Genomic DNA, 57,671 nt, shown 5'->3' with positions numbered 1-57,671 from the left:
CTTTCTCCTTACGCTTTTTTCGTAAGATCGCGGTGAGATTTCAAAGCGCACAAAAAAAGGCTGTCCAGTATGGGCACAGCCTTTCGTTGTTAGTGTCTGCTAGCGACTCAATGATAAAAGTCAAAGCGTCCTTTCGCTAACACTTCTTTCACACCACCTGTTTGATACAAGGAACGGTCCATAATGGCTTTTTTGACAAAAGAAGCTGGATAGCCCTTCACAGCCATTTTCCCTACTAAACCAAATGCATGGGTATTGCCAATCGATGCCACAGAGCCTAAGGATTCAAAATGGAAATCAGTAGGCTGTTCACCATTCATTTGACGTAGAATATTCTTCGCTGCATGATGACCCATTTTTAATGCAATTTGAGCGGTGGTAGGATACGGACGATTGGTTGCTGGATCTAATACAGCGGACACATCTCCAACAACATAGACTTCTCCATGATCAGGATCAGTCAAAGTTTGATCCACCATCACACGGCCACGACGGGCAGAAAAATCGGAAGCAGCCATGACATGACTCCCGCTGACACCAGTTGTCCAAATAATCGTTTTGGCACTAAGCGCTTCTGTGGCACCAGTTTCTGCATCCGTTTGATAGATCACAACACCTGGTTTGATTTCTTTGATTGGCTTGCCTGTCAAGAAATTGACGCCCCATTTCACCAAGTTGTTGATACCATAATCAGACAGCTTTTCTTCAAACATAGGCAACAACCGCGTAACCGCCTCTACGCAATACAATTTGATTTCTTCTGGTTTGACACCCGCTGCTTTCGCAAACGTTTTGCGGTTCTCTACGAGAGAGCCTAACAACTCAACGCCTGTGAATCCTGCACCGCAAACCACGATTTTCAATAAGTCTGGATCTTTTGTTTGTTGATAGTCTTGCATTTGTTTTAGTAAATGATGATAAATGGCTTCTGCCGAATCGACATCGACCATTTCTAAAGCATGTTCTTCCACACCTGGTATCCCAAATGATTCTGATTCAAAGCCTAAAGCCACGATCAGATAATCATAAGTGCGGGTCGTTTGGTCTTTGAAGGTGATCACTTGTTGGTCACGGTCAATCGTTGCGACTTCTTTTTGGACAAATGTCGTTTTATTTGTCTTCACAACATCCATAATAGGATAACTGATACGATCGCGGGGTTGCGTGCCCGCAGCAACTTCATGGAGATCCGTTGCTTCATAATGATAATCGTTTTTGTCGATCAGGGTGATATGAAAATCCCCTTTCGCTCCTTGTAATACGTGTAAGGCACGCAAACCAGCGTATCCTGCGCCTAAAATGACAACTTCCTTCATGTTTCTTTACTTCCTTTCTTTCTTGTAAAAATTATAAAATCAAACCAAGCGCGAACGTGATCACTTGTACAAAAGCACCGACAGCTAAGATCCGTACTGCACAAATGAAAGTTTCCCTTTTGACTTGTTTTTCCATTAATCGTTTTGTCTGTTGCCAGACAAAAGGTGCCGCTAAGAAGGTCAGAACCACTGACCAAGGGGCAATATCCAAGACTACAGCAGCAAGGATCGCCACGAAAGCAAGGATATTCATCACCGCAAAAAGCCGTAGTGCTTGAGGCTTCCCTAGATAATGCACCAGTGTATAGCGATTGTTCTTTTCATCTTCGTCCAAATCGCAGATATTGTTGGCCAACATTAAGTTGGCGATCCACAATGTATTGGGTAAAGAGACTAAGAAAATACTGCCAATGGTGGCAACATTCCATTCAAATACCTGATAGGCATTTAGATACACACAAATCAGTGAGATCATGAATCCCATCGTAAACCCTGAAAAAAACTCACCTAAAGGTAAACTTGATAAGGGACGAGGACCCGAGGAATAAAAAATCCCCACCAAGTAACAATACAACCCCATCCAAAATAATGGCCAGCCAACCACGATTGCTAACCCAATACCCATCAAGGCTGAGAGGGTGATCATCGATACCATCAACCAAAAAACCAACCTGACGGATAACTGTTCCCGACCGATAATATTGGTTTTTTCCTTGTAATCATGGACTTCTGTCGCGTGATGGTAGTCATTATAGTTGTCTAAAATATCAACAGCCATATTGAAAATCAGCATCGCCGCAAAATAAAGCAATACATAGCCCAAATGAATCGATTGATAATTGTACCAGCTATAGCAAATTCCGATAAAAAAAGGCAAAATACTGGCAGTTTTTGCTTTAAATTCCACAAGTTCTAAAAATACTGAGAGTGTCACAAATTCACCTCCTTTAAAGAGTGCATTAAACTAGTCAATCCCTCGTCTTTAAGCTAGAATAAGGGCTGAATGACTGTTAGAAAGGGTTATACTATGTTTGACTTTTGGAACGATTATCCGACGATCGATGAACGATTAAAAAAGGTTTGTGCGATCATCGAAGAACGCGTAACTGTACGGAATAAAGAGATACAAGATGTTTTGATCGACTTTACTTATTCAGGTGGAAAAATGCTGCGGCCAGCGCTCTTTTTATTGTTTGCTGACTTAGGCGATCCCCATTATAAAAAAACCGACCAATTAACAAAGATTGCTGCTTCCTTGGAAATTTTGCATATGGCGACCTTGATCCATGACGACATTATTGATGATTCACCGTTGCGGCGAGGCCGGACCACGGTTCAAGCAAAATATGGCAAAGACATTGCAGTGTACACGGGTGATCTTTTGTTCACCCAATTTTTTGAGTTAGTGATTGAAAGTATGAACGGATCCGAGTTTCTGATGACCAATGCCCAAGCGATGAAGCAACTGCTTTTAGGTGAATTAGACCAAATGCACACACGGTATAACGTCAATGAAACCATTGATGAATACTTGCAAAGTATCAACGGTAAGACGGCTGAGCTATTTTGGCTCGCTTGCTTGGAAGGCGCGCACTTCGGTGGTCTATCTGAAACAGACCAGCAACGCGCAGGCAAGATTGGCCGTAATATCGGCATTGCCTTTCAAGTCTTTGATGATATCTTGGACTACACTTCAGATACAAGCACCTTGAAAAAGCCAGTTCTTGAAGATCTCGCACAAGGGGTCTACACATTGCCTTTGTTGTTTGCCAAAGAACAAGCACCCGCAGCTTTTGCTCCTTATCTGAATAAAAAAGAAACTCTTTCAGTGGATGAAGCACAAGCAGTCGCTGACCTTGTCAACACCTATGATGGTGTGAAAAAAGCTACTGATTTTGCGGTAGCCTATACACAAGCAGCGCTTGATGCCATCGATCAACTTCCCGATAAACCAAGCAGAAAGAAAATTCGATCATTGGCTGAATTGCTCCTACAGCGCGCCTACTAATCAAGGAAGCGTCCATCATAAATGGACGCTTTTTTTATACGTCCTTACATACGTCCTTGATCGATTGCCAACAATTGTTGGAAGTGTGCATTTTCAGCAGCCAGTTGCGCTGGTGTGCCACTCATCGCCAACTGACCGTCTTCAATAAAAATGACACGATCCATCATTGAGATTCCTTGTAAATGGTGCGTGATCCAGATAATCGTTTTATCATTCAACACGTTAAAGAAGGTTTCTAATACACTTTGTTCAGTGATCGGATCTAGGCCAACCGTTGGTTCATCCAATAAGATGATTGGTGTATCTTTCAACAAAATACGCGCAAGTGCTAACCGATGTCGTTCTCCTCCAGAAAAACGCAGCCCCGCTTCATCGACCATCGTAGCCAATCCTTCCGGCAGCGCCGACACCATTTCCTTCAGACCCACTTGTGCCAACACTTGCCAAACCTCGGCTTCAGAAGCAGCTTCATTCCCAATTCGCAAATTATTCAAAATCGTCGTATGAAACAAGTAAGGGCTTTGGTTGATGACCCCAATGACATCACTGATACTGTCACCAAAATCAGCAACAGGTTGCCCATTGATCAAAATCGTACCTTTAGTCGGTACTAGATCCCCCCGAAAGAGTGAAGCAAATGTACTTTTCCCTGAACCACTACGACCAAGAATCGCTAATTTTTGATGTGCACCAATGGTCAAGTCAAAGCCATGCAAAACTTCTTTTCCGGACGGATAATGAAAATGTAAGTCACTGACCGTCAGTTCAATTGGTCCATCAGGCTTGTCAACGACCGTTCCTGATTCACCCATTTGCTCATTTGGCAATGCATTGAAACGATCGATCGAATCTTTATACACATTCGTTTCTTGAGCAGCAGCGGGTAAAGGTGCAAAGGCATCGATCAATGGGAACACACACAGCACAAAGGCGGCGATCCAATTGGCCAGCCCACCATAAACACCTGGGAACCGTCCACTGGCCCAAACCAGCAGCGCTACTGCGATCACGCCAAAAATCCCTTGCAATAAGAAATCCCGTCGGCGGTCGAATGCCTTGATTTTCTCATCTACTTGATGTAGTTCAGTTTCTAGTACTTTGTGTGCCTCCACGTATTCCGTTCCACGTTGGGAAAAGACCCAATCTGACACACCTAATACATTGTCCGTCAATGTCGTATACAAATGGTTTTTCATTTGTTTTTGTTTTTCTTGACGGGCACCATTGATGACCACAGACCATAGCGGCAAAACAAATACCACGATCCCCAGCAACAGCAACATGACCAAAGCAAACCACACCGAAAAATAACCTAAGCCAATAATCAAAAAGATATATAAGATCCACGCAATCACTGTTGGGAAAATCGTGCGTAGATACAGATTTTGGATATGGTTGATATCTTCAGCCAATAAACCGAGGATATCCCCTGTACGATGGGCTTGTTTAAAGAAGATCGCATCTTTTTCAACCACATTGTATAACTTCAACCGCAGATTTGACGTCATACGCAATACCCAACTATGGCTCGTCAATCGTTCTAAATAGCGAAATACCGGTCGTCCAATCCCGAATGCCCGTGTCAATACAATGGGAATATAAACCAGCAAGATATTTTCAGGGATCGAAGCAGATCGACTGATCAAGAAGCCAGAATTAAACATCAGAGCGCCGCCGCAAAAGAAGGTCAAAAAGCCCAAAAACAAAGCCAAAGCCAAGACATTCTTATATTTCGTCAAGAATGGTTTGACCCACGTATCGGTTTTCAACGACTGAAATAACCCAATTTTATTCAAGCTGTTCCCTCCTCATGCCACGAACCAAGTCCGTAAATGCGCCTTGTTTTTCTTGTAGTTCTGCGCGTGTGCCTCGCTCAACAATCTGCCCTTGATCCATTACAATGATCTCATCCATCTCTTCCATCCAGTGCAAGCGATGCGTGGCAAAGAAAACCAAGCGGTTCTCCATCAAAGGCAGCATACGTGCCTTTAGTGCAACTTCTGTTTCAATATCTAGATGCGCGGTTGGCTCATCAAAGAGCAGCACTTTTCGCTCCTGATCTAAGAAGGCACGGGCTAAGGCAATCCGTTGCGCTTGTCCCCCGCTAAGGTGACGTTCTCCTTCACCGAGCATCGTATCCAAACCTTGCGGCAACTCTTCCAGCAGCTCAGTCAGACCAGCAACCTCGATTGCCGCTAACACTTGTTCCTTCGTTGCAGTAGGTTGGTAGAAGGCCACGTTCTCTTGGAGCGTCATCCGATAGATATAAGGATTTTGCGGAATATAAATCAATTGTTCTTGCCAATCAGGTTGGCGTAGTGCTGTTACATCAACGCCATCAATGTCTATCTGACCTGAAGCAGGAACAAAAAAACCACTCAAAAGATTGATCAACGTGGACTTTCCAGATCCGCTTAAACCGATGATACCAATTTTTTTAAACCCTGTGACAGACAAGTCAATGTCAGACAACGCCGTTTTTTCTTCGTAATCAAAGGACACGCCTGACAGGGATAGGTTGGTTTGTTCTTGCCAGCGTGGGATTGAAACGGCATCGATTTCTGCTTCTGGTTGATTCAAAATTTCCGTAACTGCCGTCATTGCATTTTTGCCATCTAATGTTGCATGATAATCACTCGAAAAATCACGAATCGGTAAAAAATACTCCGGTGCCAAAATCAGAATCGTCAATGATGGAAACAAGAAAATCCCTTCATTGATCAGCCGCAACCCTAGTAAAACAGCAACGACTGCAATAGATAAGGTGGTAAAGAAATCCAATGCAAAGGTCGATAAAATCCCGACTTTGAGTGAGTCCATGGTAGCTTTTCTAAAACGTTCACTTGAAGCAAAAATGCTTTTGCCATATTTTTGACTCACACCAAACAACTTTAATGTATCGATTCCTCTCAACGTATCAATGAAATGGTTGGACAATAGTTGAAACGTGCGGTATTGTTTTTCGGCTTTGCTTTGCGCGGCATAGCCCAAGATGATCATGAAAATAATGATCAAAGGAAAGACCAACAGCAAAACCACACCTGATTCCCAATCAAGGTAAAAAACCAACGCCAAAATCACCCATGGAATGATGGACATATTCATGATCTTCGCCAGAATCAATTGCAAGTAGTTCTCTACTTGATTGATCCCTTCCAAAAGCATCGTAGTGATATTCCCTGTCCCTTGTTGCTGCGCAATTTGAGGTCCTACACGAAAAAGTTTTTCTAAAAGTTGATCTCTCAAAGCGGCAGATTGTTGGTAACTATAGGTATCTAGCTTTTGTGAACGTAGATAAATCACGCCTTGCCGAGCAATAAACGAACAAAAGAACAGCAGAATCCAGCCCCACTGTTCCTTTAAAGGATGTCCTTCCCATAAGCCAGTGATAGCACTTGCCAACCCATAGGCCTGCCCAATAATGAAGAGTGCTTGCAAGAAAGATAATCCTGCAAGCAAACCCAATAACTGCTTCATTCCAGGGAGTTTCATGATTTGTTTGTCAATCATTTATATCCCTCCAACGCCCCCGTATGCTTGATCCGTTTCCGGAAAATGTAATAGCTCCAAGCTGTATACGCCAATACAAAAGGCAAAATCGTTAATGATAAATAGCTCATGATTTTCAAGGTATACCGACTTGAAGAAGCATCTGCTATCAGCAAGTCATAACTTGAATCTAGGGAACTAATCAGCACACGGGGGAATAATCCCGTGAAAATCAAGACGACTAACGCAATCAACGTAAACCCACTGGCTAAAAATGCGGTCATTTCCATCCCTTTGAAGACACTGAAGTTCGCTAAGATAGTCAACAACACGATCACGATCAGCAATCCTAGTGTCGTCGCAAAGTGAAGGTCAAAGAAATCTGTTTCAAAATAGAGCATCACAGCAAATACGATCAATCCTGCATACAAAATACCATAAAAGACACTCGCATAATTGCGTGCCCGTGCCCGAATCGGTCCTTCCGTTTTCAAGGCAATATAGTTCAAGCCATGCAAGTAGCACAATAACGTCATCGCAATACCGCCTACCACAGAAAATGGATTGACATAATCTGTAAATGTCGCTGTCATATTGCCATCAGCATCCAAAGGCATCCCTTGTATCAACGCAACAAACATCAAACCGAAGAAGAAAGGCACCATCGTACTACCGATCGTCAACGTCCAGTTCCAGATGTTTTTGCGTTCTTTCGGGAAGTTTGCCCGAAACTCAAAGGATACGCCGCGAATGATCAAACCGACCAAAATCAACAATAAAATCAAGTAAAATCCACTGAACAATGAGGCATACCAGTATGGAAATGAAGCGAACATTGCCCCGCCTGCCGTCAGCAGCCATACTTCATTGCCGTCCCAGACAGGCCCAATCGTTTGCACGATTTGGTCTTTCTCATCTTCATTATGGGCCAATGTCTGAACAGACATCCCTACACCAAAGTCAAATCCTTCTAAAAAGAAGAAGCCTGAGAATAAAATCCCAATCAATGTAAACCACAATAATTGTAAACCTGTCATCCTTAAAACGCCCCCTTGTCAAATGGATCATCATAGTCATTTTGACTAATTTCGCCAAAGGCGTCTTTTTCTGGACCATGGTTCATTTCACGTCGGACAAGATAAATCATCGTTGCACCCAATCCAGTAAACAATAAGAAGTAAACGATATTGGAAATCATTAATGAAGTAGCCGATACATTTGGCGACACACTATCTTCAATAGTAAACAACCCATAAACAGTCCACGGATAGCGTCCCAATTCTGTGATCAACCAGCCAGCAGTGTTGGCCAAGAATGGTGTGAACAGCGTAAGGCCAGTCACCCAAAGTAGCCAGCGCTTCTCAAAGAGCCAAGGTTTCTTCTTACGCGTGAAGAACAGTCCTAAACCGGATACCAGCAGCATCAATGCCCCAAATCCAGCCATCACACGGAAACTCCAGAATAATGTATTCACAGGGGGATAATAATTCCGCTCCCCATAGCGGGCGATCAAATCTTGATTGACAGTATCCATCCCATCGATCGATCCGAACGGTTCATTAAAAGCCAAAATACTGAGCATATAAGGAATAGACACACCAAACACTTGATAATGCTCAGCCTCATTCGCCCAAGCCACCACAGTCCAGGCAGCCGGGCTGCCAGTATCTTCATACGCACCTTCCATCGCCGCAAATTTCATTGGTTGTTCTTCTACTAGATACTTCATTTGTTCATCTCCAGCAAGCAACACCGTAAATGAACCAAATAATGCCACGGCAAAACCAATACGCATTGATTTTTTGAAGAACTCGCGGTCGATATCTTGGTCTTTTTTCAACAAACGAAAAGCTGATAAACCTGCTACGATGATCCCGCCCATAGCGATTGCGGCCGTGATCACGTGAAAAAATTCATACCAAACTTGCGGGTTGGCTAACAAAGCGCCAAAATCGGTCATTTCTGCCCGACCGTTATTCAATGTATATCCTACTGGATGTTGCATAAAACTGTTGGCAGCCAAAATCCAGAAGGCTGACAGCATCGATCCTAAGGTAACCAACCAAAAGAACGTCACATGCACTTTCGGACTCACACGATCCCAAGTAAAGATCCATAATCCTAAGAAAGTCGACTCCAAAAAGAACGCCAACAAAGCCTCTAAAGCCAAAGGGGCACCGAAAATATCCCCAACAAATCGTGAATAATCAGACCAGTTCATCCCAAATTGAAATTCTTGAATGATTCCAGTCACCACACCAACAGCAAAACTCAATAGAAAAATATTGCCCCAGAACTTCGTCATGCGTTTATATTTTTCATCTTTTTTTATCACATATAGTGTTTCCATAATTGCTACAACAACACCCGTACCAATAGAAAAAGGCACAAAAAAGTAGTGAAAAATCGTTGTCATGGCAAACTGGATCCGTGCTAATGTCACATAATCCATTTTACATCCTCCTAAACTCTAACCAAATAAATGATAATAATTCCAATGAAAGAAAAATTCCAATTACGAATATACTCCTCTCATACTAAAAAAAGAAGCAACTTGCTTGCTATTATCGATTTTTAATCACTTCCTTTCTGATTCTTAAACATAAGGCGGCTTCATAGGCTTGTCAATCATTTTTTTGCAAAAAAACCTACTATTTATGTTTATATTTTACCACCAATAATTGGTTAATACCAATTATTGACACTTTGTCACCCTCTGCTTATTTAACACTCTTTTCACACAGAAAGCAACGGGTCATTTAATAAAAGACCTGGAAAATTATCTGTCAGCACCAATTGCTTGAGTTCTCGATACTCAGCCAATTGTTTTTTGAACCCTAAACGTTCCAGCCAGAATAGTGTTTCATCCATACGTTCTTCTGCCAGGGCTTCCCCTTTTAACCAAGCCACCCAACCTTCATAAAAAGGCAAAAAAACAGCTTCCTTGACATGTTCTTCTTGCGCGACCCGTGTGCGCCAAAGCAGGAAGGTTTTTTCAGCATAGTCGCTTTCCTTCAATAAACAAAATATCGAAAAAATCGCCGTCAAGGTTTCATAGAAGATATCCTGATTTCCTGGCAGTTTGGCAAACTGATCACTTTTCTTGATAGCAACCTGGAGACAACGCCACAACAAAGGCGCTTCCATAGAAACCCCCACACGTGCGAATAGCCGCAGTTCATAGACACCCCAAGTATCGGTGTTGAGTAAATATTGTTTTGCGCCAGATAGACAGGCACTATACTTTTCGCGCGCTGCCAACGATGGCAATCCACTAAAAATATCTTTCTTCATACAGTAGTCAAAATGAAATAATTGCAGCAAATGGTCGATCTCTAGTGAATAGTGTTGTTGCTGGTATAGGCATAATGATCGATATTTCTCTGCTAATCCTTGTAATTCTCCTACGTCACTAATCTCACCCATCGCCGCTACATAATCTAGGATCTCAGCCTGTATTGGAGAAAGGGTTTGCCCCGTTTGCAACAACTGAAACTCATCAAAACGGACTTCAAGTTTGTCCAGCAAACGATGAAAGCGTTCGCAAGATATCGTGGTTTTGTCATTCTCAAATTGCGACAACAACGACAAAGATAACTGTTCATCCACCAGTTCCTTCAATAATAGACCTTTACTCTTTCGGATTGCTTTGATTGTTGCACCATAACTTTGCATGTAATCCACCTTCTTTTTCAATATATTGAATTTTAGACATCCTCTATCCTATTAGGCGGTATGCTCTAATTATCTTATAGAAACGAGGAAGAAGCTATGGTAACCCCTATAAAAAAGCAAATGCTTCACGTGAAACATTTACAAAAAAGCTTCAAAGACAATACCGTTTTGGAAGATGTCACCTTTGACGTCACTTCTGGCGAAGTTTTTGTCTTACTAGGGTCAAACGGCGCTGGAAAAACTACTCTAGTCAAAATTTTGTCCACCATCCTACCTTTTGATCAAGGAACCGCGTGTATCAACGAGATCGACTTGACCAAAGATCCGGCAGCGATTCGCGAGAAAATCAGCCTGACAGGTCAATTTTCCGCCGTCGATCAAGAACTGACCGGCCGAGAAAACTTGCTGATGATCGCTGCTTTGCGCCATGTCAAAAACAAACAGGAGATCGTGGAAGATTTGTTAACGCGTTTTGATTTGGTGGATGCCAGCAATCGATTAGTCAAAGATTACTCGGGCGGAATGCGCCGGCGCTTAGACATCGCCATGAGTTTTATCGGCGAGCCTGACCTGCTCTTTTTGGATGAACCAACGACAGGTTTAGACCCGCAAAACCGCTTAGCCACATGGCACATGATCAAAGAGATCGCAGCGCAAGGACGAACGATTTTTCTGACGACCCAATACTTAGAAGAAGCTGAATTTTTAGCAGACCAAGTTGCCATTTTGCATGAAGGGAAAATCATCTTGCAAGGAACACCAACTGAACTAAAAAAACTGCACCCTTCGCAGACGATGGAAATCAGCGTACTGACGAAAGAGCACTTGCAGACATTGCGTCAGCATCTTTCTGACGTTCCATTACAAGTCAATGTGTCCAATCTCTCTCTGACATTGCCCGTCAGCCAAGACTTCCATCATGCCTTCACACTTTTACAAGATCTCAACCAATTACCGATCACCATCACCAGCTTTAGTCAAAAGAACGTTTCTTTAGAAGATATCTTTCTGACACTTGTCCAAGGAGGAACCCAATGAAAGCTATTCTAGAAACCAACACCTTATTCAAACGTAATCTCTTGCTATCGATGCGCAGTATGGAAACCTTGCTGAGCGGTATTTTGACCCCAGCGATTTTAATGATCCTCTTCGTCTATGTCTTTGGCGGAGCCATGCACGTCGGCGATACCGCTTATGTCGATTTTGTTGTTCCCGGTGTCCTCGTTCAGTGTATCGCCCAGAGTGCCTCCTCCGTTGGGGTAACTGTTACGGAAGACTTAAAATCTGGCATGGTGGAACGGCTGATGACCTTGAACATTTCTAAATCAGCTTTTTTAAATGGCCATGTCTTCGCCGCGACGCTACGGAGCTTGATCAGTACCTTGGTCGTGTTGAGCGTTTCTCTGCTCATCGGTTTTCGCCCACAAGCCACAGTTGCTGGGTGGGGGCTTGCAGTCCTATTGATCTTTTGCTTCACCTTCGCCTTTACTTGGATCTCAGTTTTGGTTGGACTCATCGCCAAAAGTCCCGAAATGGCTGCTTTGTTCACTGTCTTGATCACCCTTTTGCCCTACTTAAGTTCCGGTTTCGTCCCAACGGAAACCATGCCGCGCCCGTTAGCCATTTTTGCTGAATACCAACCAATGTCGCCAATCATCCATGCCCTTCGCGCCCTGATGATGCAACAACCACCTGCTCCATTGCTTCAAGCCTTCATTTGGTGCGGTGGAATCACTATCGTGAGCTGGTGCACGGCAACTGTTATATATCAGCGCCGCGTGTTACGGGAGTAGCCATTTTTTATGACACCTATAAAAAAAGAAGCAACAGTCCCTCGACCGTTGCTTCTTTTGACACTTATTTAATCTAAATTCTCACCATTTGTTGCAATCACTTGCTTGTACCAATCAAATGATTTTTTCTTCGAACGATCCATTGTGCCGTTGCCTTCATCATCAAAATCAACATAGATAAAGCCATAGCGCTTGCTCATTTCACCGGTTGATGCACTGACAAGGTCAATACAGCCCCATGGGGTATAACCAATCAAGTCTACACCATCTTCAATCGCTTCACCCATCGCTTCGATGTGGCGGCGCAAGTAATCGATGCGGTAATCATCTTCAATCGTCCCATCTTCAGTGAACGTATCGATAGCCCCTAATCCATTTTCAACAATGAACAATGGTTTTTGATAACGATCATACAACTCATTCAAAGCAATGCGTAATCCCTCAGGGTCGATCTGCCAACCCCATTCGCTCGCTTCTAAGAATGGATTGCGCACACCGCCTAGCAAATTGCCTTGCACTTCATCCACTTCCTCAGTGGTCACATCTACAGCAGAAGACATGTAATAACTGAAGCCTACATAGTCCACTGTGTATTGTGCAATCAAGGCCAAATCTTCTTCCGTAATGTCAAGATCCGCACGATCAACACCATATTCTTTGTACAAACGATCTGTGAATGCTGGATACTTCCCACGGACTTGAACATCTGCACAATAATAGTTGAAGGCTTGGTTATGAATCAATGTTGCCGTTTGGTTGATTGGATTTGCATCGATACTATACGTTGTTGCATAAATGATCATACACCCAATTTGTAAATCTGGATTCAATTCATGACCGATTTTCACCGCTTTACTGCTTGCTACAAATTGATTGTGCCAAGCTTGAATCACATTTGTGAAGTTGTCCGCCCCTGTACTGTTGACCATCCCTTGGCTCAACGCAGAGAAGTGAAAAGCTGAATTGATTTCGTTGAATGTCATCCAATATTTCACTTTACTGTGGAAACGTTCCAATACCACCTTGGCAAAATGTTCATAAAAATCGATCAAAGCCCGATTTTTCCATCCACCGTACGCTTTTGCCAAATGCAATGGCATTTCATAGTGAGAAATCGTGATCACAGGTTCAATCCCATACTTCAAGCATTCATCGATCAAGGCATCATAGAAAGCCAATCCGGCCTCATTCGGTGTGGTTTCATCTCCTTGCGGAAAAATACGTGTCCAAGCAATCGAAAAACGATAGCTCTTGAAACCCATTTCTGCAAACAAGGCAATATCTTCTTTAAACCGATCGTAATGGTCAATACCGCGATGATTTGGATACGTATATGTGTCTTCATCGATCGTCCAGTCAAACGTATCACTGCCTAAAATGGCTAAACGCTGTTTGCCCCCAGGCATTGCGTCTGCTACAGATAGTCCTTTGCCATCGCGATCAAATGCACCTTCTAATTGATTGGCAGCCGTAGCACCGCCCCATAAGAAATTCTCTGGAAATTTTGACATTTTCTCTACTCCTTCACTTATCTTATTTTTTAGTCAATACACAAGTGTCGCCTCATATTGACCGTTTCAACCATATAAAAAGCCCAGATAAACATAAAAAACCTAAATAAGAGCCGCTGCAAAGAGCGTTATCTTATTTAGGTTTTGCCTGATCGAGTCAGTAACAATCCAACGTGGGTTTTCTTGGATTAACTATACCATGAAGTATAAGGCTTGTCATCTTAAAATCGCTTACTTTTCTTTACAAATCAATGATGCTCTTATCAAATGACATTGCGCAACAATTTTGACTAAACAGTCTCTGTTGTCGTACTAACCGTTTCAACTTGTGCTGCTTGTGTTACAGCTTCGGCCGCAGCTTCTGATTTTAATTTTTCCTTATCTAAGATTTTAACAAAAGGAATATATAAGACGCAGCCAGCTAGAACACAAACCACTTGCAAGACAGCAATCTGCCAACCACCGGCTAAGAATCCGTTTAGAAAAATTGGTGTCCCAAACGGTACTTGCACGCCACTTAGGCGAGGTGCGATACCGCTCCAAATAGCTAAATAGGCAACTGACACCTGAACCAACGGTGTTAAAATAAACGGAATTGCCATGATTGGATTCAAAATCAACGGTAAGCCAAAAATCATTGGCTCATTGATTGTAAATAGACCTGGGACTGCACTTAGATTTGCGACTGTTCTTGATTGTTTGGACTTCGCAATCAGTAGAATCACAATAACTAACGATAAAGTTCCACCTGCGCCTCCAATACCTGCAAATAGATCATAGAAAGATTTGCTCAAGATATTTGGTAACTCTGATCTAGCTACACCTGAAGCCAAGGCGTCCATATTCTCCACATCCATCGGTAAATATAAAGCTGTAATAAAACTCCCAACTACTAATGAACCATGGATGCCAAAGAACCAAAGAGCCATTTGGATCAAGACGATCACTAACAAAGAGCCAACACTTGAAGATAAGCTTTGTAATGGCAAGGCTAAGATTTGATAAATAAAGTCAGAAAATGAGCCATAGGCTGTAAAACTAAAAGCCCAACTAATGATAATCGCAATGAATCCAGTAATGATCGCAGGAATCAGTCCAGCAAAAGTGTCCGTCACAAACTGCGGTACTCCTGCAGGCATTTTGATTGCAATATTTTTTTCTAAAATAAAACAATAGATTCTCGCAAACACCAATCCACAAATCATTGCGGTAAAAAGACCTTGCGCACCTAATTTACTCATATCCAAAGTGGTTGTGTCTTCTAGCGTGATTAAAGGTGTCATCATTAAAAAAGCAAACAATGACACGATCCCTGCTGGAACAGCAGATTGCTTAAATTCCGTTGCTAGTCGATGACCAACTAGAAATGATGCATATACCGAGATGACGCCTACAGTCATACTATACCCAACAGAAAAATACCCGCCAATATTGATAGATGTAATAAAATTAGTCCAACCCTGAATAGGTAAGACGGCGAGCAATAAGGCAATCGATCCTATAATATTAATAGGTAATGTTGCCATCAATCCATTTGAAATAGCTTTTAAATAGCGATTATTTGAAATCTTATCAGCAAAAACTAGGACATTATCCATATATTTTTCCATTTTTTTCACTCCTTATTTTGTATGATCAACAGGACATCTTCTTGACACATATGCGGTTTGAATATAGTGACACTATCTGAAACAGTATAACTAGGCTTGAAAAAACGTCTTTCTTTTAAATCAACGAGTGTCACATTTATAATCGATACATCTCGAAGACAAATTTTTGTATTGCTTGGCAGATAGATCAGAGAATACCGTTGATCTTCAGTAATTGCCATCCGAATCTGGGCATGTGTATCAATCAAATGTTGTTGACACGGAATCAATTGATGGATTGATAGCAATTCAAATAGTTGCTTGATATAGCCATAATCATTAGCACCCGGAAAATGCAGTGCCTCTTGCCAAATCATCGGACTGTCAAATGCTTCCCCAATATCTTCAGCAAATGCAGATTCTTGTGTTTGCCAACTCCAAATTCCATGCGCCCCATAGGTGATACCAGCCGATCCGCCGGACAAAATAGATTGCCATGCCGCTTTTCGAACATCTCGTTGCTCGAAACGACCGTAAACCTGTCTGGCAAATCCCATCTGTTCATAACAAGGTTCTGAATTGATGATTGGTAATTGTGGTTCTAAATGATAAAAGTGTTCCGCAAGGGTGAACGGCATATCTAAAAATGAATGATTGTGCCCTGATTGATATAAAAACAGATCCAAATGAGAAACAATGGATGCTGGAATGTCTTTGAACCTTCCTTTGATATGGATCGTTTTCAATGTTTCTGGCGAATGTGCTTCAAAATAATCAAACGCTTCCAAATAAGTGTCGATCGTGTCTTGTGTAGGGAAATCTGTATCCCCTCCAATAAAATATAATGGCTGAAACGCATCAAATGTATCGATGACTTGTTTGTAGTATATTTGTCGTTCTGCTTGGGAAATTATATTGATACCACCATCAAGATCACTGGCCCATGTATCTGCCACATAGTTTGACCATAGTACAACGAGCGCTAACGTGAAACCTTTTTCTTCAGCTATTTGACATAGTTTATGTGCTCTTTCAAAATATGCAGTGCGTACTTGTCCAAAATCAAATTTCTTTCCATCAATTGGGTAAGGCAGCATATCAAAAGTGCCTTTACTGCGATCCCATTGAGGAAGAATGTTGATTTGAACGGTATTAAAACCTTGTTCTTTACGCTTATCTAAATAGGTGATCCAGTCATCTTCTTGAATGCTGGTAAAAGCACTCCAACAAGTATCTGCAAGATAAAAGAAATGATGGCTATTTCTTTGTAAGGTACGATTATTTGGGCTAACTGTTAGTTTCACTTATCTATTCCCCTTTCTCATGAATGCGTCTTAATCAGGCGTATCAATATAGGCATGAAGCCACCCTTCACAAAGGGTAAACCATTGCGCCACATGCGGATTGAGATGACTTGCCTTTCGAGCAGTAGTGCGATCCCCCAGCGCCAATCCATGTTCTCCTTTTTCGAAGATATGCATTTCAAAAGGACGTTTTTTTTCTCTTAATTTAACACTCAATTTGAGAGAATGGTCAACATCTACTAACACATCTTCTGTGGTATGCCAAATGAACATCGGTGGTGTCCATTCATCCACATAATGCAGCACATTCATTTGTTGGATTATTGTATCAGTTGGCTCTTTCGTGCCAAAGAACCGTTCATTGGCCGTCAAAGGTTTATCGATCAAAGATGATGCAAACCCTAAATCATCCGGCTCAAATGCTTGATCTTGATAGACGAGCGGATAACCAGCAATCGCTAAATCAACTTTAAGATGGTCGCTGGTCACACCCAATATATCTGAAAGCATAGGGTCGTGCCATCTTGTTGCCAATTGCAAAGCCAGATGACCACCAGCAGAAAAACCGCAGACAATAATCTTTGTTTCGTCTACAAGCCATGCATCTGCCTGTGCACGAATATATTGAACTGCTTGTGCCGCTTCTATAAGTGCATTTTGCGGCACATGTTTTACTTGATCGCCTGTCGTGTACCAAAGAACGACACTATGCAAGCCTATACTATTGAATTTTAACGCAATGGCCTCTGCTTCTCGGTCACTTGTGAAGGCATAGCCTCCTCCTGGACAAACAATCACTAATGGCTTTTTTTTACCAACATTGAATTCTTGCGATTGGTGCAGCAAATATGTATCCACATATGCCGTATCATTGATTCGAAATCCTGTTGTATCCATCTTCTCTTTACTCCCCTTCCAAAGCTACAGACAAATCAATTAACCGTTTCCATTTTTCATATTTCAAACGAATCGTTGCTTGATCAGCTTCCGGCTGGATACGTTCTTGCCGCCAAGGATGCGCCATTTGTTGTGGTCTTGCCAAGGTCATTGTGCCAATCGCCGAGAATTCTTCTACTTCACTCACGATCACCTCTTTATGCAGCAATGTTGCCAACATGGTCATCAATGGGTGATTTTTTGACATCCCTCCATCGATCATGACGTGATTGATCATGCGGCCAGAGACTTCTTCCATGACATCGATGACTGCTTTGATCTGAAAAAGAATACTTTCTAAGACGGCCCGCAGTAAATCTTGCTGTGTCGTCGTACGTTTCATCCCTAAAAAGCTGGCTGTCAACTGGTTATGCCAAAATGGTGCCCCCATCCCTTGTAACGCTGGCACAAAATAGATTGCTTCATCTGTATCGCGAACCAATACTTGATCGCAAATCGAGGCAACGTTTGGCAATGGTGCAATCTGTTCACTGAACCAGTTGATGGCATCGCCGCATGAGCGAATAATACCTTCTAATGCGAACGCACAGTCTTTTTCTGTTTGCCAGGCAGTAGTGGTCAAAATGCGTTGATCCCTTAACTGGTTTTGCTGCTGTACTTGCATCATGATCGAGCAGCCTGTACCCATAGTGATTTTGACATCGCCGACTTCTTTGCACCCTTCACCAAACAATGCAGCCTGTGAATCAGCCAATACACCTACGATCGGAATCGTTTGATAATACCCAAAAATGGCATCTGCCGGGGTCAATTTGGGCAGATCTATCACGTCAATCCCAAATAATTCGATCAATGCCGGATCCCAATCCATCGTCGAAATATTATACAATAATGTCCGACACGCATTGCTTGCTTCAGTAGCAAAGGTTGCCCCTTCAGTCAAGTTCCATAGCAGCCAACTATCCATAGTGCCAATCGCCAAATCACCGCTTCCCGATTTTTCTTTGATTGCATTGATTTCTTTGACCAACCAGTTGATTTTGGTTCCGGAAAAATAGGGGTCGATCCTTAAACCGGTTTTTTGATTGATCATTGGTTCAAGACCTTTGGCAATCATCTCTGCGCAAATCCCAGCACTGCGGTTGCACTGCCAGACAATGGCATTATACAAAGGTTTGCCGGTACTACGGTCCCAAGCTACGATCGTTTCTCTTTGATTGGTGATCGATATTGAGGCAACCTCTGCTGCTGTAATTTCTTTTTCCGTGAATACATCACTTAAAAGTGTTTGTACATTGTGCCAAACTTCAAGCGGGTCATGTTCGACCCACCCGACCTTGGGATAAATCTGCTGATGTTTCTTGTCTTTGCGATAACCTATCCGGCCATTCTCAAACAAGAGCAACTTGGTACCAGACGTACTTTGGTCTAAAACAATTTGGTACGGTTTCTCCATATCACCCTCCAATGAACGCTCGCGCTGTTTTGGCAATCGATGCGCCATCTAAGCCATAGTGCGCAAACAATTCAGGTCCAGAACCGGTGATCAGTGCCTCGTCAGGAAAAGCCACGATTTTTTGGCGAATTCCGGTTTCTGCAGCCAGCACTTCCGCCACTGCTGCCCCTAAACCGTTATACAGGCTATGTTCTTCAACTGTGATTACGACACCTGTTTTTTTGGCTACTCGCAGTACGGCTTCTTGATCGAAAGGCTTCAAGGAATGGACGTTCAAGACTGTCGCTTCGATCCCTTGCTCAGTGAGTAGTGCGGCAGCATCTAATGCTTGTCGCACTGTTTCACCAGTGGCAATCAATGTGACATCTGCGCCAGTGCGCATTTCCACAGCTTTTCCAATTTCAAAAGAATAATCCGTAGATGGATAGCAATCTTCCACGGGATTTCTGCCCAAGCGAATATAGGCAGGGGCATCTGATTGTGCCAATGCTTTGAACATTTGAATGGTTTCAAAGCGATCTGCTGGCAGTAACACTTGCAAATTAGGAATGGCGCGGGCAACAGCAATGTCTTGCAAAGAATGATGACTCATCCCTAGCGCACCATAACTAACGCCGCCACTGATCCCTACAAGTTTGACATTTTTGTTTGAGTAGGCGACATCGACTTTGACTTGTTCGATACTCCGCATACTTAAGAAACAAGCGGGCGATGCGACAAATGGCCGTTTGCCCATGTGGGCCAATCCAGCAGCAATGCTGACAATATTTTGTTCCGCGATCCCTACTTCAACGATTTGTTCAGGTAATGTATGAGCAAAATCCGCCAATGAAGCGGAGCCGCGAGAATCACTGGTTAAGACCGTGATGGCTGGATTCTTTTTGCCCTCTTCAATGAGCACATCACACATTGCTTGACGGTTTGCTATGTTATTCTTTCCCATTGCGTAAGACCTCCATCTGCGCGTCAATTTCTGATACAGCTTGCGCGAGTTGTTCTTCAGTTGGCACTTTATGATGCCAGTGGGCTTGATTCTCCGCTTCTGAGTACCCCTTGCCTTTTACTGTTTTGGCAATGATCATTTTGGGTTTATCTTTTTGATTTGGCTGTGACAAAACTTCGACCAAAGCGACCATATCATTGCCATCAACGATATGGACATCCCAACCAAAGGCACGCCATTTCTCGTCCAATGGTTCAACAGACATGACATCTTCAGATGCACCTGTAATCTGCAACCCATTGCGGTCGATAATTGCCGTCAAATTATCCAGTTTGTAATTTGCTGCAGCCATCGCGCCTTCCCATACTGACCCTTCAGCGAGTTCTCCATCTCCCAATAGCGTGTACGTGTGGTAAGGACGCTGATCAAGCTTCCCAGCTAAAGCAATCCCAACAGAAACTGGTAACCCATGCCCTAAAGAGCCGGTATTCATTTCAACGCCATCAACTTTATTATTGGGGTGACCAATCAAACGTGAATGGAGTTGAGAAAAAGTGAGCAGTTCTTCTTTTGTCAGAAAACCTTTATCTGCCAAAACAGTCCACAATACTTCCGCCGCATGTCCTTTGCTTTGTATATATTGATCGCGATCGATCATATTTGGTTGTGTCGCATCAACATGCATGACTTGGTAATACAGTGCGACGAGGATATCCGTACAAGATAAATCTGATCCTGTATGTCCAGTTTTGGCATGATAAATCAACTTTAAGACTTCTTTACGGATTTCTAATGCTTTCAATTTCAGTGCTGTGATCTCCATGGTCAATCTCCTCTCAAATATGCTTTCACATCTTCTTCGATTGGATCATAAAAGTCGGGTTGAACCCCTAAATATTTACATGCTTCATATAAAATCGGGACTACGTTTTTTCTAACTGCCGCCACATGATGGATATATGGTCCTTCAACTAATTTGAACTCTAATCGATTGAGATTTTCAAATTCTAAATACAAATAGGTCCCTTGATTGTATGGTCCATCAATGCCCTTACCTGTGCCCATCAATAGTGAATAGGCCCCATTGTCCCCATCAAAACGACATAATGTATACTCGTCTTTGATCGCGCGAAATGCCACGGATCCCGGATAATCAAAAACAAAATGACGTTGTGGTAAAATCGGTTTTGTTTCCGCTGTTGAATATGCAAAGACCCCTAGATGCTGCAGCAATTCGCCGTTTTCATTTTCAGGATGACGACAATTTACATCGGCGAAAATCGCCCGATGTTCTCCCAAAGAAGCCGCCTCAACCAATAACTCAGAAATCGCGCCATGGACATCTGTTTCACAAACAAATGGTAAACCCTCTTCTTGTAACAAAGACAATGAAGCATAGGGTAAAATACCAATTTCATCTTGTAAAGCTGTCCAGCATTGAATAACACCTGCATTACAGCCATAGGTTTGACACAAACTTTGCAAAGCGACTTTTAGCGCAGCAACCATCTCTAAGTCTTTCCCAGAGATTTGAACTTCGGTATTGGTTTTGAAATAGGTAATGACTGCTTGCACGTCATCTGCTTGCGTCTTTTTGACTTTTTCGATTTCTTGGACCAATTCTTTGATTGGAACTGGTGACAACGAAATATTGAATCTTTCCAATAACTCGCCTTCATTACAAATCACTGTCCAAAAATCAAATGGACGTGGCCCTACTTGCAAAATACGGGTTTGCTTAAATGTTTTGACGACATTACAGACTTTGATAAAATCTTGTAAACCGCGGGCGAATTCTGGTGAATCGATATCCGAATTTTTGACATACGTAAAAGGGACTTTGAATCGACGCAATACTTTACCGATCGCGAATAGTCCACATTGTGTATCTCGCAGACGGGAGCCATCTGCCGCTGGTGTTTCATCTTTCGGGCCCCATAACAAAACAGGGACGTCTAGTTTTTTGGCCAATCGTGCGCAAGTATATTCTGTCCCAAAATTTTCATTGGCGATAAATAGACCATCTATTTTTGCAGCTTTAAATTTTTCAGCGATTTTTTCAACACCTTCATCATCATAAAGCAGACCATCTTCATTGATGTCCAAAATATCAACATAATCAATCGCTAGTTCATCCATTTTCTCACGGGTGAGATTGGCATATTCAATCGCTGCTTTTGCACTGAATAGATTTCTTCGTGTTGGTGCAAAACCGATTTTTACTTTGTCCATAAAAATCCTCCTAAAAATTTAGTTGTTTAGCTAAATGTTTATTTCATCAATAACTCTTTGTAACCGTCGTGAGCGAAATTCTTCTTCCGTTAGCAAAATAATGTGCTTATCTGGAAATGCTGATGCGACTTTATCTTGATTGAAACGTGTATGCGGTGCCAATAAAAGACAATCAAATTCTTTTCCCGTCATAAAAATTTCTGAGAAAGGCGCGGAATGAATGATGTACGCTTCATTATTTGCACCTAATTGTTCTTTTAATGCTTGCACAAGAAGCGCAGAGGATAATCCTGTCGTGCAATATAGACCAATAGTTGTCATTCTGACACTCCTTAAAATGAAATCCCTTACTTTTACACCTTCACTATATCATAAGCTAAATATTTTGCAATACTTTTAGATAAATATTTTTGTAATAAAACTAAAAAAAGACTAAACACTCCAAAAGTGTTTAGTCTTTCCTATTGTATGCTCTCGCGTTCAACGATTGTAGTCCCCACGAGCATTTTCATATGATTGGTGTCTTCTGTAGTAATTTTTTCAAACAAACGTCTTACTGCCTGGCGACCAAGATAGACTTTATCCACTTTCACTGTGGTCAAAGGCGGACTGCAAAACTCTGCCAAAGGGATATCATCGAAACCAACAATCGTTACGTTTTCCGAAGATTGCGTTTCTTTGATGGCCTTCATAGCACCGATTGCAATATTGTCATTGACCGCAAAAAAAGCCGTCGGTAATTGGCGATCGTGTGCAATCATTGATTCTAAATACACCTTCATATCCTGATAGGAACCTTCTAATGTTGGTTCAACCAAAGCTTCCGTTTCTTCATAATGAATCAAATCATGCTCTTGAATGGCTTGGAGAAATCCTTGTTTGCGTTCACGAAAATTATTGATTTGAAAAGTAGAATTGATAATGCCGATATCACAGTGCCCTTTGTCGATCATTTTCTCCACGATTTCATATGCACTGTCCCGATTATTGATTGCCACAAAATCAAAGTCTTGTGTGTTGAAAATCGTATCTAAAATCACTAATGGAACGCTGATTGATCGAAAAGCCTCCAAATCCTTTTTCTCTAACTCCGTACCTAAAAGCAATAAGCCATCTGCTGCTTCCGGCCGAATCGTTTCTAGCGGATCTTCGTTTGAAGCCAACGTGATATGAGAGATAACCAGTTCATACCCTAATGTACTGCACTCCATTTCGATCCCTCGTATGAGTTCAGAAAAGAACGGCGTATCTCCCACTACATTTCCTTGCTTATTCATCACGACAAATTTTATTTTTTGATTCTCTGTTTTTTTGATTTCCCGTTGATCAAAATAGCCCATATCTCTAGCGATTTTCAAAATCGCTTGTCTTTTTTGTTCACTGATCCCTTTGCGATTATTGATGGCATTGGATACTGTACCACTAGATACACCAGCTTGACGGGCGATATCGGAAATGACAACTTTCATCTATCCACCACTTTCTCATGTCTGTTCTAATAAAATTATATCAAAGCTGGCATCTTTTTACTACAAAAAAGCTAAATCAAACTAAATATTTTAGTTTGATTTAGCTTTTAAGCTATTACCCTTTATTCGCCACGCATTTTCACCCATATCATAAAGTGCAGTGGTGCAATGACTGTATCTTCCGCTGGGCGACCTTCAACCCCAGCACCAGTTTGATCAGCAACTAGAAGCCATTGTTCATTTTCTGCAGTTTTTGGTAAAGTCAATGTCCAATGATCTTCGCCGCTATTTGCCGCAACGATCAAGGATTGCCATGGATGCGTTGGTTCGGCATTCGGTATTTCATAAGCCACGATATTGTCAGATTGCGTGTCAAAGAAATGCATTCTGGCAGCAGTGCCCGTCGTCTTATCGCGCAACGGTGCAAAGTTTTGACGTATTTGCCAAAGACCGCGATAGAGCGCACGCAATTCTTTGAACGCCTTGGCACGTTGCCAATCCAATTGGTTGATCGCTATCGATGATCGGAAAGAGTTCTCATCGCCTGCTTTGGTACGTCCAAACTCCTCACCCGCTTGTGTCAAAACCGCTCCTTGACTTGTAAAAAGAAGTGCTGCAGCTAATTTATTCCGTGCAATCAGTGTAGCGTCTTGGGTATACACACGCTGATCAGGATCAGGTGTCATCGTAGCCACCATTTTATCCCAAAGAGTCAAATTATCGTGGACAGATGCATAAGCAATCACTTGTTGGGGAGATTTAGCCCAGCGATTCTCTGCATGATGGTCATCAAAACGTGTATTGCCTTGAATAGCAGTGGTCAAGTCATGGAGATAAAACGTTTCTTTCGTTTGTGTACGTCCGTTCATACCTTGAATAAAGGCACCGTCCGTTTCTTCAAATACATCCCCTTTGATACTGTCCCGCAAATCATCACTAAAGACGGCAATTCTCTCATCCAATGCCCAGACATTGCTTTTGTTGGCTGGAATATTCGGTGCCATGATCTGGTTGCTGCCGGCATCCCATGGTTCGCCATATAAAATAACATGCTCCAAACCTTCTTCATCTAATCGCTGGCGCAATTGATTCATCGTATCCACATCATGCAAGCCCATCAAATCAAAGCGAAATCCATCAATTTGATACTCTTTTGCCCAGAACAAGACAGAATCATGGATAAACTTGCGCATCATTTTGCGTTCTGAAGCCGTTTCATTGCCACACGCAGAACCGTCCGCAAAATCTCCCGCATTATTTTGTCGGTAGTAATAATCAGGTACCGTCAAATTAAACCATGATTTCTCCGTAATGGCCGTATGGTTAAACACAACGTCCATCACAACACCGATATTTTCTTGATGCATTGCTTGAATCATTTGTTTACACTCACGAATACGTACGGCTGGATCATACGGATCTGAAGCGTACTTCCCTTCAGGAGCATTATAATTCTTAGGATCATAGCCCCAATTATACGTTGTTGATGTTTCATCATTGTCATAGTCAAACATCGGCAATAAATGAACATAATTAATACCCAATTCCTTTAAATAGGCCATACCTGTCGCTTGCTCTGGATCGTTCAAAAGATGTGTATCTGGCTCCGTGAATGCCAAGTATTTGCCGCGATTTGCTGCTGAGATGCCACTATTCGCAGCACTGCTGAAATCTTCCACATGCAATTCCCAAATATACGCATCTGTGATAGCATCAGGTACTGTATAATTTGTTTCTAGCCAGCCTTTAGGATTGGTCGTGCGCAAATCAAGAATCGCACCACGATCTCCATTGATCCCTACAGCTTTCGCATATAAATCAACGGTTTCCACCTTTTCAGTGCCACGAGTGATACGATAGGTATAAAACAATCCGTGGATATCTTGTTTCGTTGTCGCTGACCAACAGTTATCTGCTTGTGTCATCGGAACTGTCATCAACTGATCTGCCTTACCAACTTCACCACTTTGGTAAATAATCACTTCTATTGCCTCTGCTTCAGGCGACCAACATTTAAAAGTCGTTTGGCGCTCTTGAAAGGTGACGCCTAAATCATTGCCTTGATACGTGTGTTCTTCCAAAAAACCGATCCGTTGATCGATTTGTATTTTTTTTAATCCGTAAATGCCTGTTTGTTCCAATGTTTTCTCTCCGTTTCTATCTTCAACAGTTTGTCTTCGATCTTGCTTCCTTAGTCTACCTTCTCATATTTCCTGAAAAAAGCCAATAGTAAAACACAGCGCAAGTATAGCCATCCGCTGATGCTGAAAAAACAAGCACTATATAGTCCGAATATAAATAAATAGGGTGATAACAACATCAGAAAAAAAGGAAGCAGTGTGAGGCTGTGCAACAAAATAGATCTGAATGGATGTTTTATGAGTAATTTGACATCAGTGGTGAGGATAGACCGTAAACTACTGTCATACCTCGCTAAAGAGAAGAATACACATTGAAATAGATGAAAACAAATGATCGTACTGATACTTAATCCGATGATCCATCCATTAAGCAATTGATTCATTTGTATATAATACAGCCAGTTCACGCCTAATAACCACACAAATAATAGCAGTGTGATCCATACTACACTGCTCTTGACAAATGACTGGCGAAATACGTGTAAAAACCTTGGCACGATTGCTACTTCTTTCCCTTGTATAAGTTGAAGGAGAACATGAAACCCAGCTGTCTGGGCAGCACCGATCGTGACGATCGGTATACTACTCAACAAAATCAACGCGTTTATGATCAGTAGCTGCCCAAACTTAGTAAATATTCGCGCGATCCATCCTTCTGAATGAAAAAAATAAATCATTTTAGATTACTCCTTCACCGAGCCAACCACAATACCTTGGACAAAGTATTTTTGCAATAGTGGATAGATAATCAACAAAGGCACTACAGCAACGACGATTTTTGCAGCATTTAAATTACGATCAGAAACAGCCAGTAAGCTTTGCAATTGTTCTGAACTTAAGTTACCTGCCCGCTGCATCGTTTCAGCGATATTGACTGACAAAGATTGAATATAGGTCATCAAAGGATAATTTTCAGTTTTTGTCATATAGATCAAACCGCTAAAGAAATCATTCCAGCTACCTACAATACTGAACAAAGAAACTGTCGCTAAACATGGTAACGACATGGGGATATAAATACGGGTCAAAATCTGCAATGGGTTTGCACCATCGATACGGGCAGACTCCTCAAGAGACTTAGGGATACCGCGAAAAAAGTTCATCACCAAAATTACACTACCAATTGGCACTGCACTTGGCAAAATCAACGACCACACTGTATTCAACAAACCCAAATTTCGCACAACCAAGTATGAAGGAATCATCCCCCCACTGAACAGCATCGCAAAAACCATGATTCCCATCAAGACACGACGCAAGCGAAACACTTTTTTTGTTTTTGATAATGGATAAGCCATCGTAACGATCATCACCAAGTTTAATAGCAGTGAAACGACCACACGAAAAACAGAAATGTTGAATGAACGCCAGAACTGCTGATCACCCATGATCCGTTCGTAAGCCGCAAAGGTCAGATCGACTGGCCATAAACCAACGCTATTGGCTGCTACAGCGTGACTGCTGCTCAAGGACATTGCCACTACGTTCATCATCGGAATCAAACAAGAGAGTGCCAATAAAATGACAATCACATAAATGATTCCATGACGTAAGCTAAATTTTTCTTTCATTTGTTTTTTTCCTTTCCTAGAACATCACTCGATCGGTTTTCTTTTCAGCAATCTTATTCGATGTATAAATCAATATAAGACCAATCACAGATTTAACCAACCCAACTGCCGTACCAAGGCTGTAATCTCGGCCAATCAAGCCAATTCGATAAACATACGTGTCAATGATATCCCCACTTTGATAAACCACTGGAGAATATAAATTGTAGATTTGATCGAAGCCAGCATTCAAAATATTCGGTAAAGATAAAATAGTCATTAAAAGGATAAATGGCAGCATACCTGGCAAAGTAACATGCCAGACTTTTTTCGACCAACTTGCACCATCCATTGTTGCCGCTTCGTACAAGCCAGGATCGATTGCTGTAATTGCTGCTAAATAAACAATCGAACTATACCCAAAGCTTTTCCACACATCGGTTCCGATCAGTAAACGAGGAAACAATTGATTATTTCCTAAGAAGTTCAATGGTTCCAGCCCAAAATTTTGTAGAATCTGATTGATTGTTCCATCTAAGCTGAATAAATTAACAACGACCGATGCTAAAATAACCCAAGATAAAAAATGAGGTAAATAAACAATCGTTTGAATCGAACTTTTCAACCATTTCATTCGCACCTCATTCAATAGAATCGCAAATAAAATCGGAACGATTGTATTAAAGACAATTTTCCAAAATGCGATAAAAATCGTATTCTGCGTAACTAAAAAGATATCTGGCAAACTAAATAAATAGCGAAAATGTTCCAACCCGACAAATTCCGAGCCCAACACCCCTTTTGCGGGGACATAATCCTGAAAGGCCATCAACAAACCAAACATAGGCCCATAAGAAAAAATTAAAATAAATATAATACCGGGAATAATCATGCCTAGAAAAAACAATTGATCTTTAGCAAAAATGCGTTTCTTTTTCTGGTTGACTACTTTCTCAGATGAAAGCTCCATTTCTTCACTCCTTTGACTTTAACGAACTGAGTAAAACCAAAAAACCGATCAACTATTGGAAATCAGCCGCACGTAACGTCCTGTCGACTTCATTCATCTATGATCGGAAGTTTGGCAACATGATTTGATTTAAGGTACAAGATACCTACTCTCTTGCGTCAACGACCTCTTGCATTTCAGCTAGGATCGCAGCACCACCTTGGTTGTTCCAAGTTTCGACATACGTATCAAAATTGTTTAATGATTCTTCGCCAGTAATAAACTTGATAAATGTTTCTTCTTCCAGTTTACCTACCTGTGCGCCATTACGTTCATTGGCTTCAATAGTATCAAATCGTGGTGGGATCACTTCATCCAAGATACCTTGCTCTCTCACGCCACCCATCACATTATTGACCGCCAAATACCTAGAAGCAAAGCGCGTCCAATCAACTGGATCCGTATCTTCCGGCGATTCTAATGTCTGTTTGATCTTTTCGGCATTATCCTTGATAAAGAAATTAGAAATATCATCCATATCTATTTTGCCTAAGGCCGCATTTGAGGCTTCTACCGCATTATCGATTTCACTGTAAGCTTTTAAAAATACGACATTCCACGGGCGAACCGTGCCATCGACATCAATTTTGGCATAATCGTATATTTCTGGAAATTCCGCTTCTATGTCTTCTGATTGAGCGACTTCGCCATAGATCAAATTGATCATTTCCATGATTTTCTCAGGTTCTGAGAATCCTTTTCGGACCACGATATATTGACCCGTTCCTCGGTTTGCTATTGCATTGACTCTTCCATCACCATTGGCATTTTCAACAGCATAAGGCACGAACGCTGCATTCGGATCATTTTGCTTTGCTTGAACCAAACCCCAATCTGGCATATGCCATGGGCCAAAAATCACACCAGATTCACCATTGACCATCATTGCATGGATATCATCATACGTACGTGTACCAAATTGCGGATCCATGAACCCCTCATCTTGCCACTCTTTTAGCAGCGTCAACGCTTGTTTCATTTCATCTGTATTGGATCCATAATACATTTGTCCGTTTTCATCTTGAAGATATGATTTAGGATAGGCGCCAAATGCGTTCATGATCGCTGTCCCAGTATATGCTGTTCCACCATGACCCGAGGAAGAAAGCCAGAATGCGAGTGGTAGTCCTAATGCTTTGCCCGTATTCCCGAGGTCATTTTCCTGAAAAGCAATAGCTACTTCTTTTATTTCATCTAACGTAACGGCTTGATTGCCATCTTTATCTAATTCGATCCCTAGCTGATCCAACCAATCTTGACGCATCCAGACTAGATTTGGTCCAAAGTCATCGCTTGTCGAAGGAATGGCCATCAATCGATCATCAAAAGTTGCTGCCTCTAATTGAATACCATCGAAAGAATCGTAAATATCTTTCAAAAAATCATCCGCATATTCATCGAATACTTCAGTTAAGTCCTCCACTAGGTCATTGTTGACTAATTCTTCTAATTCATCGCGGCTGCCGACAATCATGGTATCTGGCAGTTCACCAGAAGCGATTGCCAAAGACACTTGCCGATCATAGTCTTCCCCATGCGCTTCAAAAGCACTTTCCAACTCAATACCCAAGCGTTCTTTGATCAATCGCGTATAGGCATTGTCCCCATAAGTATCTCCCTCAGGAAGCTTAGAGTTTGGCGCAGTTTGGCGTCCAATCGTAATGATGACATCACCATCTTCATTCGTCTTGGCTTCTTCTGAACCGCACCCTGCCAATATCGATGCTGAAGAAAATAAAGCAGCAAATGTCGCTATTCTTCTTTTCATTTTAGTCCCTCCTTATTTTTGACTCATCCACATTATACGCAAACGATTTCACTATAGATATAGCACGATTTTCAGATTTATAGCACAATCTCCAGAAAGGATAAAACGTTTACAAAATCACTGTGTATTTTCTTTCATTTATCCTTTATCATGAGAAAAGAAAACAATCCATATATTCGGTTGAAGAAAGGGAGGGAACACGGATGTATCAGTTGCTTATTGTAGATGATAGTTATGACCAAAGAGAGGTGATCAAATTTTTTGTCGCCCAGCGTGTAGAAAAATGGCTGATCCACGAAGCGAAGCATGGACGTGAAGGATGGGAAATGTTTCAAAAAGAACCATATGATTTAGTTATTACTGACGTAAAAATGCCTTTTATGGATGGACACGAATTTGCTCAGCGAATGAAAAGTAAGAGTCCTGAGACACCAATATTGTTTATTAGCGGCTACGAAGATTTTCATTTTGTCAAAAAAGCATTACAACTTCAGGCTGTTGATTATTTGCTAAAACCGCTTGATCCAGATTCCTTTAAAGAACAGATCAATAAAATGCTTGCTATCGTTCAAGCGCTGAATGATCAGAAAAAGCAAAAGAAATTAGACGATCGTCGATATTTGAAAGAGACATTGACGAAGCTTTTCCTCGGGATTCCTTGGCGAAAACTTTCTGACGAAGAGCAATCGATTGCACAATTTTTTTTAAAAAATAATGATCGTTTTACTGTGCTGCCTATACCAAAAGACAGACACAATCCAGTCCCTTTTTTGGCTGCTTTGATCAATGAACGACCCGATATCTGTTTGTTGCCTATACATTCTACACATCTCATTTTTTTCGATTCTACAGGTTTGACAAAAGAATCACCTATTAAAAAAACGATCCATGACCTTTTTTTGTCACACTTTCAGACACCTCCTACATTTGTTACTAGCGAGCCAATTAGGCATCCGATCGCCACCTACTCTATATATCATTCATTATTGATGACAGATATGCATTCTTTTTATCAACAAGAAAAGAAACAAACCTGTTTGCTGTTGCCTGACCATCACTATATCGTAAAAACGGGTATTCCCTTGAAAATCAGTACGTATATACAGCAAGGTGATATAAAAAAAATCACACAACTCATTCAAATGGTTTATGCATCCTTTGAAGCGAGTGGTAGTGAAGCACCTGCAACTGCCAAATATTACTTTGCTACGCTTTATCAAACACTTGTGGATCATGCAAATGGCTTATTGGATGCTACTTCTCTAAGACAGCAAATAAACCGAATTTTAGAAGCTGATAGCCTTGAAAAGACAATAGCCATTTTTGATGAAATTTTGTCTTTTCTCAATGAAAATATCGATCTTACTATAAATGATCATCCCAGTGGGTATGTTCGCCAAGTCAAACATTTTATTTTTTCTAATTTCCATCAGGAACTTAGCTTAGAGATATTGGCTAATGAAGTGAATATCAACCCGAATTACTTGAGTGAACTTTTTAGTAAATATGAAGGTATGGGCGTGACAAAATACATCAAGTCTTACAGAATCAAGCAAGCACAGACAAAACTAAAAAATAGCACATTCAGTATCCACTCCATCTCAAAACAGGTAGGGTTTAACCATTACTCCTACTTTTGCAGAACGTTTCGTGAAATAGTGGGTATGACACCTGATGCTTATCGAAAGAAAGGAGTCTAAATGCGCAGCAATATAAAGCAACGATTCAAAAATTTTCGTTTTCAAAAGAAAATCATTGTGATTTCCATTCTTTCCAGTATCCTCCCCTTGATTCTCTTGACTATCATAGGTGTATTTGTCATTCAATTTTTTATACAGCAACAAGAAAAAAATGCCTATGATGATAATTTAACGAGCATTCGCTATCAATTAGAAACGAGGATCACCAGTTACCAAGATAGTTTGCTCTTCTTAGCGAACAATACAAATTTGATTCAAGAGCTTTCAAAACAACGTTTCTCAAATTTTAGTCAATACGACCTATACAAAAATACAGTAGTCCCTTTATTTCAAAGTGTTACTTTTCAAAAAAATGATATTCATAAACTCACACTTTTCACATCCATGGATTTATATGATCATGGAGAGTACGTGAAGCAAATCAACGAAGAGAGTATTGTGCATGCTTTTGATCAACAAAAAACGACTGAAGTCCGTAGTTATTTTGACCGGACCAATCAGATGCTCTATTTTTATACAAATATTTTTTTAAGAGGAAATGCTATCGATACGCAAAATTTTCTTGTCTTGACGATTGAACCTGATGCGCTTTTCACACACCTTAGCGACATATCTAATGAGCCCTATGATTTGCTGGTTTATTCTGAATCAAACCACTTGCTCTTTCAATTTGACCGTCTATCCCAGCAAGAAGCGCTGCACGGCAATCAGTTGGTCAAAGCCACCTATCTACATGATGGGCCAACTACCCTAAGCAATCAGTGGCGCATTGTCTTTGTGAAGACCACTCAAACTGTGTTTAGCAGTATGTTTTATTTGATTACTGCAGCAAGTTTCATGTTTGTGATCGTATTGATCATTCTCATCCTCTCCAGCTGGTGGCTAGCCAAAACCGTAGTTCACCCCGTCAATGCTTTAACCAAACAAATGGCCGCGCTCTCCATGGAGCATTTGAAAATCGATGACTTCTATGAATCAAAGGATGAAATTGGTCAACTCTACTCGAATTTCCAGCAAATGCTCGATCAGATTCACAAATTGATCAATGACGTTTATCAATCTGAAATCAAACAAAAAAAATATGAACTACGGTCTTTACAGGCACAAATCAATCCACACTTTTTCTATAATTCGCTTGCTTTGATCAGTAATACGGCAATGATCAATCGACAACCTGAGATCAGTGAGATGGCACATCTTCTTTCCAACTTTTATCGACTCAGTTTGAACCACGGCAATAGTCGATTAACCGTCCGTAAAGAGCTAGAACTCACGGTAACATATGCCAAGATTCAACAAAAAATGCATCATCATTCTTTTGACCTGCATATAGCGATCGATGAAACGACAAAGGAATATGATATGATCAATTTATTGTTACAACCATTTGTCGAAAATGCGATTTTCCATGGCATCGATCATATAGAGGATGGACGGCGTGGTGTTTTAACTCTCCGCAGCTATTGCACAGAAGACCATTTAATATTTGAGATTCATGACAACGGACCCGGCATGTCGGAGAACCAATTGCAACTGATCACAAAAAAAACAAGCACACATTACGGTATCCATAACGTGTGCCAGCGTATCGCTTTGTATTACGGAGTTGAAGATGCCCTGTTGATCACTTCTTCACCAAAAAATGGAACACGCGTCCGCATAATGCTTCCCTTTCATTTGCCAAAAAGCTTGAACCATTCATTGATAAAATAAAAAACTGCGAAGATACGTTATCAAAATATTCTGAATCTTATCATCAACTTTGTTCAGCAACTTCATCCCACATATTTAAGCCGGCATCGATCAAAGATTGCGGAATGATGTCTTTGTACGCTGTTTTAGGGTCAACGATCCTGCGATACCAATAATCCTTGGTATCTTGTATAAATGCCGGCATATCTATCATATCGGTATGTTTAGGGTAGGTCAGGACAAGACCTACAAAAAATACCAACGCTTGATCGTGGATCATACGCAAATTTGTATCACCTGCTTTTGCAAAAACTTCAGAACGACTGACAGATTGAACAAAATACTGGTACGAAAAATCATTGACACAGTCTCCACAGCCAATATCTTCTAAAAACAATACAAAAAATAAATTCCTGTTGCGACAGGCAAAGCTATAATAACTGGACCAATAGCTATAAAGCGAATCAATTTTTTCTCCATCCGCATTGGCTCTTTGATGAATATCTGCAAACACGTCTTCAATCATCGCTTCTTTAAATCTCTGCATATTTGAAAAGTTTAAATAAATTGGTTGTGTCGATGTGCCAGCATAATCAGCAATCCTTCTCACGGTTATCTTTTTTTCATAATCCTCAGAAAGATATTTTTTAAAACACATAATCAAGTATTTCTTGGTAATTTTAGCTTTTCTCATCACTATCTTTGTCCTTTCTTTACAGCCATGTCCGCGATTCTGCTATCACCTCCTAATTGAACCGAGCTAACTTGCTGCAACGTTTTCTTCCGCCTCTTCCTCACTTGACATAATGGGACAATGCATTGTATTGAGTAATAAATTGAATGGTTACTACTACTTTATCAAAAAAGGGAACAGTATCCTATATAAAAAGTCAAATAAAATGATTTATTTTGTTTATATTGAATAATTGCATCAATCTGCACTTACATTTAGGATCTCTCATTCTTAAGACTGATTTTTGTTTTAATGGGTTGTTCCTCAATACTATGTATTGTATAGTATTGATAAGAAATGGAGGGAAAGCAGTGGATGCACAATTAAAAAAAGGGTTGTTAGAGGTGTGTGTAATGGCTTTTCTACAAAGAGGTGATTCTTATGGGTATGAAATGGTTAAGCATATTTCTCCCTTATTGCCCATTTCCGAATCAACCCTCTACCCTATCCTAAAAAGATTAGAAGCCAGCAAATCGGTTCAGACGTATACAAAAAGTCATCAAGGGCGCACGCGAAAATATTATCAAATCACAGCACAAGGCAACACCCGGATCACTGAGTTTTTGACCACAGACTGGCCGCAATTGACCATGATCCATCGATTTATCAAAGGAGGCGTTTAAAATGGAGAGAGTGGACTTTATTAAAGAATTGGCAGCGGAGTTATCTTACAAGACTAAGCCGAGGGAAATACATCAGCTGATCGACTACTATGATGAAATGATCGAAGATTTGATAGAAGAAGGGTTGTCCGAAGCAGAGGCGGTGGCGCGATTGGGCAAGCCTAAGGACCTCGTCAAAGCGTTGCATACAGAAGAGGAGATCGTAGTTGAGATTCCAAGACGTTTTCATCCTTTTTTGTATGTCTTGCTGATCTTAGGGTTTCCGTTGTGGGGGAGTTTGTTGTTGGCTGCTATCTTGTTGATGCTTAGCGTATTGCTCGTTTTATGGTGTGGACCATTTACAACTGGTATTCTAGGGATAACAGGTGTATTAAGCGGGATTGCCAGTGTCGTTTTAAGCCCTTTACTGATCACTGACGGACTCTTTCTCCTGTTCTCACAACTCGGCGTTGGCCTTTTCTTATTTGGTTTTGGGCTACTCTGCCTATTAGCGACTTATCGGATGAGCAAGTTGTTTTCAGGCCTTTCAATGGCCTGTATCTTGTGGCCAAGACAATTATTGACTAACTACAGAAAGAAGGTCATTTAAATGATTACCATCAATAAAAAATTTCTAGTCTCTGTCAGTTTGGCATTTATGTTTCTGGGTTTAATCGTAGGATTTGTCGGTTTTGCCATGAGCGGTTTTTCTGTTCAATCTTACCAATTAGATGAACGGCATTGGTACCAATTGGTGAACTTCTATACAGAATAAAGAGCAAAAGTTCAATAATTTCACAGAATAGTGAAATTATTGAACTTTTCTTTTTAGATACAACGTATTACTATAAATATACATCCTGTATCCTATTGCATAGGGTAACCGAAAAAATCCATACCATCCTATGGATTTTTTTGTGTATCATTGAACAACATAAAAACGCGACACCGACTTTTGATCGCCCATTGTACACGTCTCTCTATGTGCTCGACTACTCTTTGATTGCTTGAATTTCTTGAACTGTACCAATGGGGAACAAGCCTCGGAAAATGCCACGGATGATTGGTCCTGCTACAAAAAGCTGCAATGGCAAAGCAACGATCACGTTTTTACCAATATTGATCAACCAGTTGATCATCAGCGAATGCGTTGGATTGCCGTGCATGATCGCACCGAACAATGACATGAAGAAGACCATCCCAGCGATCATCAATGAAGAGATCAACCCGATTTTCTTCCAAGTTGCAGAGGCCGGGGTCAAGTATTTAAAAGCAAAACCTTTTGCAGGTCCCGATACGATGAACCAATCAAGAATGAATGCGATACAAAGTGCCAATGGCAGCTCATTCCAAGCTAACTGGAATGCTTCTAGAGCTACACCTACTTGGAACATTAGGTTATAAACACTCATAAAGTACACCATAAAGAAACACATCAAGGTGGTATAAATCAAACTTTCTTTTTTGTTGATAGGCATGAAACAACTTCCTTTCTTTTTGTGTTACCCGACCATTCTAGCAGAATTAAAATTTTCGTGTAAGTAAAAATTTCCACATTTTCAAAAAAAGTTTTCATCCCTTTTTAAGCACACCTCTTGACACAGTTCCCCCTAATCAGTAGAATAGCTATTAGATTAAATCGTACAGATAACAAGCGGTGACGCTTGTCGAGAGAGAGGCGGTTTCTATGTAAATAGAAACGGTCTTTTTTTCTGCGAATTTTTAGAGGTGAATTTATGGAAAATAACAAAAAACTCGTGGGGGCTATCCTCGCGACTGGACTGATGTCATTTGCAGGTGTTTTGATAGAGACAGCGATGAATGTCACCTTTCCAACCTTGATCCAACAATTTGGGATCACAACTTCAGATGTCCAGTGGGTCACAACGATTTATTTATTGGTGATTTCAATCATTGTCCCTATTTCGACTTTTCTTCTGAAGAGATTCCAATTAAGAACCTTATTTTTGGCAGCCAATATGTTCTTTCTAGCCGGTTTGGTGATCGATTTTTTATCGCCGACATTTGCGATTTTACTGCTGGGCCGTTTATTCCAAGGTGCTAGTACCGGCATTGCACTTCCCTTGATGTTTCATATTATTTTGACGTATTCTCCTTATGAAAAACGAGGCGCAACGATTGGGTTAGGCAACTTAACGACCTCGATCGCCCCTGCAATTGGACCAACTTATGGCGGATTACTGACAGCCCACTGGTCTTGGAATGCGATATTTTTATTTTTGATCCCGGTTTTGTTGATCTCGCTATTTCTTGGTCTATCCTCGATTCCAAAAAACACCGTCCAAAGAAGTGGTCATTTAGATAGTCTCAGTGTCTTAGCAATCGTGATGCTCTTTAGTGGTTTCTTGCTCTTCCTCAACCAATTGGGAACGATTGCTAGTCTTGTCCCACTTGCTATAGGTCTGATCGGCCTAGGACTGTTTTGGCAGCGTGCCAAAGGTCCTCATCCTTTGATTCGTTTGGATGTCTTGCAAAATCAAAGTTTCCGCCTCTTTTTGTGCGGTTTTCTTGTGTGCCAATTTCTACTTTTAGGTGTGTCATTCGTCTTACCTAATTTCGTCCAAATCGTCTTAGGCAAAGACGCCTTTACTGCTGGTTTGATCATGTTGCCAGGGGCTGCCATTGGCGCAATACTGGCACCGATTGCAGGTCGGTTGCTGGATAAAGTTGGTCCTAAAAAACCGATTTTGCTAGGAATGGTACTCATTGTCATCGGCTGGTTGGCTCTAGCACTCTTATTACGCAGCATATTCATTTGGGGATTGGTCGCAGGGCATGTATTTTACATGATTGGGATTGGCTTATCGTATAGCAATATGATGACGACGGGCTTGAATAAATTAACACCCGAATTGTATGCGGATGGCAACGCGATTTTCAATACGCTGCAACAATTTTCAGGGGCGGTTGCAACCGCTATTGTTGCAACGATCATTAATCTGTCACAACGCAATGCCGGTTATCTGCAAGGAACGATCCTTGGCTCTCAAATCGCCATGTTTGTGCTGTGGGTGATGGTATTGGTTATTCTTTTCTTTATGGTCCGCTACTTCTCCCAACCAGATCCTAAAACAAAATAAAAAAACGTCATTGGCTTCTTCGTGCTGAAGCCAATGACGCTTTTTTTTGTTCCTTTAGTTCAATGTTGCAGAACCAATTTGATCTTTTGCTTTAACCGTTCCTGTTTTTGCCAATGAAAGTTGATCGACCTTCTCTGCATTGGTGATGACCGTTAGTATATCAGTCTTCTTGCCAGCTGCTGTCACTGCATCTAGATCCATCACAGCAATCTGTGTTTCTGGTGTGACTGTATCGCCTTCGGCTACAGTGATCTCAAAAGGTGCACCTTTTAATTCAACTGTGTCTAATCCCATATGAACCAAGACTTCTGCACCGCCAGGTGTGAGAATCCCAATCGCATGTTTGGTTTCAAAAATACTGGAGATTTTTCCCGCTACTGGGGCATAAATCAACCCATTGATTGGTTGGACAGCAAAACCATCACCCATCATTTTTTGAGAAAAGACGGGGTCTGATACTTCAGTGATCGCAATCATTTGACCATCGGCTGGCGCATAAAGTGTTTCCGTAGTTCCTGCAGCTGTTGCAGGTGCTGCTGTTGCCGCCGTGTCAGATACTTGTGGCGCAGGTCCTGTCGCAGGATCGCTCTCACCTTCAACCAAAGCCAAATCTGGTTCTAATTTATTGAGGAACTTCACTTTTCTCAGGATAAGTGTAAAGACGAACGTCAGAACGATCGTTAAGGCCATTGATAAGAAGACCATCGGATAATTTTCAATCTTAAATGATAGGAATCCTGGCAGTCCGCCAACACCAATGCCTAACGCCCGAGTATTGGTTGCTGTGATCAGCATACCGCCGAAAGCTGAACCAATCATTGCTGCAACAAATGGATAAACATACTTAAGATTGATCCCGAACATCGCTGGTTCTGTTACACCCATATATGCTGAAATCGTTGCTGGCAGAGAAACTTGCTCTTCTTTTTTGTTGCCACGGTGTAAAAACCAAATCGCAAATACTGCCGTACCTTGTGCGATATTTGAAAGCATGATCATCGGCCACAAATTTGTTGTGCCGTAATCAGCGACAAGTTGTGTATCAATGGCTAAAGTTGTATGGTGCAACCCTGTGATAACCAAAGGTGCATACAAACCGCCGAAAACAAAACCAAATAACCAATTAAGTGGTGAAGTCAAACCTGCATTTACGACCCATGAAATACCAGAGCCAATTTGCCAACCAATAGGACCTAAAATCATATGAGCTGCTAAAATAGTTGGTAACAATGAGAAGAGTGGTACAAAAATCATTGACACTGCTTCTGGAATCCATTTACGGAAAAACCGTTCAAGGTAAACCAACAAGAAGCCGGCCAACATCGCTGGTATAACTTGTGCTTGGTACCCAATTTTTTCAATTGTAAAGAAGCCAAAGTCCCAAGTATAATTTTGAAGAATATCTGCGGCACTTGTAGAACTCACAGAATAAGCATTCAATAATTGCGGTGATACTAATGTAATCCCTAAAACAATACCAAGAATTTGTGTGGTACCCATTTTACGGGTAATACTCCAAGTAATCCCTACTGGTAAAAAGTGGAAGATTGCTTCACAAGGTAGCCATAAAAATCCATTTACACCATTCCAAAATGTGGAAGCTTGTGTGATTGTTTGTCCATCTAAGAAACCAAGAGGAACACCTTCTAGAAAGTTTCGAAGACCAAGCATTAGCCCCCCAACAATAATTGCTGGTAATAAGGGTGTGAAAATTTCGGCTAATGTCCCGATTGCACGCTGAACGATATTTTGATTATTTTTGGCAATCGATTTACTTTGCTCTTTTGAAACGCCTTCAATTCCAGATACATCTGTAAAATCGTTGTAGAATGTTGAAACATCGTTTCCAATAATTACTTGAAATTGTCCGGCATTCGTAAACATGCCTTTTACGCTAGGAATCTCATCGATTGCCTTCTCATCTGCTTTTGATTGATCATTCAAAACAAAGCGCATCCGAGTGGCACAGTGTGTGACAGCCGCAATATTCTCTTTTCCGCCGACATACGTTAACAGCTTTTCAGCATCATCATGATACTTACCCATCCTAATAAACCCCTTTCATATACACTTGTATATATATGTTTTTATTTCGTGATAATCATAACTTTATATTTATTATTTTGCAAGCGTTTCATGCTGTTTTTTTAGATTTCAAATCAAGAATAATTTAAAAACATTTTCTGATTTTTAGTATAAAGCTTATATGACAGCGTTAAAAAGAGTATTTTTTTACAATAAAATAATAACTTCGGAATGTTTATTTGTTCAAAAGACAGCTAAAAAAAATAAAAAAACAAGTAAGATAAATTGTAAAAGCTTACAAAATAAGATATAATCATGTTGCATGTATAGACAAGTTAAAAGGAGGATATCTACTGTGAACATCATTACAGTGTCCAATGAACAGTGGTTGCTGCGAGAGGCCCATGGCGAAACAACCTCTTTTGCTGGACCATTATCAGAACGAGTAACCGAACTGACATCTTATTTAAAGGATACACAAACCGGTGGCGTCATATCAGAAACAATTGTTTTTACCAATGAAGAAGGCACCTTTTCGCTTGACCAATGGTTAACTGAAAAATTAAATCAGCCTTTTGTCTGTGGAACTAAGGAAACATTCGATGAAAAAAGGGCTGCTATTCCTTGGACATTGGAGTATTACGGCTATACACCTGGAAAAGATGAATATTCTGTCGAATCATTACTAACTGTCGGAAATGGCTTTATTGGGTTGCGTGGAACCACACCGGAAATGTCAATCAGCGACGAAAATTATCCTGGCTTATATATTGCCAGCCTTTACAATACAGTAGAATCAGATGTGGCAGGACATACCATTCGCAATGAAGACTTTGTGAATGCACCTAATCTGCAAAAAATGTATATCATGATCGATGATGAAGTGATCGATATTGCCCACAATCAAATTGTATCTTTTAAACGAACATTGGATTTACGTACCGGGTTATTCCAATCAACGGCCGAAATTGAAACCAAACAGCAAAAACGCGTTCGGATCGAAACGAAAAAAATCGCGAATATGAAAGATATTCATCAATATAGTTTAGTTTACACATTTACACCACTGAATTTTTCAGGGGATGTGACATTGGTTAGTGAAGCAGACGGTGCTGTTTACAATTACAACGTAGCTCGTTACCGTAGTTTGACCAATCAACACTTACATGTACGTTCTGCAGATGCTGAGGAAGCCAAAGCACAGCTTGTAGCAGAAACCACAAATTCTCAAATTACAGTTGTTCAATCATCTGAAATATTTGCTTCGGCTTCTTTATCAGAGATAACCTCTGACGTAACTGCCACTGGTGTGAAGCAGTCCTTGCCGCTATCTGTTGAAGAAGGACACACCTATCAATTTGAAAAATCAGTCACTGTAGCAGCCTATCGTTCCAATGAAGAACAACCTGCTAGCCCATTGAACCAATTGGCGCTTCCACGTTTCGATGTGATGTATCAAGAGTCACAACAAGTATGGGCGCAATTATGGCAAGATGCGGCCATTGAAGTCACAGGTGATTTGATGTCGCAAAAAATGCTGAATCTGCACACGTATCATGTCTTGGTATCTGCTTCACCGAATGCCTACCAAGACTCCCTTGATGCCAGTATTACAGCACGAGGATTACATGGTGAAGCCTATCGCGGTCATATTTTCTGGGATGAGTTGTTTATTCTGCCTTTCTATATCGTTCATTTTCCAGACACTGCCAAAGAAATCTTGCGATACCGCTATCGTCGCCTAGCAGCAGCCAAAACGGATGCCAAAAAAGCCGGCTATCAAGGTGCGATGTTCCCATGGCAATCCGGACTAGATGGCAGTGAGCAATCTCAAGAACTGCACCTGAATCCGATTAGTGGTGAATGGAAGGAAGATCACAGCCGCCTACAGCGCCATGTTTCATTAGCTATCGCTTATAACGTTTGGCAATATTGGCATAACACCAAAGACAAACAGTTTATGGCGGACTACGGTTTAGAACTGATGCTGGAAATCGCCCACTTTTGGCAAAGTGCAGCAACCTGGGATCAGGAAGCACAACGCTACTTTATCGATAAGGTGATGGGACCAGATGAATTCCATGAAAACTATCCGAACAGTGAAATTGGTGGCTTGAAAAACAATGCTTATACCAATATGATGGTGGTATGGTTGTTTGAAGAGATCGATCATTTACAAGCTGAAATCGATACAGACATCTTTACAGGTATTCTGCAAAAAACAGAGTTGACTCCCGCTGACCTAAATACAATGGCCGACATTCGGACAAAATTAGGTTTAGAAATCGATGCAGATGGAATCATTGCCCAATTCGAAGGCTACTTCCAATTAGAAGATTTAGACTGGGATCATTACAAAAAAACCTATGGCAATATTTACCGAATGGATCGCATTTTAAATGCTGAAGGCAAAAGTGCTGATTCTTATAAAGTAGCCAAACAAGCAGATAGTTTAATGATTTTCTATAACTTCTCCAAGCAACAAGTCAATCAAATTTTGACTGATTTGGATTATGAACTGCCAAGTGACTATGTCGAAAAAAATCTCAACTATTATTTGCAACGGACCTCTCATGGATCAACACTGTCCCGCATCGTTCATGCACAACTAGCGGCTATGGTAGATGACCAAGAGTTGGCATGGTCGTTGTATCAAGAAGCGTTGTCTTCCGACTATCGTGATATCCAAGGCGGAACGACCGCAGAAGGTATCCACGCTGGCGTAATGGCTGCAACATTGTTTATTCCATTAACGACTTTTGCGGGAATTGATCTTAGAGAGCGACTTGTTCAAATTGCACCAAACTTGCCGAAAGCTTGGGCATCGCTGGCCTTCTCATTGCACATCCGCGGTGTGCATTACCAAATCAATGTTACACATGAAACATTGACGATAACAGTGGATCAACCGGAAACGATCCTAGTTAAAGGCAAAGAGTATCAGTTGTCCCCTCAAGAGCCACAAACAATTACTTATTAGGAGTGTTCATGATGAAAAAAGGTTTTGTATTTGATTTAGATGGCGTGATTACCGATACCGCTAAATATCACTATATTGCATGGAAAGAACTGGGTGCAGAGATTGGTATTGAGATCGACTTGAAATTCAACGAACAATTAAAAGGAATCAGTCGTATGGATTCATTAGAACGTATCCTCTCTTTAGGCAACAAAAATGATGCGTATACTGAAATTGAAAAAGAAGCATTAGCCACAAAGAAAAACACCCAATATGTCCAATTGCTGCAAAGTTTAACCCCCGAAGATCTATTGCCAGGTGTCAAAGAATTCTTAGCGCAAGCGAAAGAAAAAAATATCCCTTGTGCCATTGCTTCGGCATCAAAAAATGCGCCCTTTATTCTTGATAAATTAGGGGTGATGTCTGACTTCGCTACGATCGTTGATCCAGCCACATTAAAAAAAGGCAAGCCAGATCCTGAGATCTTTGTTCAAGCATCACTTGCATTAGGTATCGAACCTACTGAAGCAGTTGGTTTTGAAGATGCACAAGCGGGTATTGATGGCATTAAAGCTGCAGGTATGTATGCGGTGGGTGTGTATTCCGGAGAAGCGCTTCATGGGGCTGATGTCATTGTCGAAAAACTGACAGAGTTGAACATTGACGATCTACTGGCAAAATAGCAGATTGCTTTTCCAAAAATGCCTCGCTATAATAACCTGTGAGGAGGCAGTCGAATGAATAAGTTTAAAGAAATATTCTTAGATTTAGAACAAAAAATCGTGGCCAAAGAATACCCCCCACACACTTTGCTGCCAAGTGAGAATCAACTGATTCAAACGTATGGTGTCTCACGAGAAACAGTCCGTAAAGCGCTAAATCTCTTGCGTAATGCCGGTTATATTCAAAAAAAACAGGGTAAAGGCTCGATTGTATTGGATCTCAATCGCTTTGATTTCCCGATCTCTGGCCTAACCAGCTTCAGAGAGTTGCAAGAAACGCAACGCATTCCTAGTGAAACCAAAGTGGTCGAAATTCGAAAAATAGCTGTTTCCCCCAAACTACACGAAATCACAGACTGGCCGGTAGCTGCTGAAGCCTGGAAGTTAGTTCGCCAAAGAAAGATCGATGGTGAAGTCGTCATTTTAGACAAAGACTATTTAGATGCCTCGATTATTCAAGTATTACCGGAAAAACGCGCACAAGTTTCGATCTATGATTATTTTGAAAATGATCTAGGATTGGAGATTGCTTATGCTCAAAAAGAAATCACTGTTGATCCGGTCAATAAAGAATTGCGTGATTTAATGGATCTCCATCCAGATGATCAGCACGTTGTGACAGTCCGCAGCTTAGTCTATTTAGAAGATACTCGTTGCTTTGAGTATACAGAATCCATTCACCGTTTAGACAAATTCCGTTTTGTAGATTTTGCTAGACGAAGAAAAATTTGAAGAAATCCATTACAATTAAAAAGACGGAAGATCCCTTCAAAAGTGATCTTCCGTTTTTTTCAAAAAAAAGCGCTAGGCAATCATGTCCTAGCGCTTTTGGCTATTTAGCATAGTCTGTTGCACGGGTTTCCCGGATAACAGTTACTTTGATATGGCCTGGGTAATCCAGATCATCTTCAATTTTCTTACGAATATCCCGTACCAAGCGGACAGCATCCAGATCCGAGATTTCCTCTGGTTTGACCATCACGCGGACTTCCCTTCCTGCTTGGACCGCAAAGCTGGAATCAACGCCTTTGAAACTATTGGCGATATTCTCCAAGTTTTGTAGACGGCGAATATAGTTTTCAAGTGATTCGCTGCGGGCACCTGGACGAGCTGCAGACAATGCATCAGCAGCAGCAACCAAGACTGAAATGACTGATGTGGCTTCAACATCACCATGGTGAGAAGCAATCGCATTGATCACTGTCGCATTCTCTTTGTATTTGGCCGCTAATTCAGCACCAATTTCAACGTGAGAACCTTCGATTTCATGATCCAATGCTTTACCAATATCGTGTAGTAAACCTGCACGTTTGGCCAATTGAATATCTTCACCTAATTCAGCAGCTAGCACACCACTTAATTTTGCAACTTCGATCGAGTGATTCAAGACATTTTGTCCATAACTCGTACGGAAACGTAAACGACCTAAAATTTTGATCAAATCAGGATGTAATGTGTGGGCACCAACTTCAAATGCTGCTTGCTCCCCATATTCACGGATATGTTCATCCATTTCTTTTCGTGATTTTTCGACCATTTCTTCGATACGAGCTGGATGGATTCGACCATCTTGAATCAATTTCTCAAGAGTCATTCGTGCAATCTCCCGACGAATTGGATCAAAACCAGATAAAACGACTGCTTCTGGTGTATCATCAATGATCAAGTCGATACCAGTCAATGTTTCCAATGTCCGAATATTGCGCCCTTCTCGTCCAATGATCCGACCTTTCATTTCATCGTTAGGTAACGAAACAACAGAAACTGTTGTTTCAGATACTTGATCAGCTGCACAACGTTGAATCGCTAATGACAAGAGATTCTTTGCTTTTCGATCTGCTTCTTCTTTTGCACGTTGCTCTGCTTCTTTGACCATGATCGTCAATTCATGATTTAATTCCTCTTCTGTTGACTTCATGATCAGTTCTTTTGCATCATCTCTAGACAAAGCAGCAATTCGTTCAAGCTCTTGCTGTTGTCCATCGATTAAGTTTTCTACTTCTTTTTCTCGCTCGTCAATTAATTGTTGTTTCTCACTAAGTCTGCCTTCTTTATCTTCAAGTGAGCGTTCTCGTTTTTCCAAAGAATCGTCCTTACGATCAAGAACTTGTTCTCTTTGGAGTATCCGATTTTCCTGTGATTTTAAATCAAGTTTGCTTTCTTTCAACTCACTTTCAATTTCTGACCGATACTTCTGATTTTCTTCCTTAGCTTCTAACAATGCTTCTTTTTTGAGAGTTTCTGCTTCTTTCTTAGCGCTTTCGATAATCCCAGTTGCTGAATTCTGTGCGCCGTTGATTTCTTTCTCATGACGAGATTTCGTCACAAAAACTCCTAATCCAAGACCGACAATTAAACCGATGATAGCGAGGAGAATGTAAAGTAGTTCCAATGAATCCACCTCCATACTATCTTTTTAAATATTTTGTAGTTTTGATAAGTAAATGATAACAAAATTATCAATCGTCTACTGCTATGTGGAAAACCACATAAGTTTATTCTAATGTTTGAACACAAGAGTGTCAACTTTAAATGATACGTAAGTTACTTTAAAAATCGCTTTTTACAAAGAGATTCACCCTTTGTTTTCAGTCGAAGACGAACAAAAAACCAAACAACGACGTTGTTTGGTTTTTTTCTTTGATGATTATTCATCTAAAGGCAATTCATCTTGGCCTTCTTCAATCTCAATCGTTTCACCTGTACCGATACCATATGCATCCCGAACGCGCGTAGAAACTTCTTGCATCATTTCTGGATGTTCACGCATATAGTTTTTGGCGTTTTCACGACCTTGTCCAATCCGATCACCTTTATAAGCATACCACGCACCGCTCTTATCGACGATGTCTTGTTCAACTGCCATATCCAGCAATTCGCCTTCTTGGGAAATACCTAAACCGTACATCATATCAACTTCAGCTACTTTGAACGGTGGCGCTACTTTATTTTTAACAACTTTGATTTTTGTCCGGTTCCCGATGATATCAGTACCTGACTTCAATTGTTCTGCACGGCGCACTTCTAAACGAATCGTTGCATAAAATTTCAATGCCCGTCCACCAGGTGTTACTTCCGGATTACCAAACATGATGCCGACTTTTTCGCGGATTTGGTTGATAAAAATCGCGATCGTTTTTGTTTTGTTGATCGATCCAGATAACTTACGCAGTGCTTGTGACATCAATCGGGCTTGCAACCCAACATGGGCATCACCCATTTCGCCATCGATTTCTGCCCGTGGTACCAATGCAGCTACAGAGTCGATAACGACGATATCCACGGCACCACTGGACACCAATGCATCTGCAATTTCTAATCCTTGTTCACCCGTGTCTGGTTGTGACAACAGCAGATCATCAATGTTGACGCCTAATTTTTGCGCATATTGCGGATCCAAGGCATGCTCTGCATCGATAAAGGCTGCTGTTCCACCATTTTTTTGGACTTCCGCAATGGCATGTAAAGCAACTGTTGTCTTACCAGAACTTTCTGGCCCATAAACTTCAATGATCCGACCTCTTGGGAAGCCGCCTACACCTAATGCAACATCCAGTGCCAATGAACCACTTGGGATGGTAGAGATTTGCTGATCTATTTTCTCTCCAAGTTTCATCACTGCACCTTTACCATAGTTCTTCTCAATCTTCTTTAGTGCAGCATCTAAGGCTGCTTTACGATCATCTGCCAAACGGATAATCCCCCTTATATTCATCACTTTCGTGTGTCATTCATAAGATAATAATAGCCTGTCTATCATAAAATTGCAAGAAAAAACGAACAAACATTCGCATTATCTTAATAATTCCTTACGTATTCGATCTAAGCCCGCCATGACTGCACTATGCCGAATATAGGCGCGGTCACGGCTAAACGCATAACATGCGCTTTTCACCTCTGAGGCTGAAGCCAGTGCGATCCAGACTGTGCCTTTAGGTTGATTTTCTAAAGGATCTGGTCCTGCTACACCTGTAAATGAAACAGCATAATCCGTTCCTGCTGCAAGGCGTGCTTGCATAGCCATTGCTTCGGCACATTCTGCACTGACTGTACCATACTGCGCCAGCAGCTCAGGATCGATGTCTAAGAGCTTGCTTTTCATCACGGCTGAATAAGTCACAAAGCCCCCAGGAAAGACTTCAGAAACGCCAGGAACAGTGCCTAATGTCGCTTGGAACAATCCCGCAGTCAAGCTTTCTGCTGCAGTGATTGTTTTTCCCTTGGTCTTTAATAAATCAACGACGACCTCCACTAATGAATTTTGTTCACCATATCCATAAAAGAAAGTCCCCACGCGGGACTGGATCACCGCTTCCAATTCATCCAGTTGCTTGATCCCTTCTTCAGGAACCGTGGTCTTCACTGTCAAGCGCAAGGTGACTTCATTTGGTTTTGCATACGGTGCGATCGTTGGATTGCTTTGTTCATCGATCAAATCAGCCAATTCTGCAGCTAGCGCCGACTCTCCGATCCCATAATAGCGCAAGACACGGGAAATCAGCTGTTCTTTTTGAGGGAAAGCTTGTTTTAACAATGGTACGGCTTGTTCCAACACCATCTTCTTCAACTCACTCGGCGGCCCTGGTAATAATAAGTAGGCATGGGTTTCATTTTGATAAAATATACCTACGGCCAAGCCATTATTATTAGGTAAGGCAATTCCCTCTTTGAAGACGAGTGTTTGTCGCAAATTGTTCTCGGTCATGACGCCTTTTCTCGTTTTAAAAAATGTGTCTAGTTGCGCATAGCCTGCTGGATCTCTTACCAGTTCTTGTCCTAAATGCTGAGCAGCGACTTGTTTGGTCAAGTCATCTTCTGTCGGACCTAATCCGCCACATAGCACAATCAACTCACTGCGCTTCTCAGCTGTAACCAGTACTTCTGCCAAACGGTCTGGATTATCTCCAACCACACTATGGTAATAGACGTCGATGCCTAGTGCGGCCAATTCCTCGGATAAAAAAGTCGCATTGGTATTCACCACCTGTCCTAAAAGTAATTCTGTTCCGACTGCGATGATTTCTGCTTTCATGTTATTGCTCCTTCATAAACAAGTACGCACTTGATTGTTTTTATTGACAAAAAAAGTTCAGAAAACTTCTGAACTTTACGATCTTACATTGAGCCTTTAAAGACACTTGTATTTTTGATAAAATAGTCGACCCCGGAATAAATAGTGAAAATCAAGCATAGATACAACATGATTTGGTCAACAGGGATACCAATCAGTGCGAATGGCAAGTTATTGATGAATAAGAAAATGATCGCCACCATTTGTGTGGCTGTTTTGATTTTTCCTGGCCAGGCAGCAGCCATGACTTCACCGCTTTGTTCCACCAGCAATAGGCGCAAACCTGTCACAGCTAATTCTCGACAGATAATGATCGATACCACCCATCCTGGTGCTTTGTCTAGCTCAACAAGCATGATGAAAGCAGTCATGACCAACATCTTATCCGCCAAAGGATCAGCGAATTTACCAAAATTCGTTACCAAATTTCTAGAACGAGCGATTTTGCCATCTAACCAATCTGTGATACTCGCTGCAGCAAACAAAATGGCTGCTACCAAATGAGTAATGGGCAAGACGACCTCTCCAACCGTCAATGTGCCTAAATCAATAGGCAATACCAAGACCAAGATAAAAATCGGGATCATAAAAATACGTAAAACTGTTAGTTGATTGGGTAAGTTCACGAAATAAACTCCTCTCTGCCAACTATTGTACGTAAAATCAGTCAAAGGTGCCACTAATTCTGCTTATTTGTCGGCGATATAATGCTTTTTATTCTGCAACGTCTGCATAACTGATCGTCATGTTGACTGTTTTTTGCAATGATTCATATTGTGGATCTGTAAAATCAACGGGTTGACCATTTGCTTCAATCGTCACATATTGACTAGCCCCTAAAGTTAGGACCGCATTATCGGCACCTTCAGGCAAAGTGGTCGTTTGCGTTTCTCCTGCGGTCAGCGTGTATTGATAGACATACGCACCATCTACTTGTACACCGATCCAGCAACGGCCGTTTTGGCCAGTAAAGGTCAATGTCAGCGGTGATTCTGCGTCTTGGACATCAATCGTGATCGCTGATTGGGAAAAGTCGCTAGCTGTCATGGTCATCTCTTTTTCAGTAGAACGCTCAGTTGTTGATTCCACCGAACTAGAACTGTTTGTCGTACTACTGGTACTTTCAGTTGTAGTGGAAGAATCAGATGCAGAGTTTTCGACCACTAAAGAAGAACTGCCTTGAATCATGGGGGAGGCATTACGGTCTTGCCAAGCCATGTATCCGACAATACTCATAATCGTCAACGCAACCAATCCTAACAATATCATGGGCAAATAACGGATAACAAAAGAACTGTTCTTCTCTGCTACATGTTGGGCTTTTCGCGAACCGCTCACAGTTTCTGGCTGCGGTCGTTTTGGCAATGGTGCAGCCAACGTATCTTTACCATCAAACACAGCGACTAGCTTATCCCCATCTTCACCAACGGCTGCGGCATATTGGCGAATAAATGCCCGCACATAAAAGGTGCCTGGCAATTGTGCAAATTGATCAGCTTCGATTGCTTCCAAATATCTTTTTTGGATTTTGGTCATCTGCTGCAACTCAATCAATGAAATGTTTTTATCTAAACGGGCTTGCCGTAATTTCGTTCCAATCGTTGTTTCGTGGGCCACTCGCTCATCTACTCCAGTCTTTAATCATCTTTATCAAAAAATCCTTGCATATATTGAATAGAATCTTTATTTTCGATTCCGTCTTGCCTACTAAATATAACATTTTTTTCTGGATTTTTTTTGGAAAACTAGAAAAAAGTTTTTACTCCAATGCTTAAAGAATACCATAAAAGAAAACCCATGGATCACGCTGCCTTCAACTCGCAAACAAAATTTAATACTTTTTATAAAAAATGGTAACTATTCATAATAAAAAGAATATCTTGACCAACATTTGACTGGGCATAGATGCTGCTTTACGCCTTCATCCAGTGTGTGGGTCAAAGATATTCAAAAATAACGGGTTTCACTCAACAACTAAATAAACGCTCATTTTGTTTCTGTCGGATACATATAAAAACGACTAAAGGCCTTTGGATCGACAAAAGACAGCCCGGCAGCTTTAACATCTGCTAAGGTGATGGATTGGATCACTTCCGGCAAGTCAAACAGTGTCGTGTCGCCAAACAGACTTTGGGTAAATTGATTGGCAATAAATTCTAGCGAATTCAACGATTGGAAATATTTACCCAACATTTTTTTCTTCAGTAAATCAAGATTTGCTTGATTGATCTCTGGATCTTCCCCAATACCCAGCAAGATCTGTTCAATTTCCGCCAGCATGTCTTGCGGTGTTTCAGAATCTCCAGAAAAATCAGCAAAGTAAAAGCCGCGATCCAGATTGACTTCAAAACCAAAGGTATCATCGATGATGCTATCATCGTATAACCGCAGATAGTTGGCTGATGTATTGCCAAAGAGCATTTGGAATAACAGATTCAGTGCATTTTTGAAGCGCAGCAATTCCCGGCCATCAGTCGGCAGTTTATCTAGGTCACCTTTGATCCCTAGAACACCTTTTGCACGAGTGACTGGCATCTGCATGCTTGACTCTGGCATGATATCTGCTGCAGTTTCTGATGGAAATTGACGTATGATTGCTTTTGCTTCAGGAAAATCTTTATCTTTTTGGTTCTCTTTGATCCAAGTCATTGTTTCTTCTGGATCAATATTACCTACGATAAATAAGACCATGTTGCTAGGGTGATAGAACGTATTGTAGCAAAGGTAGAGGTCTTCGGCGGTGATATCTGCGATACTTGTCACAGTACCGGCAATATCGATATGCAGAGGATGTTTGGGATATAGATTTTTAATGATCCCAAAGAACTGCTGCCAATTTGGATCATCATCATACATTTGGATTTCTTGGCCGATGATGCCTTTTTCTTTTTCGACAGTTTCTTCCGTGAAATAAGGGGCTTGGACAAAATCAAGCAAGGTCATCAAATTCTTCTGGATTTGATCTGTTGCTGAAAACAAGTAACTGGTTTTGGTAAAACTAGTAAAGGCATTTGCAGAAGCCCCTTGCTGACCAAATTTCTGAAAGACATCGCCATCTTCTTTTTCAAATAATTTGTGTTCAAGGAAGTGGGCAATACCGTCAGGTACTTGTTTCAAGTCATCTAGATGATACCCGAAATGATTGTCGATCGACCCGTAATTTGTGCTAAATAGACCATAGGTTTTATGAAAATCAGCTTTGGGCAATAAGTATACCGTTAACCCATTATCTAAGACTTCTTCATACAGTGTTTCATTGATTTGCTGATAAACTTTTTTATTCATGCGTTGCCTCCTTATCTAAAAAGAACATCGCTTGCAGGTGCACTTGTTGTGCCAATCGCTTGACATCCGCGATACTGACATGTTCCAAACGCTGCATAAATGTGTCTTCGGTCATTTCAGAACCTGGCACCCATTGATTCAAGTAAGCTGTTTCGATCAATGCCTGCGGATTATCCAATGAAAGCAGATATTGATTTTTTAACATAGCTTTTGTTTGCGCTAATTCTTCCGCCGTTACTTCTCCTTGCTGCAAGCTTTGCAACTGTGCTTCAATCAACTGAAATGCTTGATCGCGGTTTTTGCCATCAATGCCTGTTTGGACGGATAGATAACCGCGAAATGTATCAATAGCGCTTGATGCATAGTAGGCTAAGCTGGCTTTTTCTCGCACATTCATAAACAGTTTAGAGTGGGGAAAGCCACCAAAAAGTCCATTGAAGACCATTAAAGCGATTCGGTCTTCTTGATCATAATAGACACCTGTCTGATAGGCCAAGTTTAATTTTGCTTGCGTAATCGGTTCTCTGACGATTTTTTCGCGAATGACATTTTCAACTGGCTGTTGATAAAAAACATCCGTTTCTTTATCTGCTCGATCCGTAAATGGCAATTGTGCAAAGATTGTCTGAATCACTGCTTCTTCTACATCACCGATCACAAAAATATCGATTTGGTCTTCAGTAAGCATTGCCTGATACGTTTGATATAATTCAGCCGCCGTTACGTCGATCAAATCTTCAGGGCGTCCAAAGCTCGGGTATTTTTGGTGCGCATCATTGGCGAAATATAACTCTTGCAGCGCCAATGAGGCTAACGCTTGCTTATCTTCTGCTACACTCTTCATGTATGAGATCAAATTGTTTTTTTCGATCGTGAAGTTTTTCTCGTCAAAAGCATCTCCTTGCGTATTCGGATGAAACAGCACTTGTTCAAGAAACGCTGCCGCTTCTGAAAACAATGTCGGATCAGCTACATATTTACCATTGACCAATGACATCGCTGCATTGATTTGATGGAGATTGCCTCGCTTATTCACATTCATACCAAAACTAGCGCCATATAATTCCGCCAATTTACTGCTAAAAGCTGTTTGGGTTGGATAGGCCAAACTTGTTGTTTCCAACATGCTCGTTAACAAGGTCCGTTTCGCTGTTTGCGCAACATTCAATGGCGCAGTGAAACGGACGAAAATACGAATCGTTTTATACTTTTTTGTTGGCAGTACCGTCAACCGGACGCCTTTTTTTAACTCGATCGTCATATGACACCCCTTCTAATAACAAAGATTATCTTCTCAATTATAGCATAGCCTGCTTGTTTTCTCCTTGAAACAAAGTTTGTCTTTTATTCGCGAGCGTTTTTTTTTATCATTCACCAGTTTTTCGCTATACTATGGGTAGAGTTTAGGAGGGAAATGTTATGATCAAAGAATTTAAAGAATTTATTTTGCGAGGCAATGTGCTTGATTTGGCGATTGGGGTCGTAATTGGGAGTGCCTTTACTGCTATCGTAACGAGTTTGGTTGAAGGGTTATTGACGCCGCTTGTTACATGGGTTCTATCGCTGTTTGGCAGCTCAGATGCCTTCGCAGGTCTTGTTTTATCACCAAAGGAAAATGTTGTATTTGACTTTGGTCAAGTGATTAATGCTCTTATTACATTCTTGATTACGGCTTTTGTATTGTTCTTGATTGTCAAAGCAGTCAATAAATTGCGCAACTTGCATCCACAAGAAGAGGAAGAAGCAGCGCCAGAAATCACTGCTGAAGATTATTTAGAAGAAATTCGCGACTTGTTAAAAGCACAAACGACTGGCTCTTTGCCAAATGAACAGTTGGATCAATTGTTTGATACAACGACAGACAAATAATCAAAAAAACACCTTTGCCAAATCTTACGAATTGGCAAAGGTGTTTTTTGTCATACTGATATGCATGATTCCGTCTTCTTCATAGGGTGTACTGATTGCTTCAAAACCATACTGTCCATAATATGCTGCCAAATGTTCTTGGGCTTCGATCCGGATGTCGCGCATTGGATAAAGAACCTGAATCTGCTGTAAGATTTCCTGTAACAAACGATGGCCTTCTCCTTGCCCTCGATGAGCAGGTGCTACCAGCACGCGCCCAAAATGAACGACCTCGTCTTGTAAAAAGATCCGCGCATAAGAGATGATCATCTCTTGATCGTCGACTGACCATAAGTGATACGCCCGCTGATCGATCGTATCGATCTCTTGATAGGCACATGCTTGTTCGACTACAAATACAGCCGTACGCACTTGTGCCAAACGGCAAAACGTATCAGCGGACATGTCTGCTAATCGTTTACATGTAAACACGCCACGTTCCCCTTTCTGAATATGTCAAATGTAATCAAACAAAAAAGAGTCAACGATTTGTCAACTCTTCTGTCATCACACTGCTTCTGATAAAAATTCAATTTCAACTGTTCTTGTTAAGATGTCGGAGTAGCTGTAAGAAACGCGTTCAAATGAATTTTCATTTGGATCCAAATCTACGACAAAAACAGAAGGATATGTTTCTGTCAAAACACCGCGACGTTCGGTTTGACGCTTACGTCCAGTTTGAGCAACCAGCATAATCTCACTACCGATACGGCATTCTAAATCTTTCTTGATTGTTGCTAAAGTTGTTGGCATCGCATTCACCTCGAGCATCATCATACCACGAATGGCAGAAAATTTCAAGTTTACCACAAAAGAATTACACTTTCAATAAGTTTTTTATTAATCCATCATAATAAGCGCTATCATCTTTGATCTACCACGATTGAAAGCGCTTTTTATTTTGTCGTAAGGCAGCTTTTCCTGGGCAGCAATTTGTTCAAGTTCTAATCCTTTGAGGAAATTCATTATAACCAATCCTTCAAGTGTTGATAATCCTTTAGGGTAATTAGGCAGCGCATCATGAATCATCATTTGCGCTTCAATCCATTCTTTTTGCCGATTATTGTCTGTTAAAAAATGGCCGCCCTCATTGGCGATTTTTTCTTCTAGCGAGCAAGCTTCAGCCTGTGCTTTTCTTTTTTGCGCTTGTTGGATGCGCAGTAAACTACAAATACGATTTTCAAAGGAACGTTTGAACAAGACACCAATCGTTGTTCCTTTATCAGGATCATACGCCTTAAGACATTTATCAAAGATGATTCGTCCCTCTTGCAGCCAATCATCGAAATCGTAATCTCTCAAGAAGTATTTCTTGTGAAGAATTTCTACCACAGGCTGATACTTTCGAAACTTCTCTTCAAAATCATCTGAATATTGCCTTTCTTTACTTGCCATTTATGTCACTCCTTTTGTATGTGTTTGACTACAAAAAGAGCGTAACATAAATGGTTCCCCCACTTTCTCATTTACCAGATCATTTTTGTCCCTAACTCAAATCATGCAGCTTCTTGTTCAATTCTGCCAACTGTTCCGCAGTCCATGGCGAATTGCGGCGAAAGTCTGTAAAAGCAAGGTCTGTTTGATGCTGGTGGATATCCTTTTCAGTTTTTTCGATACTTTTGTAAAGTTCACGGGCAGATGTCCGCAAAGCCCCTTGAGAAAAAATCACCCACTGCTCGGCCAAATCACTTGTTGCCACAGTCACTTGTGTCAAGCGATTATTCAATTCACCGGCAACGCGTTCAATATAACTATCGGCAGTTTCACCTTCTTCAGTAAAAATCACCTCTAGTTGGTACTTCGTGTAGCTTTGGGTAACACCTGGGACCAACTGCGCATCAAAGACAACGATTATTTTTAATCCTTCGTATTTTGAATAATTGGATAAACGATGGAGCAAAGCCTCTCTTGCGTCTTCTAACCGATCTTGATTTTTTAACAGCACAAGTTCCGGCCATGCACCGATCATATTATAACCATCAACGATCAGCAGGGGATTCTTCATCAAGAAACCCCATTTCGACTCGTGTATGCTTGATACATCAACAAACCAGCGGCAACACTGGCATTCAAACTTTGGACATGTCCAGTCATCGGGATCGTCAACATTTGATCAACCTCTTTTTTGAGTCCTTCTCCCATGCCGCGGCCTTCATTGCCAATGATCAGACCGACAGACCCTTGGGCATTCCAAGTACGATAATCGCTGCCTGTCATGTCGGTGCCAAAAATCCAGAAACCGGCTTTCTTTAATTGTTGGACTGCTTGGGTCAGATTGGTGACCCGTGCCACTGGGACATGCTCTACTGCACCGGTAGAGGTTTTGACCACAACTGGGGTAATCCCGACTGCTCGATGTTTAGGAATAATGATGCCGTCAATGCCGCTTGCATCTGCTGTTCTTAACATTGAGCCAAAGTTATGAGGATCTTCCAAATTATCCAAGATTAGGTAAATAGGGTTTTCTTTGGTCTGTTCCAGCAACTCATCAAGCGTCAAGTATTGGTACGGGGTAATGGCCAATAACATGCCTTGATGCACCCCTTGATCACTCATTAGGTCCAATTTTTGTTTGGGCACCCATTTTACAGGTACCGCTTGTTCTCGCGCGGCTTCTTTCAAAGTATCAATTTTTTCTCCCCGTGCATCTTCTGATAGAAACAGCTTATTGCCTCGTCCTTCTTTTAAGGCTTCTGTTACTGCATGGAAACCGAAAACGAAATTGTCTTCAATCGCCTCATTGACTGTTTCTCTAGGACGTTCATTTTTGGGTTTAGCGTTTTTTTTGTTGGAGCGGTTTCTTTGTTGTTTTTCTCGCATCATCTTCTCCTACTTTCTTAATACACCATTCTACAAGCTCGTCTAAGCGTTCTTTTTGTTCAGTCAGGTGCAAATACCCGATCAATGATTCAAAGCCTGTAGCAATGCGATAAGTGGTTATATCGGCATTTTTTGCACCAGTATGACTCTTGCTGTTTCGGCCACGGCGATAAAAATCATGTTCTTCTTCTGTCAGTATCTCATCATCTAGCATTTTTTGGATCAATGCCGCTTGCGCTTTGGCAGAAACATAATGGGTCGCCATGTGATGCAGCTGATTGGGCCTGGTCTGACCTTGTGACACTAAATAGTCGCGGATATAGACCTCATAGATTGCATCACCAACATAAGCCAATGCAAGGCCATTCAATTGTTTATAATCTCTCATGCTTCTCTTCTCCATCTTGTTCCTTGTGCTGTATCTTCCAAAATAATGCCTTGTTCTTTCAACGTATCGCGGATTTGATCGCTACGGGCGAAATCTCTGGCTTGTCTGGCAGCGATCCGTTCATTGATCAACGTTTCAATATCCTCATCTAACAACGTATCCGTCACAAAGAAGATGCCAAAAATACTTAACCACTCACTGAATTTTGTAACTGCAGCATCTAAGATGGACAAATCCGTCGCCGGATCTTCTGTCGCTAGATTGATCCACTTCGCCAGTTCATATACGACGGTGATACCATTGGCTGCATTGAAATCATCATCCATCTCTGCAACAAATCGCGCTTCGAAATCGGCCAAAACGGGAATGTCTTCGGTGATCGTTTCATTGATATCGCTATTTGCCAATCTGAAACGCGCATTTTCATAAGTCGTGCGCAATTTTTGAAGATTGGTTTCCGCTTCTCTGACGGTGGTTTCACTGTATCTGATTGGTCGGCGGTATTGGGTCGTTGC

At 41.3% G+C, this 57,671-nt stretch carries 52 protein-coding genes (1 of these 52 only partly in view); 13 read left to right on the top strand and 39 right to left on the bottom strand.

Features of this window, described 5'->3' with window-relative positions; all coding sequences use genetic code 11:
• Positions 1–107: 107 nt before the first annotated feature.
• The gene (locus ACYVRS_RS13880; RefSeq protein ID WP_312498661.1) at positions 108–1,316 is read right to left on the bottom strand and encodes an NAD(P)/FAD-dependent oxidoreductase; all 1,209 of its coding nucleotides are present in this window, start codon (positions 1,314–1,316) and stop codon (positions 108–110) included.
• Between the two features lie 31 nt (positions 1,317–1,347).
• The gene (locus tag ACYVRS_RS13875; RefSeq protein ID WP_461203575.1) at positions 1,348–2,250 is read right to left on the bottom strand and encodes a prenyltransferase; all 903 of its coding nucleotides are present in this window, start codon (positions 2,248–2,250) and stop codon (positions 1,348–1,350) included.
• A gap of 93 nt (positions 2,251–2,343) precedes the next feature.
• Between ACYVRS_RS13875 and ACYVRS_RS13870 the strand changes: the two genes are divergently transcribed.
• On the top strand, positions 2,344–3,324 hold the full coding sequence (locus ACYVRS_RS13870; RefSeq protein WP_461203574.1) for a polyprenyl synthetase family protein: 981 nt from the start codon (positions 2,344–2,346) through the stop codon (positions 3,322–3,324).
• 44 nt (positions 3,325–3,368) lie between these two features.
• On the opposite strand, the gene cydC is transcribed toward ACYVRS_RS13870, so the two are convergent.
• From cydC to ACYVRS_RS13845, 5 genes are all read right to left on the bottom strand, one after another.
• The gene (gene cydC / locus ACYVRS_RS13865) at positions 3,369–5,120 is read right to left on the bottom strand and encodes a thiol reductant ABC exporter subunit CydC (protein ID WP_461203573.1); all 1,752 of its coding nucleotides are present in this window, start codon (positions 5,118–5,120) and stop codon (positions 3,369–3,371) included.
• Positions 5,113–6,834, bottom strand: coding sequence for a thiol reductant ABC exporter subunit CydD (gene cydD / locus ACYVRS_RS13860; RefSeq protein WP_312499563.1), 1,722 nt, complete (start codon positions 6,832–6,834; stop codon positions 5,113–5,115). Before cydD ends, cydC begins: the two co-directional genes overlap by 8 nt.
• Complete coding sequence (gene cydB / locus ACYVRS_RS13855; protein ID WP_054116949.1) at positions 6,831–7,850, bottom strand: cytochrome d ubiquinol oxidase subunit II; 1,020 nt, start codon at positions 7,848–7,850, stop codon at positions 6,831–6,833. The genes cydD and cydB overlap by 4 nt, the downstream gene beginning before the upstream one ends.
• 2 nt (positions 7,851–7,852) lie before the next feature.
• Positions 7,853–9,265, bottom strand: a complete 1,413-nt coding sequence (locus ACYVRS_RS13850; RefSeq protein WP_312499565.1) for a cytochrome ubiquinol oxidase subunit I — start codon at positions 9,263–9,265, stop codon at positions 7,853–7,855.
• A 284-nt stretch (positions 9,266–9,549) separates the two neighbouring features.
• Positions 9,550–10,488 carry an Rgg/GadR/MutR family transcriptional regulator gene (locus ACYVRS_RS13845; protein WP_461198954.1) on the bottom strand — a complete coding sequence of 313 codons (939 nt, stop codon included), beginning with the start codon at positions 10,486–10,488 and terminating at the stop codon, positions 9,550–9,552.
• 96 nt (positions 10,489–10,584) lie between these two features.
• Here ACYVRS_RS13845 and ACYVRS_RS13840 point away from each other — a divergent pair, with 96 nt between their 5' ends.
• Complete coding sequence (locus tag ACYVRS_RS13840) at positions 10,585–11,526, top strand: ABC transporter ATP-binding protein (protein WP_461203572.1); 942 nt, start codon at positions 10,585–10,587, stop codon at positions 11,524–11,526.
• Complete coding sequence (locus ACYVRS_RS13835; RefSeq protein ID WP_461203571.1) at positions 11,523–12,281, top strand: ABC transporter permease; 759 nt, start codon at positions 11,523–11,525, stop codon at positions 12,279–12,281. The genes ACYVRS_RS13840 and ACYVRS_RS13835 overlap by 4 nt, the downstream gene beginning before the upstream one ends.
• 68 nt (positions 12,282–12,349) lie before the next feature.
• Here ACYVRS_RS13835 and ACYVRS_RS13830 read toward each other — a convergent pair whose 3' ends face one another.
• The 15 genes from ACYVRS_RS13830 to ACYVRS_RS13760 form a co-directional block, all read right to left on the bottom strand.
• Positions 12,350–13,792, bottom strand: coding sequence for a glycoside hydrolase family 1 protein (locus ACYVRS_RS13830; protein ID WP_312542333.1), 1,443 nt, complete (start codon positions 13,790–13,792; stop codon positions 12,350–12,352).
• 290 nt (positions 13,793–14,082) lie between these two features.
• A complete protein-coding gene (locus tag ACYVRS_RS13825) occupies positions 14,083–15,402 on the bottom strand; it encodes a PTS sugar transporter subunit IIC (RefSeq protein WP_461198949.1) in 1,320 nt (439 codons plus the stop codon).
• A 5-nt stretch (positions 15,403–15,407) separates the two neighbouring features.
• Positions 15,408–16,685, bottom strand: coding sequence for a glycoside hydrolase family 140 protein (locus tag ACYVRS_RS13820; protein ID WP_461203570.1), 1,278 nt, complete (start codon positions 16,683–16,685; stop codon positions 15,408–15,410).
• A gap of 30 nt (positions 16,686–16,715) precedes the next feature.
• Positions 16,716–17,582, bottom strand: coding sequence for an alpha/beta hydrolase (locus ACYVRS_RS13815; RefSeq protein ID WP_312542330.1), 867 nt, complete (start codon positions 17,580–17,582; stop codon positions 16,716–16,718).
• Between the two features lie 7 nt (positions 17,583–17,589).
• Positions 17,590–19,038, bottom strand: coding sequence for an FGGY-family carbohydrate kinase (locus ACYVRS_RS13810; RefSeq protein WP_461198945.1), 1,449 nt, complete (start codon positions 19,036–19,038; stop codon positions 17,590–17,592).
• A gap of 1 nt (position 19,039) precedes the next feature.
• Positions 19,040–19,981 (bottom strand): transketolase family protein, encoded by a 942-nt coding sequence (locus ACYVRS_RS13805; RefSeq protein WP_313510797.1) that lies wholly within the window; start codon positions 19,979–19,981, stop codon positions 19,040–19,042.
• Positions 19,968–20,804 carry a transketolase gene (locus ACYVRS_RS13800; RefSeq protein WP_054116934.1) on the bottom strand — a complete coding sequence of 279 codons (837 nt, stop codon included), beginning with the start codon at positions 20,802–20,804 and terminating at the stop codon, positions 19,968–19,970. The genes ACYVRS_RS13805 and ACYVRS_RS13800 overlap by 14 nt, the downstream gene beginning before the upstream one ends.
• 2 nt (positions 20,805–20,806) lie before the next feature.
• Entirely contained in the window at positions 20,807–22,213 is a 1,407-nt protein-coding gene (locus tag ACYVRS_RS13795; RefSeq protein ID WP_312498493.1) for an L-fucose/L-arabinose isomerase family protein, read from the bottom strand.
• Between the two features lie 30 nt (positions 22,214–22,243).
• Positions 22,244–22,534: a PTS sugar transporter subunit IIB gene (locus tag ACYVRS_RS13790; RefSeq protein ID WP_054116932.1), complete on the bottom strand. Its 291-nt coding sequence runs from the start codon at positions 22,532–22,534 to the stop codon at positions 22,244–22,246.
• Between the two features lie 140 nt (positions 22,535–22,674).
• Positions 22,675–23,682 (bottom strand): LacI family DNA-binding transcriptional regulator, encoded by a 1,008-nt coding sequence (locus tag ACYVRS_RS13785; protein ID WP_312498490.1) that lies wholly within the window; start codon positions 23,680–23,682, stop codon positions 22,675–22,677.
• Positions 23,683–23,804: 122 nt separating this feature from the next.
• A complete protein-coding gene (gene pulA, locus ACYVRS_RS13780; protein WP_461203569.1) occupies positions 23,805–25,823 on the bottom strand; it encodes a type I pullulanase in 2,019 nt (672 codons plus the stop codon).
• A gap of 50 nt (positions 25,824–25,873) precedes the next feature.
• Positions 25,874–26,500: a DUF624 domain-containing protein gene (locus ACYVRS_RS13775; RefSeq protein WP_461198941.1), complete on the bottom strand. Its 627-nt coding sequence runs from the start codon at positions 26,498–26,500 to the stop codon at positions 25,874–25,876.
• 6 nt (positions 26,501–26,506) lie between these two features.
• Entirely contained in the window at positions 26,507–27,394 is an 888-nt protein-coding gene (locus ACYVRS_RS13770) for a carbohydrate ABC transporter permease (protein ID WP_312498486.1), read from the bottom strand.
• Positions 27,395–27,410: 16 nt separating this feature from the next.
• The gene (locus ACYVRS_RS13765) at positions 27,411–28,343 is read right to left on the bottom strand and encodes an ABC transporter permease (RefSeq protein ID WP_313537274.1); all 933 of its coding nucleotides are present in this window, start codon (positions 28,341–28,343) and stop codon (positions 27,411–27,413) included.
• A 145-nt stretch (positions 28,344–28,488) separates the two neighbouring features.
• Positions 28,489–30,150: an extracellular solute-binding protein gene (locus tag ACYVRS_RS13760; RefSeq protein WP_461203568.1), complete on the bottom strand. Its 1,662-nt coding sequence runs from the start codon at positions 30,148–30,150 to the stop codon at positions 28,489–28,491.
• Positions 30,151–30,353: 203 nt separating this feature from the next.
• On the opposite strand from ACYVRS_RS13760, the gene ACYVRS_RS13755 reads away from it, so the two are divergent.
• Together ACYVRS_RS13755 and ACYVRS_RS13750 are read left to right on the top strand one after the other, a co-directional pair.
• Positions 30,354–31,850, top strand: a complete 1,497-nt coding sequence (locus ACYVRS_RS13755) for a response regulator transcription factor (protein ID WP_461203567.1) — start codon at positions 30,354–30,356, stop codon at positions 31,848–31,850.
• Positions 31,851–33,563: a sensor histidine kinase gene (locus tag ACYVRS_RS13750; protein WP_461203566.1), complete on the top strand. Its 1,713-nt coding sequence runs from the start codon at positions 31,851–31,853 to the stop codon at positions 33,561–33,563.
• 43 nt (positions 33,564–33,606) lie between these two features.
• On the opposite strand, the gene ACYVRS_RS13745 is transcribed toward ACYVRS_RS13750, so the two are convergent.
• The gene (locus ACYVRS_RS13745) at positions 33,607–34,236 is read right to left on the bottom strand and encodes a TetR/AcrR family transcriptional regulator (RefSeq protein ID WP_312498479.1); all 630 of its coding nucleotides are present in this window, start codon (positions 34,234–34,236) and stop codon (positions 33,607–33,609) included.
• Positions 34,237–34,586: 350 nt separating this feature from the next.
• Between ACYVRS_RS13745 and ACYVRS_RS13740 the strand changes: the two genes are divergently transcribed.
• Genes ACYVRS_RS13740 through ACYVRS_RS13730 form a run of 3 tightly spaced genes read left to right on the top strand, consistent with a single transcriptional unit; the run spans position 34,587 to position 35,652 of the window.
• Positions 34,587–34,898, top strand: coding sequence for a PadR family transcriptional regulator (locus ACYVRS_RS13740; RefSeq protein WP_461203565.1), 312 nt, complete (start codon positions 34,587–34,589; stop codon positions 34,896–34,898).
• A gap of 1 nt (position 34,899) precedes the next feature.
• The gene (locus ACYVRS_RS13735) at positions 34,900–35,487 is read left to right on the top strand and encodes a DUF1700 domain-containing protein (protein WP_054116921.1); all 588 of its coding nucleotides are present in this window, start codon (positions 34,900–34,902) and stop codon (positions 35,485–35,487) included.
• A complete protein-coding gene (locus ACYVRS_RS13730) occupies positions 35,488–35,652 on the top strand; it encodes a hypothetical protein (protein ID WP_312542315.1) in 165 nt (54 codons plus the stop codon). It abuts the gene before it with no gap.
• A gap of 217 nt (positions 35,653–35,869) precedes the next feature.
• On the opposite strand, the gene ACYVRS_RS13725 is transcribed toward ACYVRS_RS13730, so the two are convergent.
• Positions 35,870–36,355: a DUF2798 domain-containing protein gene (locus ACYVRS_RS13725; RefSeq protein ID WP_313537263.1), complete on the bottom strand. Its 486-nt coding sequence runs from the start codon at positions 36,353–36,355 to the stop codon at positions 35,870–35,872.
• A 258-nt stretch (positions 36,356–36,613) separates the two neighbouring features.
• On the opposite strand from ACYVRS_RS13725, the gene ACYVRS_RS13720 reads away from it, so the two are divergent.
• Positions 36,614–37,978, top strand: a complete 1,365-nt coding sequence (locus ACYVRS_RS13720; RefSeq protein ID WP_313537261.1) for an MFS transporter — start codon at positions 36,614–36,616, stop codon at positions 37,976–37,978.
• A gap of 54 nt (positions 37,979–38,032) precedes the next feature.
• Here the strand turns inward: ACYVRS_RS13720 and treP are convergent, their stop codons facing one another.
• Positions 38,033–40,024, bottom strand: a complete 1,992-nt coding sequence (gene treP / locus ACYVRS_RS13715; protein WP_313537258.1) for a PTS system trehalose-specific EIIBC component — start codon at positions 40,022–40,024, stop codon at positions 38,033–38,035.
• Positions 40,025–40,358: 334 nt separating this feature from the next.
• Here treP and ACYVRS_RS13710 point away from each other — a divergent pair, with 334 nt between their 5' ends.
• From ACYVRS_RS13710 to treR, 3 genes are read left to right on the top strand one after another with little or no spacing between them, the layout of a single operon-like run.
• On the top strand, positions 40,359–42,983 hold the full coding sequence (locus ACYVRS_RS13710) for a glycoside hydrolase family 65 protein (RefSeq protein WP_461203564.1): 2,625 nt from the start codon (positions 40,359–40,361) through the stop codon (positions 42,981–42,983).
• 11 nt (positions 42,984–42,994) lie between these two features.
• Positions 42,995–43,645, top strand: a complete 651-nt coding sequence (gene pgmB, locus ACYVRS_RS13705; RefSeq protein ID WP_312542306.1) for a beta-phosphoglucomutase — start codon at positions 42,995–42,997, stop codon at positions 43,643–43,645.
• A 54-nt stretch (positions 43,646–43,699) separates the two neighbouring features.
• Positions 43,700–44,416 carry a trehalose operon repressor gene (gene treR / locus ACYVRS_RS13700; protein ID WP_054116915.1) on the top strand — a complete coding sequence of 239 codons (717 nt, stop codon included), beginning with the start codon at positions 43,700–43,702 and terminating at the stop codon, positions 44,414–44,416.
• Positions 44,417–44,516: 100 nt separating this feature from the next.
• Here the strand turns inward: treR and rny are convergent, their stop codons facing one another.
• From rny to yfmF, 7 genes are all read right to left on the bottom strand, one after another.
• Positions 44,517–46,091, bottom strand: a complete 1,575-nt coding sequence (gene rny / locus ACYVRS_RS13695) for a ribonuclease Y (RefSeq protein WP_054116914.1) — start codon at positions 46,089–46,091, stop codon at positions 44,517–44,519.
• A 240-nt stretch (positions 46,092–46,331) separates the two neighbouring features.
• Positions 46,332–47,375, bottom strand: coding sequence for a recombinase RecA (gene recA, locus ACYVRS_RS13690; RefSeq protein WP_054116913.1), 1,044 nt, complete (start codon positions 47,373–47,375; stop codon positions 46,332–46,334).
• Between the two features lie 102 nt (positions 47,376–47,477).
• Positions 47,478–48,716, bottom strand: coding sequence for a competence/damage-inducible protein A (locus tag ACYVRS_RS13685; RefSeq protein WP_313537248.1), 1,239 nt, complete (start codon positions 48,714–48,716; stop codon positions 47,478–47,480).
• Between the two features lie 83 nt (positions 48,717–48,799).
• Positions 48,800–49,381 (bottom strand): CDP-diacylglycerol--glycerol-3-phosphate 3-phosphatidyltransferase, encoded by a 582-nt coding sequence (pgsA, locus tag ACYVRS_RS13680; protein ID WP_312498806.1) that lies wholly within the window; start codon positions 49,379–49,381, stop codon positions 48,800–48,802.
• 88 nt (positions 49,382–49,469) lie between these two features.
• Positions 49,470–50,372, bottom strand: coding sequence for a helix-turn-helix domain-containing protein (locus ACYVRS_RS13675; protein WP_461203563.1), 903 nt, complete (start codon positions 50,370–50,372; stop codon positions 49,470–49,472).
• Between the two features lie 369 nt (positions 50,373–50,741).
• Positions 50,742–52,040: an EF-P 5-aminopentanol modification-associated protein YfmH gene (yfmH, locus tag ACYVRS_RS13670; protein ID WP_461198926.1), complete on the bottom strand. Its 1,299-nt coding sequence runs from the start codon at positions 52,038–52,040 to the stop codon at positions 50,742–50,744.
• Positions 52,033–53,301: an EF-P 5-aminopentanol modification-associated protein YfmF gene (yfmF, locus tag ACYVRS_RS13665; protein WP_313510812.1), complete on the bottom strand. Its 1,269-nt coding sequence runs from the start codon at positions 53,299–53,301 to the stop codon at positions 52,033–52,035. Before yfmF ends, yfmH begins: the two co-directional genes overlap by 8 nt.
• Before the next feature lie 158 nt (positions 53,302–53,459).
• On the opposite strand from yfmF, the gene mscL reads away from it, so the two are divergent.
• Positions 53,460–53,909, top strand: coding sequence for a large conductance mechanosensitive channel protein MscL (gene mscL / locus ACYVRS_RS13660; protein WP_312498811.1), 450 nt, complete (start codon positions 53,460–53,462; stop codon positions 53,907–53,909).
• Positions 53,910–53,933: 24 nt separating this feature from the next.
• On the opposite strand, the gene ACYVRS_RS13655 is transcribed toward mscL, so the two are convergent.
• The 7 genes from ACYVRS_RS13655 to cysS form a co-directional block, all read right to left on the bottom strand.
• Entirely contained in the window at positions 53,934–54,380 is a 447-nt protein-coding gene (locus tag ACYVRS_RS13655; RefSeq protein WP_312498812.1) for a GNAT family N-acetyltransferase, read from the bottom strand.
• Positions 54,381–54,455: 75 nt separating this feature from the next.
• A complete protein-coding gene (locus tag ACYVRS_RS13650) occupies positions 54,456–54,701 on the bottom strand; it encodes a Veg family protein (protein ID WP_054117044.1) in 246 nt (81 codons plus the stop codon).
• A gap of 87 nt (positions 54,702–54,788) precedes the next feature.
• Positions 54,789–55,343, bottom strand: a complete 555-nt coding sequence (locus tag ACYVRS_RS13645) for a sigma-70 family RNA polymerase sigma factor (protein WP_313537238.1) — start codon at positions 55,341–55,343, stop codon at positions 54,789–54,791.
• 91 nt (positions 55,344–55,434) lie between these two features.
• A complete protein-coding gene (locus tag ACYVRS_RS13640; protein ID WP_054116905.1) occupies positions 55,435–55,953 on the bottom strand; it encodes an NYN domain-containing protein in 519 nt (172 codons plus the stop codon).
• Complete coding sequence (rlmB, locus tag ACYVRS_RS13635; protein ID WP_312542296.1) at positions 55,953–56,768, bottom strand: 23S rRNA (guanosine(2251)-2'-O)-methyltransferase RlmB; 816 nt, start codon at positions 56,766–56,768, stop codon at positions 55,953–55,955. The genes ACYVRS_RS13640 and rlmB overlap by 1 nt, the downstream gene beginning before the upstream one ends.
• On the bottom strand, positions 56,722–57,156 hold the full coding sequence (locus ACYVRS_RS13630) for a Mini-ribonuclease 3 (protein WP_312542295.1): 435 nt from the start codon (positions 57,154–57,156) through the stop codon (positions 56,722–56,724). The genes rlmB and ACYVRS_RS13630 overlap by 47 nt, the downstream gene beginning before the upstream one ends.
• Positions 57,153–57,671, bottom strand: partial view of a cysteine--tRNA ligase gene (gene cysS, locus ACYVRS_RS13625; RefSeq protein WP_312498816.1) — the 3' end only. 891 nt of this gene lie beyond the right edge of the window; 519 of the gene's 1,410 nt are visible here — the last part of the coding sequence; the start codon falls outside the window, past its right edge; its stop codon occupies positions 57,153–57,155. Before cysS ends, ACYVRS_RS13630 begins: the two co-directional genes overlap by 4 nt.

This window comes from Enterococcus salsurae (genome assembly GCF_054784955.1).
This window is presented reverse-complemented; position numbering and strand designations above follow the sequence as displayed.

Bases quoted from the DNA above. Each gene is read 5' to 3' on its own strand.
- ACYVRS_RS13815 (WP_312542330.1), bottom strand. From the start codon at position 17,582: ATGGATACAACAGGATTTCGAATCAATGATACGGCATATGTGGATACA.
- treP (WP_313537258.1), bottom strand. From the start codon at position 40,024: ATGGGTAAGTATCATGATGATGCTGAAAAGCTGTTAACGTATGTCGGC.
- ACYVRS_RS13770 (WP_312498486.1), bottom strand. From the start codon at position 27,394: ATGAAAGAAAAATTTAGCTTACGTCATGGAATCATTTATGTGATTGTC.
- ACYVRS_RS13805 (WP_313510797.1), bottom strand. From the start codon at position 19,981: ATGGGAAAGAATAACATAGCAAACCGTCAAGCAATGTGTGATGTGCTC.
- ACYVRS_RS13745 (WP_312498479.1), bottom strand. From the start codon at position 34,236: ATGAGAAAAGCTAAAATTACCAAGAAATACTTGATTATGTGTTTTAAA.
- yfmH (WP_461198926.1), bottom strand. From the start codon at position 52,040: ATGAATAAAAAAGTTTATCAGCAAATCAATGAAACACTGTATGAAGAA.
- ACYVRS_RS13645 (WP_313537238.1), bottom strand. From the start codon at position 55,343: ATGGCAAGTAAAGAAAGGCAATATTCAGATGATTTTGAAGAGAAGTTT.
- ACYVRS_RS13725 (WP_313537263.1), bottom strand. From the start codon at position 36,355: ATGCCTATCAACAAAAAAGAAAGTTTGATTTATACCACCTTGATGTGT.
- ACYVRS_RS13775 (WP_461198941.1), bottom strand. From the start codon at position 26,500: ATGATTTATTTTTTTCATTCAGAAGGATGGATCGCGCGAATATTTACT.
- pgmB (WP_312542306.1), top strand. From the start codon at position 42,995: ATGAAAAAAGGTTTTGTATTTGATTTAGATGGCGTGATTACCGATACC.
- rlmB (WP_312542296.1), bottom strand. From the start codon at position 56,768: ATGCGAGAAAAACAACAAAGAAACCGCTCCAACAAAAAAAACGCTAAA.
- ACYVRS_RS13800 (WP_054116934.1), bottom strand. From the start codon at position 20,804: ATGGAGATCACAGCACTGAAATTGAAAGCATTAGAAATCCGTAAAGAA.
- ACYVRS_RS13830 (WP_312542333.1), bottom strand. From the start codon at position 13,792: ATGTCAAAATTTCCAGAGAATTTCTTATGGGGCGGTGCTACGGCTGCC.
- ACYVRS_RS13825 (WP_461198949.1), bottom strand. From the start codon at position 15,402: ATGGAAAAATATATGGATAATGTCCTAGTTTTTGCTGATAAGATTTCA.
- ACYVRS_RS13640 (WP_054116905.1), bottom strand. From the start codon at position 55,953: ATGAAGAATCCCCTGCTGATCGTTGATGGTTATAATATGATCGGTGCA.
- ACYVRS_RS13810 (WP_461198945.1), bottom strand. From the start codon at position 19,038: ATGGAGAAACCGTACCAAATTGTTTTAGACCAAAGTACGTCTGGTACC.
- ACYVRS_RS13650 (WP_054117044.1), bottom strand. From the start codon at position 54,701: ATGCCAACAACTTTAGCAACAATCAAGAAAGATTTAGAATGCCGTATC.
- ACYVRS_RS13835 (WP_461203571.1), top strand. From the start codon at position 11,523: ATGAAAGCTATTCTAGAAACCAACACCTTATTCAAACGTAATCTCTTG.
- treR (WP_054116915.1), top strand. From the start codon at position 43,700: ATGAATAAGTTTAAAGAAATATTCTTAGATTTAGAACAAAAAATCGTG.
- ACYVRS_RS13730 (WP_312542315.1), top strand. From the start codon at position 35,488: ATGATTACCATCAATAAAAAATTTCTAGTCTCTGTCAGTTTGGCATTT.
- ACYVRS_RS13735 (WP_054116921.1), top strand. From the start codon at position 34,900: ATGGAGAGAGTGGACTTTATTAAAGAATTGGCAGCGGAGTTATCTTAC.
- ACYVRS_RS13755 (WP_461203567.1), top strand. From the start codon at position 30,354: ATGTATCAGTTGCTTATTGTAGATGATAGTTATGACCAAAGAGAGGTG.
- ACYVRS_RS13795 (WP_312498493.1), bottom strand. From the start codon at position 22,213: ATGGACAAAGTAAAAATCGGTTTTGCACCAACACGAAGAAATCTATTC.
- ACYVRS_RS13685 (WP_313537248.1), bottom strand. From the start codon at position 48,716: ATGAAAGCAGAAATCATCGCAGTCGGAACAGAATTACTTTTAGGACAG.
- ACYVRS_RS13630 (WP_312542295.1), bottom strand. From the start codon at position 57,156: ATGAGAGATTATAAACAATTGAATGGCCTTGCATTGGCTTATGTTGGT.
- ACYVRS_RS13720 (WP_313537261.1), top strand. From the start codon at position 36,614: ATGGAAAATAACAAAAAACTCGTGGGGGCTATCCTCGCGACTGGACTG.
- ACYVRS_RS13870 (WP_461203574.1), top strand. From the start codon at position 2,344: ATGTTTGACTTTTGGAACGATTATCCGACGATCGATGAACGATTAAAA.
- ACYVRS_RS13845 (WP_461198954.1), bottom strand. From the start codon at position 10,488: ATGCAAAGTTATGGTGCAACAATCAAAGCAATCCGAAAGAGTAAAGGT.
- ACYVRS_RS13790 (WP_054116932.1), bottom strand. From the start codon at position 22,534: ATGACAACTATTGGTCTATATTGCACGACAGGATTATCCTCTGCGCTT.
- ACYVRS_RS13785 (WP_312498490.1), bottom strand. From the start codon at position 23,682: ATGAAAGTTGTCATTTCCGATATCGCCCGTCAAGCTGGTGTATCTAGT.
- cydB (WP_054116949.1), bottom strand. From the start codon at position 7,850: ATGACAGGTTTACAATTATTGTGGTTTACATTGATTGGGATTTTATTC.
- cydD (WP_312499563.1), bottom strand. From the start codon at position 6,834: ATGATTGACAAACAAATCATGAAACTCCCTGGAATGAAGCAGTTATTG.
- ACYVRS_RS13850 (WP_312499565.1), bottom strand. From the start codon at position 9,265: ATGGATTATGTGACATTAGCACGGATCCAGTTTGCCATGACAACGATT.
- ACYVRS_RS13840 (WP_461203572.1), top strand. From the start codon at position 10,585: ATGGTAACCCCTATAAAAAAGCAAATGCTTCACGTGAAACATTTACAA.
- rny (WP_054116914.1), bottom strand. From the start codon at position 46,091: ATGGAGGTGGATTCATTGGAACTACTTTACATTCTCCTCGCTATCATC.
- ACYVRS_RS13880 (WP_312498661.1), bottom strand. From the start codon at position 1,316: ATGAAGGAAGTTGTCATTTTAGGCGCAGGATACGCTGGTTTGCGTGCC.
- ACYVRS_RS13765 (WP_313537274.1), bottom strand. From the start codon at position 28,343: ATGGAGCTTTCATCTGAGAAAGTAGTCAACCAGAAAAAGAAACGCATT.
- yfmF (WP_313510812.1), bottom strand. From the start codon at position 53,301: ATGACGATCGAGTTAAAAAAAGGCGTCCGGTTGACGGTACTGCCAACA.
- mscL (WP_312498811.1), top strand. From the start codon at position 53,460: ATGATCAAAGAATTTAAAGAATTTATTTTGCGAGGCAATGTGCTTGAT.
- ACYVRS_RS13760 (WP_461203568.1), bottom strand. From the start codon at position 30,150: ATGAAAAGAAGAATAGCGACATTTGCTGCTTTATTTTCTTCAGCATCG.
- ACYVRS_RS13750 (WP_461203566.1), top strand. From the start codon at position 31,851: ATGCGCAGCAATATAAAGCAACGATTCAAAAATTTTCGTTTTCAAAAG.